The sequence below is a fragment of the Pseudomonas sp. FBCC-B1565 genome (genome assembly GCF_059133265.1).
In genome coordinates this window covers 2,000,135-2,057,805 of sequence record NZ_CP101438.1, presented here as the reverse complement: position 1 = coordinate 2,057,805, position 57,671 = coordinate 2,000,135, and the positions used below count along the sequence as shown (strand labels likewise).

The following is a 57,671-nucleotide window of genomic DNA, read 5'->3' as shown; positions in this document are numbered from 1 at the left end:
TAGCCTCGCGCACCACCGTTCGGCTCACGCCGTGTTCGCGCACGATGGTGGATTCCGAGGGCAGTTTTTCACCGGGTTTGAGTTGGCCGAGCAGGATGCGCTGGGTCAACGCGTCGACCACGCCTTGGGCCAGGTTGGTGGAGCGTCTGCGGACAGAGCTTCCATTATCGATGGGCATATTACGTGTCCACAGGGTTGAGCAGCGGCAAGCTTAACATTCCCACCTGCCCGTCGCGTCTTCAGGATGTTTGATGTCAAAAAAACAATCCACTTGTATGACAACACACTAAAAACGCATTTTAAAAATCAAAAAACCCCAATACTGTTGCGAAAAAAATAAATCAACTTGTATGATGTCTATCAACAAGACACACACACCCGCATAAAAACAATCAGGGGGAGTTTTGAATGGTGACCACTTCAAGCCACGCATCTGCCACACCCGAAAATGATCCAGTCCTCACGCGCGCCGTGAGCAAAGTGAAGGGCCATGTGCTCCCACTGTTCGTGATCATGTTCATCCTCAACTACATCGACCGGGTCAATATCGGCTTTGTGCGCACGCACATGGAACACGACCTGGGCATCGGCGCTGCGGCCTATGGTTTCGGCGCCGGGCTGTTCTTCATCGGCTACGCCCTCTTCGAAGTGCCCTCCAATATGCTGCTGCAAAAGGTTGGCGCACGTATCTGGCTGACCCGCATCATGTTCACCTGGGGCATCGTCGCCACGCTGATGGCGTTCATCCAGAACGAAACCCACTTCTACATCCTGCGCTTCCTGCTGGGTGTGGCTGAAGCCGGCTTTTTCCCGGGGGTGATCTATTACTTCACGCGCTGGTTGCCCGGTGTGGAGCGTGGTAAAGCCATTGCGATTTTCCTCAGTGGCTCGGCGGTCGCGTCGCTGATTTCCGGTCCGCTTTCCGGCGCGCTGTTGCAGATCGAAGGGTTTGGCTTGCATGGCTGGCAATGGATGTTTGCCATTGAAGGCCTGGCCTCGGTGGCGCTGGGGTTCTTTGTGTGGTTCTGGTTGGACTCCAAACCCCACGACGCCCAATGGATGACCCGCGAGGAACAGGACGCACTGGTCAATGCCATCGACCAGGAACAACGCGACCGCGAAGCCCTCACCAGCGTCAAGCCGACCCTCGGCAAGCTGCTCAAGGACCGCCAGATCCTGCTGTTCTGCGCGTTGTATTTCTGCATCCAGCTGACGATCTACGCCGCTACCTTCTGGCTGCCGAGCATCATCAAGAAGATGGGCGATTTGAGTGATGTGCAGGTCGGCTTCTTCAACTCGATCCCGTGGCTGATCTCGATCATCGCCATGTACGCCTTCGCCTCGCTCTCGGGCAAATTCAAGTTCCAGCAGGCCTGGGTCGCGGCAGCGCTGTTGATTGCAGCGGCGGGGATGTTCATGTCGACCACCGGCGGGCCGATCTTCGCGTTTGTGGCGATCTGTTTTGCGGCCATCGGCTTCAAGTCGGCGTCGTCACTGTTCTGGCCGATCCCCCAGGGCTACCTGGATGTGCGCATCGCCGCTGCGGTGATCGCGCTGATCAACTCCATCGGCAACCTGGGCGGCTTTGTGGCGCCGACCACCTTCGGTTTCCTGGAGCAGACCACCGGTTCGATCCAGGGCGGCCTCTATGGCCTGGCCGGCACCTCGGTGCTCGCCGCGATCCTGGTGTTCTTTGCCAAGACGTCCCCCTCTGCCGCATTGAAGCCAGCGAGCAGCGTGCCCACCGCCGCTCTCGGCAAACCACTTTGAGCCCAGTCAGGAACCTGCCATGAATACTCCCGTCGTTACGCACTTCCAGGTCATCCCCGTCGCCGGCCACGACAGCATGTTGCTCAACCTCAGCGGCGCCCATGGGCCGTACTTCACGCGCAATATCGTGATCCTCAAGGACAGCTCGGGCAACACCGGCGTCGGCGAAGTGCCCGGCGGCGAGCGCATCCGCGAAACCCTGGAGGACGCCCGCAGCCTGGTGATCGGCCAGCCTATCGGTCAGTACCAGCGCATCCTCAACCAGATGCGCAGCGCCTTTGCTTCACGCGACGCTGCCGGCCGCGGCCTGCAGACCTTTGACCTGCGCATTACTATCCATGCCGTCACCGCCATGGAAGCAGCACTGCTCGATTTGCTGGGCCAGTTTCTCGAAGTGCCGGTGGCGGCCTTGCTCGGTGAAGGACAGCAGCGCGATGCGGTGAAAATGCTCGGCTACCTGTTCTATGTCGGCGACCGCAGCGCAACCACCCTCGCCTACCGCAACGAAGCCGACAGCGACGATGACTGGTTCCGCCTGCGCCATGAAACAGCCCTGACCAGCGACGCCGTGGTGCGCCTAGCCGAAGCCGCCCAGGCCAAATACGGTTTCAACGACTTCAAGCTCAAGGGCGGCGTATTGAGCGGCGATGCCGAAATCGAAGCCGTCACCGCCCTGGCCGAACGCTTCCCGGACGCACGCATCACCCTCGACCCGAACGGCGCCTGGTCACTGCAAGAGGCTATCCGCCTGTGCCGCGACCAGCACCACGTACTCGCCTATGCCGAAGACCCCTGCGGTGCCGAAAACGGTTACTCGGGCCGCGAAGTCATGGCCGAATTCCGCCGGGCCACGGGACTGAAAACCGCCACCAACATGATCGCCACCGACTGGCGCGAAATGGGCCACGCGATCCAGTTGCAGTCGGTGGACATTCCCCTCGCCGACCCGCACTTCTGGACGATGCAGGGCTCGGTGCGCGTCGCACAGATGTGCCATGAATGGGGCCTCACCTGGGGCTCGCACTCCAACAACCACTTCGATATTTCCCTGGCGATGTTCACCCAGGTCGCCGCCGCAGCGCCGGGCGATATTACCGCCATCGACACCCACTGGATCTGGCAGGACGGCCAGCGCCTGACCAAAGCGCCACTGAAAATCGAAGGTGGTTACGTGAAGGTCCCAAGCAAACCAGGCCTGGGTGTGGAGATCGACATGGACGCGGTGGCCCAGGCCCACGAAGTCTACAAAGGCATGGGCCTCGGCGCGCGGGATGACAGCGTGGCCATGCAATTCTTGATTCCGGGGTGGCGCTTCAACAACAAACAGCCGTGCCTGGTGCGATAAACGCCCACCCACTGTAGAAGCGAGCTTGCTCGCGAAGATCGCCAACGAAAAACGCGCCCCCCCTGGGTAAACGCGCTGCCTAGGTTTTCTTCGCGAGCAAGCTCGCTCCTGCAATTGGCTGCACCGTCAGCTCGACGCCCAAGGCCAGCATCAGCTTCTGGATCGTTTCATAGCGGGTCTTCGAGCCGCCTTTCAACGTTTTATACAGGCTCTCCCGGTTCACCCCAGCGGCCTCGGCCACCTTGTTCACACCTTGGGCCTTGGCAATCTCGGCAAGCGCCTTCATGAGCACCTGCAGGTCTTGAGCCTTCATGCTCTGCGCCAGATACGCACTGATGGTTTCCGGGCTGTCGAGAAAGCGCGAAGCCTCATAGACGCTGGTTCCGGACGTATCCAGATCGAGGATCGGCATGTCCTCGGGTTTGAATTTCGATTCGCTCATTTCATTTACCTCTCAGGGCATCGAGAATCTCTTTTGCCCGCTTGATGCCTCTTTTCTGGTCAGTCTTATCACTGCCCCACAGCATCACGTAAGCGGTGATCCCCGTACGCACGAAATACATCCTGTAACCAGGCCCGACGAACACACGCATTTCACTCATGCCGTCGCCTACCGATTCACAATCCCCAAAATTGTTTTCCTCCGCTCGGTCCAAGCGGGTCAGCACCGCCGTTTTCCCCCAGATATCCCGCATACCGTCGAGCCATGTATCAAACTCCGGCGTCCTGCCGATTAAATTAGTCACAGTATCACTTGTAGCCTACAGGCTACCCCTTGTCGATGCCAATGGATTTTTGTTTCCGGTGAGCGCCGGAACAAAAAACCCTAGTTCAGCACCCGCACAAACATCGGATGGATACTATGAGTGCTTGTTTCCCCAGTGTTTAAAGCACCCGATCAAACAACGGCGCCACGTCATACCGCTGCTTCAACATCTGTGCATCCACCAAAAAGTCCGCCGTGGCCTGGGCCTCGCTGATAATCGTCGGCGAGATCGGCAGTACCTTGATCGCATCGCGCTTGAACCACACCTTGGCAATCTCCGGTGCCGACTGGTTGGCCTTGGACCAGGCTTCGGCGTATTCATCGACGTGGGTGTTGCTCCAGACTCGGGCGCGAGTCAGGCGGGCAATGAAGTCTTTGATGATCGCGCTTTTCTGCGCCAGGGCCGGCTCGTACGCCACGATGTAGGTCGGCGCACTCATCAGGTCCTTGGCGTTGCGGATCAGGGTGCTGCCTTCTTTTTCCTGCAGTGACACGTAGGGTTCCCAGGTGCCGAAGGCGTCGATGTCGCCCTGGGTCAGCGCCAGGCTGGCCTCGGCCGGCAGCAGGTATTTGAAGTTGACGCTGCTGCGCGGCACACCCGCTTCATCCAGCGCCTTGTACGCCAGTTGCTGGCTCCATGAGCCGTTCCAGATGGCAACGGTCTTGCCTTTGAGGTCGGCCACCGAGTGAATGCCCTTGCGCGCCACAATACCCACGCCGTCGAGGCTGGTCTGGGTGCTGGCGACGACTTTCACCGGTGCGCCGTTGGCGGCCAGGCTGATCACCGGGGTGTCGCCGACGATGCCCACATCCAGCGCGCCGGTGGCCACGGCCGAGGCCACCGGGGAGCCGGTGTTGAAGCGCTTGAAGTCGATTTTGTAAGGCAAGTCCTTCAGCTCGCCCGACAGCTCCAGCACGATGCGATTGGAGAAGAACTGGTCACCCACGACGAGAGTCAACGGCTCAGCGGCGCTGGCCGACGGACCATAGAGCGCAAGAGAGGCCACGCCCAGCAAGGACAGCAGTGTTCGACGGTTGATCATGAAAAATCCCACAGGGTTAGAGGGTTGGTTTAACCATCTGTGGGCATGCAGTCTGGTCGCTTGAGGTAGAAGCTAACGCAATAAAAGCGCGGGGTTTAATACTGTTGGGCACTATCGATAGAACCGTCCCACAGGTCGCTAGTTGCTTTTCGTATTAAAACCTTCGCCGCCCCTGGGTTAGGGTGACGTCACCAGACCACTGGACCCCAGCACCTGAACTACTTTCAGCAAGGTCCATTGCATGTCGATTCCCGCTTTGAATATCTGGGGCGCTCCGCCCACTGCCCGCTACGAACAATTGGCCGCGCCGTTTCGCCCACTGTTTGCGCAGATTCTCGCGCAGGCCGCCGAGGCGGATCAGACACGCGCCAGCCTCGCCACGGTGATCCAGCAACTGAATGCCCTGGGTTTGCCACGCTGGCGCCTGCCGGCCAGTTATGGCGGCCAGGATGCGAGCCTGGTCGAGCTGCTCACGCTGCTCACTGAACTGTCCGCCGCCGACTCCAACATCACCCAGGCCCTGCGCGGCCACTTTGGTTTTTGCGAAGACGTACTCAGCGCCAAGGACCTCGACTGGCGCGCCAAGTGGCTGGACCGCCTCGGCCAAGGCGCCCTGCTCTCCCCCGGCAGCACCGAAGTCGGCAACGGAGCCCGTGGCGACTTCGACACCCGCCTGCACCGCGATGCCGCCGGCGCATTGCGCATCAGCGGCAAGAAGTTCTACACCACCGGCGCGCTCTACAGCGACCTGATCAATACCATTGCAACCGGTGAAAACGGCACCGTGTATACGGTTGTCGTCGACCTGAAAGCCCCAGGGGTAAAGATCGTCGACGACTGGAACGGCTTCGGCCAACGCCTCACCGCCAGCGGCACGTGCATTTTCGACAACGCACCGGTGGTGGACGACGACGCGCGCCCCACCCAACAGCGCTTTGGTCACGGGCAGTCGTTCTTCCAGCTCTACCACCTCAGCACCCTCGCCGGTATCGCCCGACGCGCCGCCCTCAGTGGTGCCGAAGAACTCAGCCAGCGCGCCCGCACCTTCACCACCGGCAATGCCGACACGGCGAGCCAGGACGTGCAGCTGCTACAGGTGATTGGTGAAGTCGCGAGCCAGGCCTACGCCGCGCAAGCCATCGCCCAGCAAGCGGCCCGGCGCCTGGAGTACACCGCGCAGTATGTGATTGCCCACGACCAGCCACTGCATGACGATGACCCGCAGGTTGCATTGGCCGAGCTGGAAGTGTGCCTGGCGGTGAACCCGGTGGTGGATGCGACGCTGGCCGCGACCACGGCCTTGTTCGATGCCCTGGGCGCCAGCGCCACTGCCAGCAGCAAGGCGCTGGACCGGCTGTGGCGCAATGCGCGCACCCTGGCGAACCACAACCCGCGTGTGTACAAGTCGCGGATTGTGGGCAATTACCTGGTGAATGGAATCCTGCCGCCCGCGCAGTGGCGGGTGGGTGTGGCAAAGCACTGACAGTTCGAGGGCACAACAAAGATCAAATGTGGGAGGGGGCTTGCCCCCGATTGCGGACATCCAGTCACTGCATTGTTAGTTGACCCACCGCCATCGGGGGCAAGCCCCCTCCCACAGGTAACCTACACGCTCACAAACTTCAGCACCCGCGCCAACATCCGGTCACAGGCCTGCAACTGCTCCAGGCTGATGAACTCATCCGGCTTATGCCCCTGCGCCATACTCCCCGGCCCGCAAACCACCGTGGGAATACCGGCCTGGTCGAACAACCCGCCTTCGGTACCAAAGGCCACCGTGCCAAAATCCGGCGAGCCACAGAACTGCGCCACCCACTCTGCGGCCTGGCTTTCTGGCGACGTGGCCAGCCCCGGATAACTGGACAACTCGCTGAGGCTGATCGCCGATTGCGCACTCACTGCCCGCATCGCCGGCAACAAGGATTGTTCAGCGTAGTCGCGCAGTTGCTGCACCACCTGCCAGGGATCCTGGGCCGGCAGCGAGCGCACTTCAAAGTCGAAACTGCACTCCTGCGGCACGATATTCAGTGCTTTGCCGCCGCTGATCAAACCGGTCTGCACCGTAGAAAACGCCGGGTCGAAACGCGCATCCAGATGCTCTGGCGCCTTGAGCGTTTCGCCGAGCCGCACCAGCTCGCTGACCAGCCGCGCCGCGTATTCAATCGCGTTCACGCCCGCCGGCGCGTACGCCGAATGGCACGCCGCGCCATGCACCTGGCAGCGCATCGCCAGCTTGCCTTTATGGCCCAGCACCGGTTTGAGTTCGGTGGGTTCGCCAATCACACACAGCAGCGGCTTGACCGGCTGCCCGTGGAACCGCTCGATCAGCGAGCGCACGCCCAGGCAGCCGACTTCCTCATCGTAGGACAGCGCGATATGCACCGGCATGCGCAACGGCGCCTGCACCAACGCCGGCACGCATGCCAGCACACAAGCGATGTAGCCCTTCATGTCCGCCGTGCCACGCCCGTACAACTTGCCGTCCTGTTCCGTCAGCTCGAACGGCGCCACGCTCCACCGCTGCCCGTCCACCGGCACCACATCGGTATGCCCGGACAGCACGATGCCGGGCACCTGCGCCGGGCCGATGGTCGCAAGCAAATTGGCCTTGCTCTTGTGTGGGTTGTAAACCAGTTCACAGGCCACGCCGTGGTCTTGCAGGTAAGTGCGCACGAAGTCGATCAAGGCCAGGTTGGATTCGCGGCTGGTGGTGTCGAAACGTACCAGTTGCGCCAGCAGGTCGCGGCTGTTCATCGGTCATCTCCCGGCACCGCATAACCCGGTGCGATCTGCGGGTTGAGGGCGCGGTCGATGTAATCCTGCAATTGCCCGCGATAGGCTTGCCAGAGTTGGTCGAGGGCGCTTATCGGGCCCGTATCGGCCCAATCCACGCGCAGATTGACCACCGGCCACAGCAGGTCATCGACGATCACCAGCGCCGCCGAATGCACCGGCCCGGCTTCGCCACCGCCCGCCACACCGGCGTGCATCGCGGCCAGCAGCCGGTCGGCCAGGTGCCCCGGGGCCGCTTCGAACGCCGCCACCATGGCCTCGATCACCTCAGCGTTGGCCAACATGTTGCCTGCCGCCACGCAGCCCTCACCGCTCACTGCGTGGTGAATGCCCAGGGTCTGCGCACCGCTGAAATGCGCGGTGCGGCCCAGGTGATCAATCACGCTGACCTGGCGATACTCGCTGTGATCCTGACCGGCCAACATCGCCAGCGCTTCACTCGGCGCCAGGCCCTGCTCCAGTAAATCCAGCACCTGTGGCCCCAGGCTCGGCAAGGTGATGTTCTGCGACGCCACCGCGCCCACACCGGGGCGCAGCCAGGGGCAACGCGCACCCACGGCAATGCTCGATGAGCTGATCGCAATGCCCAACTGGCCCGTCTCGGCGCAGCGGGCGACAACGGAAAACGTCATGGGGTGTCCTCAGTCGAGCACGGAAGGGTCCGCGGCGATCATCAACTGCTTCATTTCTTCGAAATGCTGGCGCGAAAAGTCGGCGATGCCTTCCCAGCCGCGCGCGGTTTTTTCCGCCACGTCATCGGACAACACTCGCAACGGCTGCCCGGTGGACCAGGCCGTGACGAGGATCTGGCAGGAACGTTCCAGGGTCCAGATATCGTCGAAGGCTTCACCGATGGAGCCAGCCGTGACCATCACACCGTGGTTGCCCATCAACAAGCGCGTCTTGCCGTCGAGCAGCCCGGCCAGGCGCGCGCCTTCGGCCTCGGTGTCGGCCATGCCGCCGTACAGCTCGTCCACGGCAACGCGGTTGAAGTAGCGCGCAGTGTTCTGGTCGATCGGCGGGATGTGCGGCCTGGCCAGGCACGCCACCGCCGTGGTGTACACCGGGTGCAGGTGCAGCACCGCACGGGTCTGCGGCAGCAGCCGGTGGATCTGCCCGTGGATCGACCACGCCGTGGCATCCACGTTGGGATGATCGGCACAGGCGGTGTCGTCTGCGTTCAGCAGCAGCAGATCGCTCGCGCGGATACGTGAAAAGTGCTTCCACTTCGGGTTGAGCAAAAACTGTTTGCCATCGGCCGAGACGGCGGCGCTGAAGTGGTTGGCCACCGCCTCATGCATGCCCAGGTGGGCGATGATGCGAAAGGTCGCCGCCAGGTCGATGCGCGTCTGTTCTTCGTGGGATAACGCCATGGATCGGACTCCGCAGGGCGCGGCCGCAGGCGAATGCGGCACGCGCGTGTAGGTTTACTTCGGCATCAATGCGGCAATGTCGGCATCGGTCGGCGCCTGGAAGTTGTACTTCTTGAGCAGGGCGGCGTACTCCGGCGTGGCGCGGTATTTGTCCAGGCCGTCGAGCAGGGCTTTTTTCACCGTGTCATTGCCTTTCTTCACACCGAAGCCGTTGAGCACCGGGTAGATCAAGGTGTCGGACGAGATCACCACGCGGCTGCCGAGCTTGTCGATCACGCCCCGGGCCACGGCGGCGTCGGTGATCTGTGCTTCAACCGCGTGGGCCAGCAGCGCCTGGGTGGTTTGCGGGTCGGTGCTGTATTCGCTGATCTGGATCGGCTTCAGGCCCTTGGCCACGCAGTATTCGGTGGACAGCTTGTTCATCTGCGCCAGCCACGAGGTGGCGCCCATGGAGCCGATCTTGTGGCCGCAGAACTCCTCCGGGGTCTTGGGCTGGAAGCTGCTGTCCTTGAGGGTCAGGATCGACTCGCCGCTCTTGAGGTAAGGGATCATGTCGATGACTTTGACCCGCTCGGCGGTGATGTACATCGACGAATTGGTCACGTCGAAACGCCCGGCTTGCAGGCCGGTGATCAGGTTGGGAAAGCGCGTATCGAGGGTCTCGACCTTGCGGCCCATGACCTTGCCCAGGCCGTCCATGAATTCGATATCAAAGCCTGCCGGCTTGTTGTTATCCATGTACTCATACGGGAAGAACGTCACATCGGAACCGGCGATGATCTTGCCGTCCTGCTGGAACGCCGAAGCGGCCAGCGAGGTCAGTGCAACCGCTGCGCCCAGCAGGCACACGGCAAGGGGACGAACACTTTTACGAAACGCTGTCATGGTGATTACCTGCAAGGGTTTGGGGGGTTAGGCAGTGGCTGAATCTTGTCCCGCCTGTTGAAAGAAGAACGACGCGCCACGGGGTTTCTGCGGCAAGCGCATGTGGTTGTCGGTGGAACGCACCAGGCCACTTTCTTCACCGGCCACCAGCAGGCCGGCATGTGCGCTGGGCAACGGGTTTTCGCCGAAGGGCAGCGCGTCTTCAGCGGCATAGACACTGATGAACAGCGTGCGCGGCAGTTCGGTCTCGTTAGGGCTGGAAGCATGCAGCAGCCGGGTGTGCATGAAGCACACCGAGCCGGCCGGGCCGTAACAGGCCACCGGTTGCTGGCAGTGTTGCGCGACCACGCTGTCGTCCACCGAGCCGGTGAAACGCTGGTTCTGCCAGTGCGACCACAGCGGGCCTTTGTGGCTGCCGGGGATCACGTTCAGCGGGCCGTTCTGCGGCGTCACTTCGCTGACCATCAGCAAGGCGGTGACGATGTCGTCGTTGCTGTGGGGCGTAAACAGGAAGTCCTGGTGCCACTTCACCTGGGTCGCGGTGTGGGGCAGTTTGGAGTTGATCTTGCTGTGGTGAAAACGCGTGCCCTGGGCGCCGATCAGTTGCGCGGAAATCGCCGCCATGCGCGAGTGCAACGCCACGCGCTCATACGCCGGCGAAATCTCCGTGGGCGAGCTGACCCGGCGCAGCGACGGGTGGTCGGCGCGGTGGTCACCCTCCAGGTCAAAGCGCTCACGGCCATCGACGGTGGCGCCCCAGCCCCGGTCATGACTGCGGCTTTCTTCCACCCATTGGTCGAAGTCATGCTGCAGCGCGGCCACTTCATCCAGTGACAGCACGCCTTCTACCACCAGGAAGCCGTCGCGCTGGAATTGTTCGACTTGCGATTGCTCGATCATTTTAGTGTTTCCTGAACGTTAAACAGATCACGCCAGCGAGACGTCCTTGAGGAACGCCTCCACGCGTGGGTTGTGGCCGCTGCGCAGGGCGCCCGGCGTGTCGTCGCAGACCACGCGGCCCTTCTCCATGAACACGATGCGGTCGGAGACCTTGAAGGCGAAGTTCATCTCGTGGGTGACGATGACCATGGTGATGCCCTCCTCGGCCAGGGCTTCGATCACCTGCAGCACCTCGTTGACCTTCTCCGGGTCCAGCGCCGAGGTGGGCTCGTCGAACAGCATGATCTGCGGGCGCATCATCAGCGCGCGGGCGATGGCCACGCGTTGCTGTTGGCCGCCGGAAAGCTGGTGCGGGTACTTCCAGGCGTGGTCGAGCATGCCGACCTTGTGCAGCAGCGCGTAGGCCTGTTGCTTGAGCTCGGCGGTCGCGCCCAGGCGGTGGTATTTGGGCGCCATCAGCAAGTTGTCGAGCACGCTCAAGTGCGGGAACAGGTTGAAGCTCTGGAACACCATGCCGATGTGCAGGCGATGTTCGGCGTGTTCGACGTACTGGGGTTTCTGCGCGCCGACTTTGTTCAAGTGAATGAAGGGCTGGCCGTTGATCCTGATCTCGCCGTTATCCAGTTGCTCCAGGCCGTTGAGCAGGCGAATCAGTGTGGTCTTGCCGGAGCCCGACGGGCCGATCACCGACACCACTTCACCGGGCTGGATCTGCAGATTCACCGAGCCCAACACCTCGATATCGTTGTAGGCCTTGTGCAAGCGCGTGGCCTGCAACGCCGACTCGCCATTATTGGCCGGGCGCGCCAAGGCGGTGCGCTGTTGGGTCGCCAGGGCCAACACCGCCGCATCGGGCATGCGGGACACGTTGCGCTGGTTGACGTCGAGAAAGCGCTCCAGGCGTTTGAGCAGGAAGTCGAACACCGTGACGATAAACACGTAGAAGAACGCCACCGCCGCCATGGTTTCGATCACCAGGAAGTTCTGCGAATACAGGCGCTGGCCGACCATCAGGATCTCGGTCAGGGAGATCACCGACACCAACGAGGTGAGCTTGACGATAGAGATGTACTCGTTGGCCAGCGACGGCAAGGCCACCCGCAGCGCCTGGGGAATTACCACGCGCCACTGGGTGCCGAAGAACTTCAGGCCCAGCGCCCGCGCCGCCTCGCCCTGGCCCTTGGGAATCGACAGCAGGCCACCGCGATGGATCTCGGCCACATAGGCGGTTTCGCAGATCACCAGCGCCAACAGGCCGGACCAGAACGGGTCGGCCAGCACCGCCGAGGTGCCCGGCAGCGCTTGCGGCAGGTTGTAGATAAAGATCAGCAGCACCAGCAACGGCAGGCTGCGGAACAGCCAGATATAGCCGCGAGCCGGCACGCTGAGCAGACCATGTCGGGATTGCTTGGCCAGCGCCAGCAGAAAGCCCAGGCCAATGCTCAACACCCAGGTCAGGGTACTGAGTTTGATGACCGTCCACGTCGCGCGCCAGAACTCGGCATCGCCCAGCAAACCAAACATGTAATTCCAGTCGAATGTCATCGTCGCTGTGCCCTGAGAAGTTGATCTACATCGATGGGTTCAGAGTCGTGGCGGGAGGCGGTTGGGGTCAATTCGTAAAAGCCGGGGCACTGGGTAGGCAGAACCTATGCAGATCCAATGTGGGAGGGGGCTCGCCCCCGATGGCGATGGATCAGCCCACTGATGGGTAGCTGACACACCGCTATCGGGGGCAAGCCCCCTCCCACCATTGGTGCAGGCTTGAATCGGCCGTATTGCGCACGCCACTTATTGGTGCAACCTCAGCTCACACCGCTCAACACCCGCACGGCATGCGGATCAAAAAAGCTTGGCGGCGCCATGCCGGGGATGTACTGGTCGGACACAAACATGCGGCACCGCTCGGCAAACGCCGACACCACCCGCGACAACTGGGTGTTGCTGGCCGTGGCGTAGCCCAGGCGCATCGGCCGGTGCGCACCCGCCAGGCGCAGGCGGATGACGCGCTTGCCGTCCTGGGACATATTCGATTTGGGCCGCGCATTCGCGAAGGAATAGCCGATGCCATTGCCCACCATGGCGCGCACCGTTTCAAGGTTGGTGGAGCGCATGATGATGTTCGGCGTGGTGCCGGCCTGGATGAACAGGCTGAGGAAATAGTCACGACTCCACGGCGTGTCGAGCAGCACCACCGGGTAGGCCTCCAGGTCCTGCATGCTCACGGCCGGCGAGTTCGCCAGCGGGTGGTACTCGCCCACCATCACGTAGGGCGGCAGTTGCGCCAGGGGTTGGAAGTCGATGTCCGGGCTGGTCACCAGGTCGTAGGTCAGGGCGATATCCAGCTCGCCGCTGCGCAGTTTTTCCAGCAGCTCTTCATGGTTGCCCTCGGCTTGCGTCAGCCGTACGCCGGGAAAGGCCCGGCCGAAACCGAACACCAGCTCTGGCGTGATCATCGGCGCCAGCGACTCCAGGCAGCCCACGCGCAACGGCCCGCGCACCGTGTTCAAGGACTCCGAGGCGATGGTGTAGAGGTTGGTCATCTGCTCCAGGATCAGCTTGGCTTCCTGCATCACCAGGCGCCCCACCGCCGTGAGGGAAATGCCCTGGGCGTGATGGCGGATAAACAGCTGGATGCCCAGCTCCGCCTCCATATGGGTGATCGCCGCCGAGATCGACGGTGACGACACATGGATGCGCTCGGCGGCCGCACTGATGCTGCCCGCCTCTCCCGACGCGACGAAATACTCCAGTTGACGCTGAGTAATACGACTGAGCATGACGCCTGCCCCTCAACAATGACTGTGCAGGTGGTGTTGCAGGGTTCGTGCCGGGTCAGGCGCAAACCGATGACCTGCATGGGCTTCGGTTTTTCCTAAGCACTACCCCGCGCAAATGCTGGTTTCGCCGCAACCGGGGCGGTGTGAAGCTGGATCTATCCCGCTTCCCACGAGCTGCCGTTATGCCGACCCACACCCGTATTCGCATGTTCAATACCCGACAGACCTACCCCAACCAGGCGCTGGACAACGACCTGTGCCAGGCCGTGCGCGCCGGCAACACCATTTACGTGCGCGGCCAGATCGGCACCGATTTCGACGGCAACCTGGTCGGCCTCGGCGACCCGCGCGCCCAGGCCGAGCAGGCGATGAAGAACGTCAAGCAACTGCTGGAAGAAGCAGGTTCGGATTTGTCGCATATCGTGAAGACCACCACCTATCTGATCGACCCGCGCTACCGCGAGCCGGTGTACCAGGAGGTGGGCAAGTGGCTCAAAGGTGTGTTCCCGATTTCCACCGGCTTGGTCATCTCCGGGCTGGGCCAGCCGGAGTGGTTGATGGAGATCGATGTGATCGCCGTGGTGCCGGACGATTGGGCCGTATGAACACGCTGATTGCCTGGAGTGCCCCATGACCCATCGTGTGTTTTTCCTCAACGGGCCCAACGCCAACCTGTATGGGCTGGATAAAAACGGCACCTATGGCAGCGAAAGCTTCGCCAGCATCGACGCCCGCTGCCAACGCCACGCCGCCGCGCTGGGCCTGAGGCTGGACTTTCGCCAGAGCAACCATGAAGGCGTGCTGGTGGACTGGATTCAGGAAGCACGCCTGCAGGCCGACGCCATCGTGATCAATGCCGCCGGGCTCAGCTACAGCTCGGTGCCGATCCTCGATGCGCTGCTGGCGTTCGACGGCCCGATCATCGAAGCGCACATGAGCAATATCTGGCAGCGTGAAAGCTTCCGGCACCACTCCTACGTGTCCAGGGCCGCCACCGGTGTGATCGCCGGGTTGGGGGCGCTGGGTTACCAACTGGCAATCACGGCTGTGGCCGAATTGCTAGGCCAAACCGCCTAATGACTGTTCAGGAACCGCCTATGTCCGTCGAAAAAATCAACACCCTGGTCGTCGGCGCAGGCCAGGCCGGCGTCGCCATGAGCGAGCACCTGTCCCTGATGGGCGTGCCCCACCTTGTGCTGGAACGCCACCGCATCGCCGAACGCTGGCGCTCGGAACGCTGGGACTCACTGGTCGCCAACGGTCCGGCCTGGCATGACCGCTTTCCCGGTCTCACCTTCGAAGGCATTTCGCCGGAAGCCTTCCCGCCGAAAGAGCGCATGGCCGACTACTTCGAGGCCTACGCAGATAAGTTGCAGGCCCCTGTCCGCACGGGCGTGGAAGTCCAGTCGGTGGAACGCCATGCAGGGCGCCCCGGCTTCAAGGTCACCACCTCCGCGGGTGTGATCGAAGCCGTCAACGTGGTGGCCGCCACCGGCCCGTTCCAGCGCCCCTCAATCCCGAACATCGTCCCCGCCAGCGCAGCGCTGCACCAACTGCATTCCTCTGCCTACAAGAACCCCGGCCAACTGCCCGAAGGCGCCGTGCTGGTAGTCGGCGCCGGTGCCTCCGGCTCGCAGATCGCCGAAGAACTGCAAAAGGCCGGCAAGACCGTGTACCTCTCGGTGGGCGAACACTACCGCCCGCCCCGCGCCTATCGTGGCCGTGACTATTGCTGGTGGCTGGGAGCACTGGGCTTGTGGGATGAAGTCAAAATCCAGCCGAAGAAAAAACACGTGGCGTTTGCGGTGAGTGGCTATGAAGGCGGCAAGACGGTGGACTTTCGCCGACTGGCCCACCAGGGGATTCAGTTGGTGGGTGTCACCCAGGACTGGGTGGAGGGCGTCATGACGTTTCAACCGGGGTTGGCCGAGAACGTGGCTGAAGGTGACCGCGCTTACTTCGATGTGCTGCGCGATGCGGATGCGTATATCGAGGCCAATGGCTTGCCGTTTCCGCCGGAGCCACAGGCCTGGGAATTGTTGCCTGATCCAGAGTGTTTGGTGAATCCGATGTTGAACCTGGACCTGGCTGAAGCGGGCGTGACCACGATCCTTTGGGCCACTGGCTTCACTTTCGATTTCAGCTGGTTGAAGGTGGACGCGTTCGACGAAAAAGGCGAACCGTTCCACAAGCGCGGGATCTCGGCGCAAAGCGGGATTTACTTCCTGGGTTTGCCGAACCTGGTCAACCGCGCATCGTCGTTTATCTATGGGGTTTGGCACGATGCGAAGTACGTGGCGGACCATATCGTGTTGCAGAACGCGTACATGGCGTACGACAAGTCCTAAGACGCTCAGGGCAGGTCGACCGCACCTTGCCCCGTTGCCTACAGTTGCGTCAGAATCCGCCGGCTTGTGCGCTTGGGTGGGTGTCTCTAACGTGGCTCGGTCGCTGAACACTCAGTGATCGGGTTTAGTAGCCCGAGTGACAACATAAAGTGCATGAGCCTCATCGATCAGATGTTCTTGTCTGTGCTTGATGGTGGCTGTGCGCAGGGCGCCCTCGGGCGCGCCGGCTTTGTGTGTTTCCCCGGTCTACTAACCTGCGTACAGCTGCCACCCTCTCGTTTAGTAGCGAAAAGGTGGTGGCCCTAAAACAGGTACAACACACATGTTCAAAGTCACACCCAACCCTCCAAACAGTCTGGACCTGAAACTGAATCAGGCGGCGCACCGTGCAATTGATCACTACCTCAACACCGGCGCCGAACCGCCAGAGCCACCTCCACCGCCATCGACAACGCTGTTCAGCATCGCCAACGACGCCAGCAACGAGACCTTGATCGTCAACAGCTACGAAACCTTTTCCTCGGTGAGCGCCTTGCTGCTCGACCTGTCGGAGGCGTTGACGGGGAAACAGCGGGATGTGGCGCTGGCCATTCACCAGTTGAGTGAGTTGGGGGTTTTGTTGGTGGATAAGCTGATGGAGCGCGAAGCTGATCAAGGTCTTTGAGAAACCGGCCATCTCCGGCTGATACCGCCCCATAAGGGCGAACACTGCAACTGTGGCGAGCGGGCTTGCCCCGCGTTGGGTTGCGCAGCAGCCCCAATAAGAGCACTGCAGTGTGCCAGACAGCTCCGGGGCTATGTTTTGGGGCTGCTTCGCAGCCCAACGCGGGGCAAGCCCGCTCGCCACAGGGTACTTATCGCCAGTTTTACCTAAAGGCCTTGCGTGCTTTCAGCCACGCTTGGGTAGCTTCCAATTCGGCCGAATAAAGTGGCAGGTATAGCCATTGGGAATCCGCTCCAGATAATCCTGATGCTCCGGCTCCGCCTCCCAAAACGGCCCCGCCGGCTCAATCTCGGTCACAACACGGCCTGGCCACAATTTCGATGCATCCACGTCCGCCGCCGTGTCCTCGGCCACAGCGCGCTGCTGCTCGTTCAGGTAATAAATCGCCGAGCGATAACTCGGCCCCAGGTCATTGCCCTGCCGGTTAGGCGTGCTCGGGTCATGGATCTGGAAAAAGAACTCCAGAATCTGCCGGTAGCTGATCACCGCCGGGTCGAACACGATTTCAATCGCTTCGGCATGGTTGCCATGGTTGCGGTAGGTGGCATTCGGCACGTCGCCGCCGGTGTAGCCGACGCGGGTGTGCAGCACGCCGGGGTAGCGGCGCAACAGGTCCTGCATGCCCCAGAAGCAACCGCCGGCGAGGATGGCGGTTTCGGTTGGTTTGGTCATGGTCTGCCCTTGCGTTCAGTGGATACCCGCCTAGTTATGGGGCCGTGTTGGCCAATAGCAAGATTCACGGTTTGTTACGCAGTGCGCCAGCACCTCAGGGTTTGAAGTTTTTCATCAGTTTGAACAGGTGGCCGGGCCAGATCCAGCGTGACTGGGGCGGGTCGCGAGTCTCATCGAGAGCGTCCAGAAAGGTTTTGTTGGGCACATCACCGTCAGGTCCATTCACGTTTGGACGCGGGAGAGTTGGATCGTTTGGCGGGTCCTCCGGCTTATAGACCCGATGGGTGGCTGCATCCAGCACGTAACCGGCGGCCTTGCCGTACTCAGTGAGGCTCCAGACACCGTCGATGACTTGGGAGACTGCCTTTGAGGGTGGAAGCTTGATGTCCTTGTGCGTGGTGGTGACGATATGGTCTGCAGTTTTGGCGTGTTTGAAGGTGGCGTACTCGCTGCCGAGTGGAGGTTGATCCGCGCCCTCGTCGGAGAATTTTTTCACCATACGTTCCAGGAACGGTATACCGCCGATGTGGGTGAACGCGCCCATGCCCGGGTTCAGGATGTGTTTCACAAAGCCAGGGTCAACACGGGTGCTGCTGAGCGCTGAACTGGTGAGTATGCGTGAGGCGATGGCCTCGTCCTCTGGCTTGTAATTGAACGTCGTCCAATACCCGTCTACGTAAAAGCCATTGGTGGCTATGTATTGGCGACCGTCGCTGGAGCGTCGATACTCGCCGAGTGCCCAAACCAAAAGATCAACGTGGCCTAAATCCGCACCTTCTGACTGTAGATATGCATACATATCCGCGACCAAGGCACGATCATCGAGGTTGAGGAAGTCGCTTGCTCTTTGAAGGGCATTCACTGAAGTGGCCGGTGGAAGGGCGACGGGGGGTTCTCTACCGCCAAACACGCGCGAAATCATGATCTCACGGCCGACACTGGCAGCCTGCCCCGAACTAGAACCGCCTGAAGGCTCCATCGACTTGGCCGTTTGCCACGCCACCCTTCGCTCATTGACCGTGAAGGCGCCGCCGTTGTCGCGGGCGATCAGGTTGAGTTGATCTCGCCCGAGTCCCTTGAAGGGGTTGCTGTCATGACCGTTGAGGAAACCAGTCGCTTGTCGCGCACGGGCCAGGAGTTCCGGGTTATTGGCCGTTGGAAGCTCTGCGTCGTGTTGTGCCTTGTTGGCGAAATACTGTTCGTCGGTGATGGGTTCGAGGGGGTTGGCGTTCTTTTGGCCCGTGGGCGCCTCCGCACGCTGTGCCGCATCACTCAATTGACGCGCCAGGATTGAGACGGTCGTGGTGCCGTTATTACTTGAAGCAATGGGCGCATCACGTTCACCGCCATCAAGCGAGATAGCGGACGGAGTAGCACCGCTGACGGAATCGCTTGTCACGCGACTGTTGGACGATGGCGTATAAGGACTGATAGTGACCATTTGTCTTCACCTAGCCTCTATTAATCCGCCTGACTCACGGACATGGAATGCAGTGCGCCGGCACCTCAGGGTTTGAAGTTTTTCATCAGTTTGAACAGGTGGCCGGGCCAGACCCAGCGCGACTGGGGCGGGTTGCGGGTGTCGGCGAGGGCATCCAGAAAGGTGTTGTTGGAAGCATCACCGTCAGGCCCGTTCACGTTTGAAACCGGGTGAGTTGAAACGCTGCGTGGTTCCTCTGGCTTATAGACACGCCGGTTAGCCGCATCCAGTACATAGCCGGTGGCCTTGCCGTATTCGGTGAGGTTCCATACCCCGTTGACGACTTCGAAGAGGGCCTCGGAGGGGGGAAGTTTTATGTCCTTGTGCGTGGTGGTGACGATATGGTCCGCCGCCTTGGCGTAGTTGAAGGTGGCGTACTCACTGCCGAGGGGGGGTTGATCCGCACCTTCACTGGAGAATTTTTTCACCATACGCTCCAGGAACGGTATGCCGCCAAAGTGGGAGTACACCCCGATGCCCGGATCCAGGATGTGCTTCACAAAACCCTGGTCAACACGGCTGTTGCCGAGCGCTGAACTGGACAGTATCCGTGAAGCGATGGCGGCGTCCTCCGGCTTGAAATCGAACGTCGTCCAATACTCATCGACGTAATAGCCATTATTGCTAATGAGTTGGCGACCGTCGCTGAAATAACGATAGTCAGCGAGTGCATAAACCAATCGGTCGACGTGACGTAGATCCGCACCTTCTGAATGTGCATAAGCGTACATATCCGAGATCAAGGCACGGTCATCGAGGGTGAGAAAGTCGTTGCGATTTTGAGTGCCGTTTTCAAAGGTCGCGGGTGGAAGGGCAACGGGTGGTTCGTCATTGTGAAACATGCGCGAAATGAAGATCTCACGACCGTTAATGGGGACCAGCGTGGGATTAGAAGCGCCTGAAGGCGCCATCGACTGGACAGTTTCCCACGCCACCCTTCGCTCGTTAACCGTGAAGGCGCCGCCGTTGTCGCGGGCGATCAGGTTGAGTTGATCTCGCCCTAGTCCCTTGAAGGGGTTGCTGTCATGACCGCTGAGGAAACCGGTCGCTTGTCGCGCACGGGCCAGGAGTTCTGGGTCATTGGCCGTTGGAGTCTCTGCGTCGTGTTGTGCCTTGTTGGCGAAATACTGTTCGTCGGTGATGGGTTCTAGGGAGTCGGCGTTCTTTTGGCCAACGGGTGTCTCCGCCCGCTGTGCCGCATCACTCAGTTGACGCGCCAGGATTGAGACGGTGGTGGTGCCGGCATTACGTGTAGAGAGGGGGGCATCAGCCTGGGCGTTGTCAGGCGAGACTGTTGACGGAATAACAATGCCGCCGGATTCATTCGTCACGCGACTGTTAGACGAGGAGGTATTAGGGCTGATAGTGATCATTAGTATTCACCTTGCGTAGGGCATGTGAATGGTCATGTAAAAGTTTCTTGCCTATCCAAATACCCGCAGCCAAATTCGCTGCGGGCATCACACCACACACTAATAGCTATATTTAATTGTCACAGCATCAACGCCGGCAGGACGAGCGTAAGGTGGAGCGCCACCCAATACCGTATGAAAAATCGTAACTTTTGAACCATGACCGAAGGGCTGGCTATTAAAATCCATCAGCACACCCGAAGAACTCGGAAAGATATCACGACAATCTTTTTCGGCACTGAAGGAGCGAAAGTAACACAGCTCAACCTTCTCACTGAGTGTCCCAGGATAGTATGTTGTACTCCACCGAACTTCTGATATCTGCTTGGGATACTGGAGTGTTCCTGATGGAATATCCGCAGCCAGCACACTAAAGTTTGCGAATTCACGACTTGGCACAGTATTAGAATTAGACAAAACCAATACGGGAGTTGGCGCCACCGTTTTAGTAAAAACGCCCTCCGCCGCCAACACCACATCCTTTGTAAAAACCGCCAACACAACACACACAACAAGCCAAACTTTACTAATGCTTTTCGAGCTCTTCATAATCTTCACCCTAGTTCATAAGTGAGCACCTGAGGTTCCAATCATTCCAGCAGTAGGAATCACACCACTACCCTTGCACGATTTTTCAATTCAAGTAAGGCACTCACTTCCTAAAATCATGCAGTCCCGCTCCGTCATACTTGGAAGTAGGACTTTGTCAGTAACTTCCTAGTCCCGTCTCCCCTCTATTAAAACCCCCTGTTCCAAGGCATGATGCCGCCCTCACATCAAGGACGATAAAACCGTGAAAACCACCCTCACCGCGCTGCTGTTGATTGGCTTGGCGATGCCTGCATTCGCCGATACCAAGCCCATCGGCTTCAAGAACATCAACGTCCCTGATGCACAACGCCCGCTGCAAATGGTCGTCTGGTACCCCGCCGCCACCGCAGCTACGCCTGAGTTGATCCGCGATGACGCCGTGTTTTTCGGTGCCTTGGCAGTGCCCGATGCGCCGGCAGCGAGCGGCGAACATCCGTTGGTGGTGCTTTCCCACGGCTACGGCGGCAACTGGGGCAACCAGGTGTGGCTGGCCAGCGCCCTGGCCCATCAGGGGTATATCGTGGCGGCGGTCAACCATCCCGGCACCACCAGCAAGGATCGCAGCCCCCAGGCCGCTGCGCAGTTGTGGCAACGGCCCAAAGACCTGAGCCGGGCCATCGATGCGGTGATCGCCCAGCCGACGCAGTTCGGCACCGTGGCAAACAACCGGATCGCCGTGGTCGGCCACTCCATCGGTGGCTGGACCGCCATGGAAATCGCCGGCGCGCGTTTCGACCCGGACCTCTTCGCCCGCGATTGCAATACTCATCCCAAATTGGGCGGCTGCATCGGCTACCAGCAGATCAAGCCCGCCGCGACCCCGGCGGCGAAGGCCCAACTGGCCGCTGACCTGCGCGACCCACGCGTCGGCGCCGTGGTGACCCTGGACCTGGGCCTGTCGCGCGGCTTCACCGACGCCAGCCTGGCCGCACTGCCGGTGCCGGCGCTGGTGATTGCGGGGGGCGTGCCAACGGAAGATATGGACCCCAACCTGGAGTCCGCCGACATGGTCAGGCGTATGCCAAAGGCCTCGACCGAGTATGTGGAGATCAGCGACGCTACGCACTTCAGCTTCATGTCGATCTGCAAGCCGGGCGGCATGGCGTTGATCGAAGAAGACTCGCCGGGCGATGGCATGATTTGCCGCGATGGCGAGGGGGCTCGGCCAAGGGCGGTGATTCAGCAACAGGTGCTGGATCTGATCACCGGTTTTTTGGGGCGGACAGCGGCACGGCGCACGGCGGCCGATTTTTAGCTGGTATCATCCCGGGCCTGTACAACCCGGGTAGAACCACATGAACCGCCAGAAAAAACTCCAGCAGCTCTTCAAGGAAAAAGCCAGGAAGGCCAACGCCAAGTTGGCGCCGAAGAAGAAGGACAAGTACATCAGCAAGGCAGACCGGGAAAAGCTCGCGGCCGAAGCCGCTCTGGACCCAAGCCTTTCCCCGGAAAGCTGACTCAGCAACCGCTCAACGCGACCTGCCGCCGCTCGCCCGCAAAGAAAAATGGCCGCAGCCGCACGCCCACGCTGTTGCCGATAAACGCCGCCACCAGCCACACCCAGCCATGCAGGCTGCCCGAGGCGATGCCACTGAAGTACGCGCCGATGTTGCAGCCGTACGCCAGGCGCGAGCCGTAGCCGAGCAGCAGGCCACCGATCACCGCCGCCACCAGCGAGCGCGCCGGAATCTTCAGGCTGGGGGCGAAACGCCCGGCCAGGCCGGCGGCCAGCAGCGCACCGAGGACGATGCCGATGTCCATCACGCTGGTGATGTCTTCCCACACCGGCGCGGCCAGGGCTTTGGCGTTGCCCGGCATCTGCCAGAACGCCCAACTGGCCACGTCCACCCCCAGGCCGCTGGCGACTTTAGCGCCCCACAGCGCGAATGCAGAGGTGATGCCCCAGGGCCGTCCCGCCAACGCCAGGGTGGCGTAGTTGAGCAGGGCCAGGCCGATGGCGCCCCACACCAATGGCCATGGCCCACGCAGGAAACGGCGCACGCCTTGATGCTCACTTTTCACGCCCTCTTCCAGCTGACCATGACGGCCCTTCTCCAGGCGTATGGTCACCAGCGCGATGATCGCGAACGCCACCAGGCTCAAGCCCAATGCCGGCACCACGCCAAAGCTCTTGACGATGGACACCGCCGGGAACGCCGGCAGCGCAAACCACCAGTCAACATGGTGCGTGGCGATCAACGAACCACAGATAAAGAACAGCAAGGTGACCAGCATGCGCGCATTACCGCCGCCCACGGTGAACAGCGTGCCCGATGCACAACCGCCGCCCAGCTGCATGCCGATACCGAAGATAAACGCCCCGAACACCACCGACACTCCGGCCGGCGCCACCAGCCCGGTCACCGGCTGCCCGAACAGCGTGCCCGCCCCCAACGCCGGGAAGAACAGCAGCACCGCCAGCGCCAGCATCACCATCTGCGCGCGCAAGCCGGCGCCACGCCGATCATTGATGAACACGCGCCAGGCCGAGGTGAAGCCGAAGGCGGCGTGGTAGAGGGTCAAGCCCAGTGCGGCGCCGACCACCAGCAACAGCACCTGGCGCGAGCCAACGCTGTTTTGCAGGAACAGGGCGCCCAGCACCAGGATGATAAAGGCCACCAGCGGCGCGACGGGCTTGCGCGCGGGGGTGTGAGGCAGAGAGGTACTCATGGGAAGTCTCGGTCTGTTTGAATGGAGTAGGCTGCGAGGGTGGCGAGTATAACCTTGTGTGTAGATAATCCTGGGAGGCGTGTGGCCTGACGGCGCCCCTTTCCTCCATCAGCCGGTGACCCCGTGGCCAAAGATATCGAGAACCCTTGCGTTTCCCTCTGCCAGCTCAGCGGCGACCTCTGCGTCAGTTGCGGACGCACCAAGGATGACATCCGCAAATGGAAACGCATGAAACGCCCGGAGAAGATGGCCGCCGTACAGCGTGCGACACAGCGCCTCAAGGCGTTGAAGAAAGCCAGGTGAGGCCGTTCATGCATCTGTGGTGAGAGCGCGTCTGTGGTGAGCGGGCTTGCCCCGCGTTGGAGTGCGCAGCGCTCCTTTTTTTTTGGGGCCGCTACGCAGCCCAACGCGGGGCAAGCCCGCTCGCCACAAAATAAGCCCGCTCACCACAGAGGCCCGCTCACCACAATTGGCCCGCAAGATCGCGGATCAACCCCGCCCCACCGACCCCGACACCGGAAGATCCCCCAGCAACTTGAGCCCGGTGCTCTTCACAAACGTCGCGTAGTCCATCGGTTTCTGGATACGCGTCTCGGCATTGGGTAGCACATAGGCCCAGGCACGTTTGCTGGAGGCGTCGTACACCAGCTTGAACAACCGCGTCGGCACCCAGACCTTGTTATCGCCGATGGTGCCGTAGCCCGGGTCGAACAGCGGGCCTGTGAACACATACACATCGCCGCCGGCGCGCACGGCAAACTTGCGTACGTCGGCCTCGACCTTGCTCCAGATCTTGCGGTTGTTGGTGGGTTCCTGGGGCACCATGTTCGACAGCGCGAACGACTGCGCCATGGCATTGGCATTCGGTGCATCGGCGGCCGGGGATTGATGCCCACGGTCCACCGCCGGGTGCTGGGCGCGGTAGTCGCTCAACTCGGCGCGACCGGCTTTGGGGATACGCGGGTCGGCATAGAACTGGTTGGTGCGTTCCTCGCCCTTGGCGTCTTTCAACAAGGCGGCATTCAGGCGTTCGACCACCACCAGCGGCGTCTTGCTGGTTTGCGAGTAGAGCACCGCAAAATGGTCGGAACACAGTGCCAGGGGTTTCATCGCGGCCGGCACCGTGGCGGGGTTGATCGGTGCGGCGGGGAACAGGTCGGCACAGCTGTCGAAGGACAGTTGTTTTTCCTGTTTGGAGTAGAGGTCCGGCAGGCTGCGGGCGTTGGCCCCACAAGACAGCAAAACAAAGGCGGTCAGCCCAACGGCAATTTTGCGTAGGTACATGCATTAAATCTTCGAAAAGGAGTGAAGCGGCTGGCTCCGGCGTGCGGAGCCAAGTGGATGATATTGCGAGGATTATTGACTAGCAGATGTGAGATTAGTGCCCGACCGCTGTAGGTTTTCCCGCAGCCCGCGCGCCTGGTTTGAAACCATGGGCATGGGCGCCCCAGGCAATCGCCAGCGACACGCCGATCAACAGCAGCATCGCCCACGGAAACGAGGCCACGCCCCAGGTCTCCAGCAGCACCCCGCCGACCACGCCGCTGCCGGCAATCGCGCTGTTCCAGGCCACCACATTCAGTGACAGCGCCACGTCGGCGCCATCGCCCGCCGCATCGGCCAGGGCGGTTTGCAGCAGGGTCGCGGCACCGCCGAAACTCAGGCCCCACACCGCTACACCGATATAGACCACTTCCGGCCGGTTGCCGAAAAGGCCCAGCCCCAGCGCGACGATCGCGAACACCGCCAGGCTGACGAGTACGGTCTTGCGCAATAACGGCTCAACGAGCCTGGCCGTGAGCCAGATCCCCGCCAACGCGGCCACCCCGAACACCAACAACACCAGGTCAACCCGCTCTGCCAACCCCGCAGGCGCCACGAACGGTGCGATGTAGGTGTACAGAATGTTGTGCGCCAGCATCCAACTGATCACCACCGCCAGCACCGGCCGTACGCCCGGCGTGGTCAGCACCTGGCCCAGTGACACACGTTGATGGGCGGGCTGGGGCGCATAGTCCGGGACTTTCACCAGCACCCACGCAATCAACACCAGACTCACTGCCGACATCAGGCCAAACGTGGTGCGCCATCCCACCAACCCACCCAGCCAGGTGCCGAGCGGTACACCCAATGACAGCGCAATCGGCGTACCCACCATCGCCAACGCCAACGCCCTGCCCTGCTGGTGCGGCGCGACCATGCGCCGGGCGTAACCAGCCAGCAGGCTCCAGGCCAGACCGGCCGCTACGCCGGCGAAGAAACGCGCTACCAGGGTCACGCCATAGTGGGACGACAGCGCGGTGATGGAGTTGAACAGCAGAAAGCCGACGATGGTCAGCAACAACACATTGCGCCGGCGCCAGCCACGGGTCGCGATGGTCATGGGGATCACTGCCAGCACCGAGCCCAAGGCATACGCGGTGACCATCTGCCCGGCCATCGACGGGGATATCGCCAGGCCGTCGCTGATCAGCGGCAACAGGCCGGCGGGCAGGGTTTCGGTAACGATGCAGATGAAGCCGGTCATGGCCAGGGCGAGCAAGGCGCCGATGGGCAGGCGGTCGGATGACGCCGATAAAGTGAGTGAGGGTGTCACGGAGAACTCCTTGAGCGAGACTTAAATACTGATCGATACAAATGTTGCGGCCGAGCACAGCGCGTTGTCAACGACTTATGTATCAACTAGTATTTATCTCGCTTCCCCACCGGAGATCCGCCATGGCACAGATGGGCCGCCCCCGCACTTTCGACCGCGACCACGCCGTAGACCAGGCCCTGCACCTGTTCTGGCAGCATGGCTATGACGCCACGTCCCTGGCCCATCTCAAGGCTGGCCTGGGCGGCGGTATCTCCGCGCCGAGTTTTTATGCCGCGTTCGGTTCCAAAGAAGCCTTGTTCGACGAATGCGTGCAGCGTTACCTGGCGACCTACGCCCAGGTCACCGAATGCCTGTGGGATGAAAGCCTGTCACCGCGTCAGGCGGTTGAAACGGCGCTGCGCCGATCGGCACGCATGCAGTGTGAAGACGGGCACCCCAAGGGCTGCATGGTGGCACTGGGTGTGATGAGTGCACCGAGCCCGGAGAATGCGCGGGTGGCGAATGGGTTGACGCAATCACGGCTGCGCACCCGGGCGGGAATTGTGGCCTGTGTGCAGCGCGCGATACGTGCAGGGCAATTGCCGAGCACGATTGACCCGGCGGTGATGGCGACGGTCTTTGACAGTTTCCTGCAGGGCGTTTCGATCCTTGCGCGCGACAACGTGCCCCACGCCAGCATAGACGCGGCGATCAGCCAACTGCTGCTGACCTGGGACATTGCCGCGTCTACGACACCGCCCATTCGTCCCGACACTGCATCAGGAAATCCACAAACGCCCGCACCCGATGCGGCATATAGCGCCCATGGGGATACAGCAGGGTAAACGGCCGTGAACGCCCGCCAAACGGCTGCAGGACTTCCACCAGGCTGCCGTCAGCCAACTCCTGCTCGACGATAAACTTGTAGGTCTGGAACAACCCCGCCCCATGCCTGGTCAGGGTCACCCCACCCAGCACATCGTCGGAGCAGCTGTACCCCGCCTCCCCCGCATACTCCTGCGCCTTGCCGTCCACCTGGAACAGCCAGGCGATGCGCCGGCCATTGCTGGGCAGTTCGTACTGGATGCATTCATGGGTGGGCAGGTCTTCCAGCGTCTGTGGGATGCCGGCACGTTTCAGATAGGACGGTGCCGCGACCACCACCAATTCGGCGTCTTCCAGCAGGCGCGCAATCAGCGATGAGTCTGGCTGGGCGCGCACACGGACCGCCAGGTCGTAGCCTTCGGCGACGAAGTCGATGTTGCGATTGCTGATGTGGATATCCACCGTCACCTGCGGGTACAACGCACGAAACCTGGGCAGCAGCGGCAGCAGACGATGATGGGCGTAGGTGGTGGGAATGCTGATGCGCAACAGGCCCGATGGCACGGCTTGCGCGCCCATCACTTCCTGCTGGGCTTCCACCAGCTGGGTCAGGGCCTGGCGGCATTGCTCGAAGAAAGTCCGGCCGCTGTCGGTGAGGCGGATGCTGCGCGTGGTGCGCACAAACAGCCGCGCGCCCAAGCGCTCTTCCAGGCGGGAAATGCTGCGGCTCACGGCCGCCGGCGTGACACCGGCAACCTGCGCGGCGGCGGTGAAGCTGTTGGCCTCGGCGGCGAGGCAGAATAGTTCGATACTGCCCAGCTGCACATCTTCGAAATGGCGCTTCATGGTCGCTCCCTAAAACAACAGCCGCGAGAAATTGCAGCACGCCTGTGCCAGTTGCGCCACCTCTTGATTCAGCCCGTATTGGCGGTCCACCCGGTGCAACGCCACATACTGGATATCCGGCAGCGCCGGCTGGGTCACCAGCGCACGCAGGGTACCTTGCTCGATCAGGTGGGACAGGCAGGCCACGGGCAGGTAGCTCACGCCGATCCCCGACAACGCCAACCCGGCCTGCACCAACAGGTTGTGGCTGGTGAGGGTGCGCGGCATCTGCACATGGTTGGCCGCCAGCCAGCGCTCGTAGATCATCCCGGTCCCCGACTGTGAACCTTGGGTGAGCACGGTGTAGCTGGCCAGAGTCTCCAGGCTGATGGGGTCGACATCCGGGATCAGGTCAGGGGCGCACATCCAGGCGTTTTCCACGCATTGCAGCGGCGTACTGTGAAAACGCGGGTCGCTGTAGACGTCAGGCACGATGACCAAATCCAACTGGTCGCTTTCCAGTTTGCGGAACAGCTCGCTGCTGAGCTCCACCGACGGTTCGATCTGCACCTTGGGGTACATCTGACGCAGCTCTTCGACCAACGCCGGCAGCCAAGTGAGTGCGGTGAGTTCGGTGACGCCCAGGCGAAACCGGCGCACCAGCACCTCACGGGCACTGACCCGTTCCAGCAATTGGTCGCGGCTGTTGAGCAGGTCACGCGCGTAGTCCAGCAGCTCGCCCCCCTTCTCCGTCAGCCGGGCGTTACGTTTGCTGCGGTCGAAAATCTCCACGCCGAAGGTGTCTTCCAACTCCTGGATACGCTTGGAGATGGCCGACTGCGACATGTTCAACTTGTTGGCCGCTGCTTCGAAGCTGCCCAGTTCGGCGATCCAGTACAGCGCATCGATTTGCTTGAACGTGATCATGGCAGGCTAATCATGAGAAAAAGCGATGCTAACACATCATAAAATATCGCTAAAACTCTCCGATCATCGCTCATAAGATCTGGCCATAGCCCGTCGCTATCCAACGATTCTGGAGATTTGCCATGTCCTTGCCCGGTTCACGCATCCTTCCCAACGCCCCCATGGCCTCGGCCGAACTGGTCAAGGCGTTCGCCCAAGTGGTCACCCCGCACATCAGCGACAACCTGGGCCGGCACATCGGCGCACGCGGCCTGACGCGCTACAACCGCAGCGGCAAACTGGTGGGCACGGCGATCACGGTGAAGACCCGTCCCGGCGACAACCTGCTGATCTACAAGGCCCTGAGCCTGCTGCAACCCGGCCATGTGTTGGTGGTGGACGGCCAGGGCGATACCAACAATGCGGTGATCGGCGAGTTGGTCAAGCTCTACGCCCAGCAACGCGGCTGCGTGGGGTTTGTGATCGACGGCGCGATCCGTGATGTCGCCAGCTTCGACGACACGCCTTGCTACGCCCGCGCTGTGGTGCACACCGGGCCCTACAAGACCGGCCCCGGTGAAGTGAACGTGCCCGTGTCCATCGGCGGTATGCTGGTCAACCCCGGTGACCTAGTGGTGGGTGATGAAGACGGCCTGGTCGCGTTCTCCCAGGCCGACGCCGCCGAAGTGCTGCGCCGCGCCGCGCAACATGCCGACCATGAAGAGGCCGTCAAAGCAGAGATCGCCAGCGGTGCCGTGCGCCAGAGCTGGATCGACAAGGTACTGGACAACGCAGGGCTGGCGTCATGAGGCACTGGTTGTCTGATCGCGTCCTGGGCATCGCGCCCTCCCCCAGCATCGCCGCCAACGCACTGGTCACCGAGTTGCGCGCCCAGGGCCGCGATATCGTCAACTTCACCGTCGGCGAGCCGGACTTCGACACCCCGGCGCATATCCTTGCAGCGGCCAGCCAGGCGATGCACAGCGGCGACACCCACTACACGCCCACCACCGGCACCCTCGCCCTGCGCCAGGCCATCTGCCTCAAGCTGCAACGGGACAACGACCTGGCCTACGGCCTGGATGAAGTGGTGGCCGGTTGCGGCGGCAAGCACATCATCTATCACGCACTGGCCGCCACGCTGAACCGGGGTGATGAAGTCATCGTGCACACACCCTATTGGGTGTCGTACCCGGACATCGCACGGCTCAACGATGCAACACCGGTGATCATCCCCGGTGATGAAAGCCTGGGTTTCAAGCTGTCGCCCGACGCCTTGGACCAGGCGATTACCCCGCAGACCAAATGGGTGATCCTCAACAGCCCGAACAACCCCAGCGGCGCGGTCTACAGTGAGGCCGAGCTGCTGGCGCTGGCCCACGTGCTGCGGCGTCATCCACACGTGCTGGTCATGGCCGACGAAATCTATGAGCACTTCGTCTACGGTGAAGCCCGGCACGTGCCGCTGACGCGCCTGGCGCCCGACCTCAAGTCGCGCACGCTGATCGTCAACGGGGCCTCAAAAGGCTACGCCATGACCGGCTGGCGCCTGGGGTTTGGCGCAGGTCCCGCCTGGCTGATTGCAGCGATCGCCAAGCTGCTGTCGCAAACCACCACCTGCCCCAGCTCGTTGAGCCAGGCGGCTGCTGTCGCCGCGTTTGCCGGAGACCAGGCACCCATCGCCGCCATGCGCGAGGAATACCAGCAACGCCGCACACGCATGTTGGCTTTGCTCGCGGACATCCCCGGTTTGAGCTGTACCCCACCAGACGGCGCGTTCTACGTGTTCGCCAATGTGAGCGGGCTGATGGGCAAAGTCACACCGCAAGGCGGTCGCCTCGACAGCGACAGCCAACTGGTGGACTACCTGCTGCGTGACTACAGCCTGGCCACAGTAAGCGGCGCAGCGTACGGCATGTCGCCCTATGTGCGCCTGTCCTTCGCAAGCTCGCTAGAAGTGATCGAAGAAGGTTGCCGACGTCTCAAGGACGCGTGCCACGACCTGCGCTGACCCGCCCTGCTGCACCCGGCGGCCAACGGACGGCCGCTGTTTTGACTGCCTAGAACAACAACTTAAAAATCATTGATCGCAAATGAGGCATTCCCATGCACACGCCCCGTATCGCGCTGGTCTGGCAAATCATGATCGGCTTGCTGGCCGGCATCGCCATTGGTGCCCTGTTGCACCGCTTTCCCGAATCCCGGCCGTGGCTGGTGGACAATCTCCTGCAACCGGCGGGCGATATTTTTATCAAGCTGATGAAAATGATCGTGGTGCCCATCGTGTTTGCCTGCATGGTGGTGGGCATTGCCGGGCACGGCGACGGTAAATCCCTGGGCCGTATCGGGGTACGTTCCCTGGGCTATTTCTTTTGCATCACTACCCTGGCAATCATCGTCGGGCTGGTGCTGGGCAATCTGCTCAAGCCGGGCGCCGGTACGGAGTTGTCGAGCCTGCACGCGGCAAACATCACCCTGCCCACCAGCAACGGCGGTGGGCATAGCCTGGGGCAGATCGTCGTCGGCATCATCCCGGATAATGTGATCAGCGCCATGGCCCAGGGCAGCTTGTTGTCGGTGCTGTTTTTCGCGGTGATGTTCGGCCTGGGCGTCGCGCGCTTGCCCGCCGAGCGCAAGGACCCGGTGGTCGCACTGCTGCGCGGCGTGTCTGACGCGATGTTCAAGGTCACGTCGATGATCATGGCCTACTCGCCCATCGGCGTGTTCGGCATGATCGCCGTGACCGTGGCCAACTTCGGTTTTGGTTCGCTGTTGCCGTTGGCGAAGCTGATCATGGTCAGTTACGTGTCCATCGCGTTCTTTGTACTGGTGGTGCTCAACCTGGTGGCGCGGCTGTGCGGGATCAATCTGTTTGCCTTGATGCGGCATATCAAGGATGAGCTGATATTGGCGTTCTCCACCGCGAGTTCGGCGTCGGTCATGCCGCAATTGATGAAGAAGCTGGAGACCTACGGGGTGCCGCCGTCGCTGGTGAGCTTTGTGGTGCCGGTGGGCTACTCGTTCAACCTCGACGGCGCCTCGCTGTTCCTTGGCATCGGCACGCTCTTCGTGGCGCAGTTGTATGGCATCGATTTGAACCTGGGGGATCAGGCGCTGCTGGTGGTGACCATGGTGCTCACGTCCAAAGGCGCCGCAGGCGTGCCGGGGTTCATGTTCGTGATTCTCTCGGCAACGCTCGCCAGTGCCGGGTTGCCATTGGAGGGGATTGCGTTTATTGCCGGGGTGTATCGCTTGATGGAAATGCCGACCACCGCACTGAACGTGCTGGGCAACGCGCTGGCGCCGTTGGTGATTGCGAAGTGGGAGGGCCGGGAGGTGCCAGGGGCTCACCAAAGAGCACCTACGCGGTAAGTTTCCTGATGATGTGTAGGACTTGCCTGATTCCGCCGGCTCGGCTGGAACCTGCCGCTTTTTTTCGCTAGATTCCTCCCCAACGCATATGGGCAACCATGTGCCCACCTTCCGAGGCCCGTTGCGAGAAATCGCACGGGCTTTCGTGTTTCTCATGGATGGGGAAATCGAATTTGGTGCAGTACATTGCTTATCTGGATGAGTTTGGGCACGTGGGCCAATATGTCTCGCGAAAACACCCGATGTACAAGACCAGCCCTGTATTCGGGTTAGGCGGCATGCTGATTCCCGCCGAAGAGGTGCGCGAGTTCGCAATCTATTTCTACAAGCTCAAATGCCAGTTACTCGCCTGGGACCTGAAACACAAAAACCCTCATCACTTGCCTGCCTATCAATGGGAAAAGAAAGGCTCTGCACTTTTTACTGTGGGTAATGTGCGCAAATATCCGGAGCTGCGAAGATCCTCATGTCGTTTGCTGAGTCATATCCAGAAAATTGGCGGACACGTTTTCTACACGGGTGAGCACAAATCTATCGAGCCCAGGGAACACGACTCGACCGAGACCTTCAAGCGGACGCTGTTACAGTCAATCCGCAAGATTGATCGCTTCTGTACGTTGAACAATGCCTCGTTCATCGTTCTGCTGGATGAGCAGAAAGCAGGCAATGAATGGCGCGAACGAAACGTAGAAGCCTGTACCCTGGCGATGTTTGAAGATCCAGCAGAAAAATGCCGCACACTGATAGAGCCTCCGCTTCAAGGTGAGAGCTATCTGTTTCAAACGTTGCAATGTGCTGACTGGCTGTGCGGATTGATTGGTCGGCTGACGACGTTTGCTGTCGCTCCTGAGGAGTTCGAAGACTGGCAACTTTTCGATATGTATTTTGCGGCACGCATGGCTGACGTGACCCTGCCGAGCAGTGGTCTGGACGGTAAAAAAACGGCCAAAGCCAAAGAGCAATTCGCTCAATTAACAGCAAATGGCTGTTAATCATTGGGCCAAATAAAGGCGCTCCTGAGAGCGCCTTTATTCAGTTCAACTCACTGCTCGCCGATGGATTTCACATCCGCCTTGGCAGCGCCACCAATCGCAATGCGTTTTGGCTTGGCTTCCTCCGGTACCACCCTGAGCAGGTCGATGCTCAGCAGGCCATTGGCAAGCTGCGCGCCCTGCACTTCGATGTGGTCGACCAGGCGGAACGACAAGCGGAACGCGCGCTGGGCGATGCCCTGGTGCAGGTAGGTGATGCCCTCATCGTGTTCGCGCTTGCCGCCGGCGACGGTCAACACGCCTTTTTCCACCTGGATTTCCAGGTCATCCTCCACCAGGCCTGCGGCCGCAATCACGATCCGATAATGATCGTCACCGTGCTTTTCGACGTTGTGCGGTGGGTAGGTGGTGCCGGCCTCGCTGCGAAGCGCCGATTCGAAAAGGTCGTTGAAACGGTCAAAGCCGACGGAGTGACGGAACAGTGGGGCCAACGAAAGAGTAGTAGCCATTGCAAAATCTCCTGAGGTTTCTCCAAGTGATTTGATACGCGACCCGCATTCGGCATCGCGTAAAACCTAAGTAGGTTCGGGCTGAAAATTTTCAAGCGGCCCCACAAAATTTTTTTATCCGATGTGACGAGCTCCGGACGAAAGGCTGACACACCGGCGCGCCAGGACCGTCGTGGGGTCAACCAGGGCGACCCGGTGGGCACCGATCTCGAACACCTCACAATGCGCCAGCACCAACGGTAACTCGGTACACCCGAGAATCAACACCTTCGCCCCCTGCTCACACAAATGCTCCGCCGCCAGCAGCAACTGCTCGCGGCACACGCCCTCGGTAAACCCCGCCTTGATCCCCCGTTCGCCGTAGATCGCCTCCATCACCAGCGCCTGGTAATCAAAGCCCGGCGTGATGAGTTGCAAGCCGCAGCGCCGCGCGGCCTGGTGGTAGACCTGGCTTTGCAGGGTGCCGGACGTCGCCAGCAAGCCCACGGCCTGGCCGCTGCCGTGGGTGTGCACGATCCACTCCACCGTCTCGCTGAGCATGTTGACGATGGGCACGCGCAGGTGCGCCTGGATGCGTTCGACAAACGCATGGGCGGTGTTGCACGGAATCGCGATGGCCTGGGCGCCGGCGCTTTCCAGGCGTTTGCAGGTGGCGTACAGGGCCAGGGTCGGGTCGGTTTCATCACGCAGCAGGTTGGCGGTGCGGTCGGGAATCTGCGGGTTTTGCTCCACCACCATCTTGATATGGTCCTGGTCCTTGTCGGCCGGGGTATGGGCGACCACCTTGCCCATGAAATCCACGGTGGCCGCCGGGCCGACGCCGCCGACGATGCCCAGTTTGAACGGCGGCTGACGCGCCGGGCCATCGGCCTGGGTGGCGAACTCGGCGTAGATCTGGTTGATGTCGAGGGCGCTGATGCCGCGCCGTTGCAGGTCGCCGCAGACCAGCGACAACTCGGTCATGCCCGGCACAATCACCGTGGCGCCCTGCCCTTGCAGCGACAGGCACGCCTGGTACACCGACTCCAGCGGCACGCCATCGAGGTGGCCATCCTTGATGCCGTTGACGCCGTACATCGCCTCCATCAAGGCGGCCTGGGCGTGGTTCTCCGGGTAGACCAGGATGAAGTGCTGGCCGAGGTGCCGTTCAAACAAGCCGCCGTGGCGCACGAAGTCCGATGCGATCACGCCCAGGATGGTGCCGGGCGCGACGTGGCGGGTGATGTGCCGGACCAGCGCCTGCATCATGTCCAGCACCGGAATGCCCAGTTCCTGCTGGATTTCAGCGCGAAAGGTCTGGCTGGCGAAACACGGTAGCAGCACCGCATCCACCCCGGTGTTTTCAAAGGTCTTGCACACCTGGAACACATAGAACTTGCGCGCGGTCATGCTCGCGTTACGGTCCAGGGGCAGCAACACATCCTTGAACGGATGCTGCTCAAACAGGAAGTGATAGCGGCCCTGGTCCTCCAGCACGGCACGGGACTTGACCAGCTTGTAGAACAGATCGCCGCCCGCCAGCGAACCGAGCCCGCCGACGATGCCCAGCCGGGAGGTGGGGTTCATGCGTGCGCACCCTGCGGCAGTTCAGCGGGGTCTTCCGCGCTTTCGGATTTGGCTACCACCGCCGTGGCGATGCTGTTGCCCACCACGTTGGTGGCGGTGCGCGCCATGTCGAGGAACTGGTCGATACCGATGATTAGCAACAGACCCGCCTCGGGCAGATTGAACATCGGCAAGGTCGCCGCCACCACCACGACCGACGCCCGTGCCACCCCTGCCATGCCCTTGCTGGTGATCATCAGCGTCAGCAAAATCAGCAGTTGCTGGGTGAAACTGAGGTCGATGTTGTAGGCCTGGGCGATGAACATGATGGCGAACGCCTGGTACATCATCGAGCCGTCGAGGTTGAAGGAATAGCCCAGCGGCAGCACAAAACTGGAGACCCGCTTGGGCGCGCCGAACTTCTCCAGCGCCTCCATGGTTTTGGGGTAGGCCGACTCGCTGCTGGCCGTGGAAAACGCCAGCAGGATCGGCTCGCGGATCAGCTTGCCGAGGGTGAACACCGAGCGGCCGAGAAACAGATAGCCGGCGGCGAACAACAACACCCAGAGCAAGGCGATCCCCAGGTAGAACTCGGCAATCAGCTTGGCATAATCGGCCAGCAGGCCCAGGCCATTGGTGGTGATCGCCGAAGCAATCGCGGCGAATACTCCGAGCGGCGCGAAGGCCATCACGTAGTCGGTGATCTTGAACATCACCTTGGCCAACTCGTCCACGGTGTCGGTGATGCGCGTGTAACCGGCACGCCTGACCCCGGCGAGGGCGAAGCCGAAGAACAGCGAAAACACCACGATCTGCAGGATCTCGTTGTTGGCCATTGCCTCGGCAATGCTGCGCGGGAATACATGGCTGATGAAGGTCTTGAGGCTGAAGTCGCCGGTGTTGACCGGCACCGCTGCCGTCGCATGTTGCACCACCTGCATGTTCAGCCCGGCGCCCGGTTGGAACAGGTTGACCAAGGCCATGCCAAGCATCAGCGAGACCAGCGACGCCGTGACGAACCACAGCATCGCACGCAAGCCGATGCGCCCTACCGAGCGCGAACTGCCCATGCTCGCGATGCCGCCCACCAGGGTGGCGAACACCAGCGGCGCAATGATCATCTTGATCATGCGCAGGAAAATATCGGTGACCAGCGAAAAGTATCCGGCCAGCTCCTTGGCGGCCTGCTCGCTCCCTGCATAGTGGTGACACGCCCAACCCACCAGCACGCCCAAGGCGATGCCGACTGCAATTCGACGGGGGAGTTTGTTCTTCTTCACAGGTGCGGCCCTCAGATGGCTTTTGTTGTATGGAGCGGATTCTAGGGACGCACCCCGGCGGCCATGATGAGTAATCCGGCTAACCCCATGCGCTTTTGGAATAGTTTGCAAAAAGCCCAGCCCCGGCTACGCGCGGCGACATACACTCAGGGCTCATCGCCTGGAGAACCGGCATGCAGATCAAATGGTTGGACGACCTCTTGGCCATCGCCGAGTGGAAGAACTTCTCCCGCGCCGCCGAAGTGCGTTGCGTGACGCAATCGGCGTTGTCGCGGCGTATTCGCTCACTGGAGGAATGGGTGGGCGTCGAACTGGTCGACCGTGGCACCTACCCGGTGCAACTGACCGCCGCAGGCGCCGCCTTCTGCAGCGAAAGCCGCGACGCCCTCGCCGGCCTGATGCGCCTGCGCGCCAGCCTGCGCGAAGTGGAACGCATGCCGGGGCGCTCGATCCAGGTGACCGCCGCGCACAGCCTGTCGATGACCTTCCTGCCCAAGTGGCTGACGCAGTTCCAGCGCCAGACCGAGCAGTTCAATGCACGGGTGGTGGCGGCGAATATTCATGACGCGGTGATTGCGCTGGAAGAAGGCAGTTGCGACCTGATGATCGTCTACCACCATCCCCTGGCGCCGATCCTGCTGGACGCGCAACGCTTCGGCAGCCTGGCCTTGGGGCATGATGCGTTTATCCCGTTGTGCGCACCAGACAAACGCGGCCGACCGCTGTATCGCCTGCCGGGGAGCACGGGGAAGCCTGTGCCGCATCTGGCTTACACCGCCACCACGTTCCTGGGCCGCGTCGCAGAAATCGTGATCAAGAACGGCCCTGCGCCCGCCGTGCTGGAGCGCTGCTACGAAGCCGACATGGCCATGCTTTTGATGCGCATGGCCATTGAAGGGTATGGGGTGGCGTGGTTGCCGCAGAGCGCGGTGGTGGATGAGTTGGAGCGTGGGCTGCTGGTGCGTGCGGGTGGCGAGGAATGGAGTACGCGGTTGGAGATTCGCTCGTACTGCGCGATTGAAAACCAGAACCCGACGATGAGGAAGTTGTGGCGCACGCTCGAAGGGTTGCGCTGACGTTAATGCACCTGCGGCATCGCCATTCGCAAACGCTGGGCCAGTAAATCGGAGAACGCTTGCGCCAGGGCCGTACGGGGGACATCACTGCGAAAAACCAGGCCGAATGAGTACGGCAAAACCGGTAGAAAAGGCCGCGTCACGATCGGCAAGTCCAAGAAATCATTGGCCAGCAATTCATTGATGATCGACACGCCGATGCCCTCGGCGACGAACGCGCAGGCGGCACCTGCCGAATGCACTTCCATACGCACGTTGGGAAGAATGGACGCCTGCCGAAACACCTGGTCAAGCTCCGTGCGCAGGTTGCGCTGGCGGCCCAGCAGCACCAACGGCACACCGCGCAAATCACTCACCTGGATAACGCGCCTTGCGCACAGCGCGTGCGCTTGGGGAAGCACGCACACGCCTTGCACCTGCAACACCGGCACCACGTCGAAGCCCGGCAATTCGGTGGGCAGACGCACAAAGGCAAAATCGACGCTGCGGTCCAGCACCGCACGCTCAAGCGCATCGTAGGAGCCAGTGACCAGTTCGATCACAAGGTCATCGCGGCCCTGCATGAATTCGGCCACCACACGGGGCAACCATTGGTGGGTCATGCTGGTGGGCACCGCCACGCGCAGCAGCGCCCGGCCTGCGTGACCCAGGCGCAGATCGTCGGCCATGCGCTGGACGCGTTGCATGTTGTCGACCAGCCCCGACACCTCCGGCAAAAACGCCTCGGCCTCGGAGGTCGGCGTCAGCCTGCCCTTCCTGCGCAGGAACAAGGCAAAGCCCAGTGACTCCTCGAGCTGGCTGAGCAAACGGCTGATGGCCGACTGGGACAAGCCCATGCGCGTGGCGGCATCGATGGTCGAACCGGTCGACATGATGGCCTGGAAAGCTTGCAGTTGTTTGAGATTCACGCTCGGGCTCCAAGCAGACACGACTGGGCGCAGTTTCCGCTGGCGACACCTGCGGCGTCCAGCCTTACAGCCCTACCAGAGCTTGATGTCGTAGGTCAGGTACAGGCGGTTGTAGTCCCAACTGGTGAGCACATTGGAGCGGTACGCCGTGTTGCGAAATTCTGCCCCCAAGCCTTTGAACGTGCCGTCCTGGATCACGTACTTGAGGCTGGTATCCAGCTCGTGCTCATCGGCCGGTTTGCCGGAATACTTGGCGTCGAAACCTTTGTAGTAGCGGACCATGAAACTCAAGCCCGGGATCGCCAGGGCGGAAAAGTCATAGTCGTAGCGCAGCATCCAGGTTTTCTCATCCTCCAGGATGAATTTGCTCACCCCCGGACTGGTAAAGGACGTGGTGGCCGCACCATTCAAATACGGCAATGCGGCGTCACCGGACAACTGCTGATAGCCACCGCCGAACGTGTGCCCGCCGAGTCGATAACTCAAGGAGCCGCTGAACATGTCGGCGTCCGCAGCACCGTTATAGGCCGCCCCCGTTTCAAGACTGTTGTAATAACGTACGTCCGTCGTCAAGTGACCCGGCCCGACAGCTACTTTATGCACAACCCCGAAAAAGTGCTGGCGATAGAAGTTTTCAAGTTCACCGTAGTAATAAGACAGACTGATGGTTTTATTCAGTGCATACGTACCACCCGCAAAATAAAAATCACCGTGCTTCGGGCCTTTGTAACCGCTCGGTATCAGATCGACGTTATCGCTGGAGTTACGCAACTTTGATTGATCCAGTCGCCCACCTTGCACAAATAGATGTTCGATACCGGTGTATTCAAACTGCGTGCCTTGGAACGTCTGTGGCAGCAAACGCCCATCGTTGTAACTGACCACCGGGTTCTTGGGCAACAACGTGCCCGTCTTCACCACGACATCGGCGAAACGCAGCTTGCCGGTCACGCCGAGGCTGGAAAAATCACGCGCGGCGCGGCCATCATCCTGCACTGGCAACAGGCCTGTACCGGCGTGTGCAGGGCTGGAGTCAAGCCTCAGCCCCAGCAGGCCCAGGGTGTCGAGGCCAAACCCGACGGTCCCGGGGGTGAATCCGGAACGCATCGTCAGCAACAACCCCTGTGCCCATTCGACACGGTCGTTGCCGCCGCTGCGGTTGTCATGATTGAAAGCGTAATTACGCAACGCAAGGTGGCCGGTGGAATCCTCGAGGAAACCTTCGGCGCGCACGCTTGATATACCAGGCACCATTAAGCTGGCGCACAAAAGCCCGCCGGTCGTTATAAACGCACGCATATTAAAGCCCTCAGCTGTGTTTTATTTTTTGTGGCAGAGAGTAAGAAAAGTTGCTTGACCAAGTATTTCCTGGCCGATGCTCCTGAGTGTTAATGACCGAAACGAGTAAACAACGCTATCGAATTAAAACAGGGGCGACAAGCTTATGACAAACGCGCATCAGGCTATGACAAATAACCCGACGACACCTGGAAACGCATAGCCCAATACGCGTCCGTCATAACATTGTGAGGTATTTATGATTGCCCTACTGTGCCGTTGTAGCCGTTGGCTATCCCCATAAAAAAAAGATGAGAGCACCGCTATGTCATCCACTGCGCCAACAGTCACCGACACCGCGCCACCCAAAAACACCCGCCAACTCAACCCGGCAATCATCTTGCTGAGCATTGTGTTCCTGGCCATGGTGCTGACTTATGTGGTGCGCTCCGGCCAGTTTGAACGCCAAGACGTCCGTGTGATTCCCGGGACCTATCAGGTACTGGAAAAAGACACCTCGCTCAGCCAACTCTTCGCCCTGCCGCCGCGCTCGGCGAATAAAACCGTGGCACAACCGGTATCGCTGGCCGAGACCTTTCTGGCCATTCCCCTGGCCATCGAGAAACGCGCCGGGCTGATTTTCATGGTGCTGTTCATCGGTGGCATGTTTGCCGTGCTGAACAAGACCGGCACCATCGATGCCGGCCTGGACCGGCTGCTCGGCGCCACCAAAGGCAATGTCTACATCCTGGTGCCAACCCTGATGCTCGCATTGTCGGCAGGCAGCACCTTCATGGGGCTGGCGAAGGAATACATCATGTTCGTGCCGGTGATGGTGGCCATGGCAAACCGTCTGGGCCTGCCCAACATCGTTGGCTTGGCGATCGTCGCGCTGGCGGTCAAGACGGGGTACATGGGCTCGATTTCCAACCCCATCGCGCTGTCTGTCGCACAACCCCTGGTCGGGCTGCCGGTGTTCAGCGGGCTGAGCATGCGCATCGTCGCGTACTTCATTTTTGTCACGCTGGCCGTCGGCTACATCCTGTTCTACATCCGCCGGAGCGGCTTCGATACCTCGGCCACGTTTTCCCATTCGGGCAAAAAACTCTCCGCGCGGCATACCCTGAGCCTGATCACACTGGGGGTGGGCGTCGGCTTCCTGGTGTACGCCTCCAACACCTGGCACTGGAAGTACCCCGAGCTGTCCTCGTATTACCTGGCGCTGACCATCGTCTTCGCCGCCATCGCAGGCATGAGCCCGAGCACCACGGCAAGCACCTTTGTCGAAGGCATGAACAAGATGCTCATGGCCGGCGTGCTGATTGCACTGGCCACGGCCGTGGAGTCGATCCTCGCCAGCGGCCAGGTGCTGGACACCATCGTGCACGGGCTGTCGCAGATCATCGGCCAGCACGGCCAACTGCCTGCGGCGTTCGGCATGTTCTTCGCGCAGATGAGCCTGGATGTGGTGATTCCGTCCACCAGCGGGCAGGCTGCGGTGACGATGCCGATCTTCGGTCCACTGGGCCAACTGGCCGGCGTGAGCCCGCAGACCACGGTGTATGCCTTCTTGCTGGGCAACGGCTTGACCAACATGATCACGCCCACTTCCAGCGGCCTGCTGGTACTGCTTGCTGCTGCCAATGTGGGCTGGGTGCAGTGGGCGCGGTTTGTGCTGCCGCTGTTCCTGATCTGCACGGCGGTGGCGTTGCTCCTGCTCGCCTGCGCCGCCCTCACCGGCTATTGAATTCGACTGACCAAGGCTTTGTCATGACCCTCCCTGCATTCGAAAACATGCACATCGTACGCAACCAGATGATCACCCTGCGCGATGGCGTGCGCCTGGCCACTGACATTTATCTACCGCTGGGCACCGGCCCCTGGCCGGTTGTCATCGAGCGCACGCCCTACGACAAATCCGGCCCCTCGCGCTCGGAAAAACGCCTGGACGGGCTGCACCTTACCCGCGAGCAGATGGCCGCAGCCTTTACCGAGCAGGGCTTTGTGGCGATCTTCCAGGATTGTCGCGGGCGTTACCGTTCTGAAGGTGTGTTCACCAAATACATCAATGAAGGCGAAGACGGCTACGACACCTTGCGCTGGATCGTCGAACAGCCCTGGTGCAACGGCCATATCGGCAGCATGGGCTTGTCCTATGCAGCGCACACGCAGATGGCGATGGCCTGCTGCAATGCGCCGGGTCTCAAGACCATGGTGCTGGACTCGGGGGGGTTCGCCAACGCCTACCAGTGCGGCATTCGCCAGGGCGGCGCCTTCGAACTCAAGCAAGCGACCTGGGCCTACAAGCAAGCCCAACAAAGCGCCGCCGTGCAGGCCGACCCGCAGTTGCGAGAGGCGTTGGCCCAGGAAGACATTCTCGATTGGTTTGCACGCATGCCGTGGCGCCCAGGGCATTCGCCATTGCGCCATGTACCGGAGTATGAAAACTACCTGTTCGAGCAGTGGTCCCACGGGGACTTCGATCAGTACTGGAAGCAACTGGGTATCTACGCCGAAGGTTTCTACGAGCAGATCCCGGACATCCCGGTGTTGTTCATGTCCAGTTGGTACGACGCCTATGTCAGTTGCACGCTGGACAACTTCACGGCGCTCACCGCACGCAAGCAGTCACCTCAACGCCTGATCATGGGCCCGTGGCTGCACGGTGACCGCAACATCAGCTACAGCGGCAACGCCGAATTTGGCAACGCCGCGCCTTTCGACGGCAACCTGGGCGAAGACTGGTTGAGTTGCCGAGTGGAATGGATGCAACGCTGGCTCAAACCAACCGAAGCCGAACGGCGCGCCACTCATCAGGTCGATGTGTTCCTGATGGGCGGCGGCAGCGGCCGAAAAAATGCGCAGGGTCGGCTGGAGCATGGCGGGCGCTGGCTCAAGTCGCCGTGTTGGCCACTCGCGGGCAGCCAACAGCTGAACCTTTACCTGACAGCACAAAGAGCCCTTTCGCCGCTTGCTCCTGTGGGGGCGCCCAGTTCATTGAGTTACTTCAGCGATCCCGCCCACCCGGTACCGACCATTGGCGGCTCGTTGACATCGGGCGCTCCGGTGTTTGTGGGCGGCGCTTTCAACCAGGTCGAAAGCCCGGACTTTTTCGGCACTCGGGGTGACCACTCGGCACTGTGCGACCGAGATGACGTAGTGAGCTTCGAAACCCAACCGCTTGAGCACGACTGGGTGGTCGCCGGCCCGGTGAAAGTCGAACTGTGGGTGCACAGCAGCGCGCTGGATACCGATTTCACCGCCAAGTTGGTGGACGTCTATCCGCCGAGCGACGATTACCCACAGGGGTACGCCATGAACATCACCGACGGGATTTTCCGGTGTCGCTACCGGGACTCGTGGGAACACCCGGCTCCGCTCACGCCGGGAGAGCCGTTCAAGGTGGTGATCGAACCCTTCGCCACCTGCAACCTGTTCAAGCGTGGCCACCGCCTGCGCCTGGATATCGCCAGCAGCAACTTTCCGCGCTTCGATGTAAACCCCAACAGTGGCGAGGCCGAAGGCATGGGCGAGCATCCGCAGGTGGCGCGCAATACCGTGCATATCGGCGCCGGGCATCCGAGCCGTTTGATACTCACGGTCGTGGACAACGCGCTCTCGGAGGCGGACCAACACTGATGCGCTAGCCGATTTCCTGCCGAAACCGCATTGACATATCGGTAAATCTCGATATCCTCGCGCCATGGACCTACTCGACATATTCAAAGCCCTCTCGAACCGTACTCGACTCGACATCCTGAAAGGTTTGAAGGACCCCGAAAAGAACTTCCCCCCGCAGGATGAAGGGGACGTTCATACCGTGGGCGTCTGCGTGAGCAGTATCCAGGAAGGCGTCGGGCTGTCGCAGTCGACCGTGTCGGACTACCTGGCAACGCTGCATCGAGCGGGGTTGATCGAAACCCGCCGCATCGGGCAGTGGACCTATTACAAGCGAAACGAAGCAACCATCAGCGCCCTTGCCGAGATCATCGGCAAGGAGCTGTAATTTTTTGCCCCAGGATATCGAGAATTCCCGATATCCCTTTTTACCGAAACCTACGGCTATTGAAACCTACCGCTATTGAAACCCACGACTACTGAAACGAGGTAATGCAATGAAAGCGATGATGCTTAAATCATTTGGCGGCCCGGATTCGTTCGAACGCTGCGAGGTGCCCAAGCCGGTACCGCACACGGGACAGGTGCTGGTGCGGGTTCACGCAACCTCCATCAACCCGCTGGATTACCAGGTGCGACGTGGTGACTATGCCGAGCTGGTGCCCCTCCCCGCCATCACCGGTCATGACGTGTCCGGCGTCGTCGAGGCCGTAGGCCCGGGCGTGACGAACTTCGCGCCAGGCGACGAAGTCTGGTACACCCCGCAGATATTCGACGGCCCCGGTAGTTATGCCGAATACCACGTGGCGGCCGAAAGCATCATCGGTAAGAAACCACCTACGCTCAGTCACCTCGAGGCGGCAAGCCTGAGCCTGGTGGGCGGTACCGCATGGGAAGCGCTGACCGTGCGTGCAGCACTTCGGGTGGGGGAAAGCATCCTGATACATGGCGGCGCGGGCGGCGTCGGGCATGTGGCAATCCAACTGGCCAAAGCCATCGGCGCCAAGGTGTTCACCACCGTGCGTGAAGCCAATATCGAGTTCGCACAGCGCATGGGCGCCGATGTGATCATCGACTACGAAAAGGAAGATTACGTTGACGCGATCCTACGGGAAACGGGCGGGCGCGGCGTCGATGTGGTGTTCGATACCATCGGCGGCAACACGCTTTCACGCAGCCCCGACGCACTCGCGCAACTGGGCCGCGTGGTCTCGATCGTGGACATAGCGCAACCGCAGAACCTGGTACAGGCCTGGGGCAAGAACGCGAGCTATCACTTTGTGTTCACGCGGCAGAATCGCGGCAAGCTGGATGAGTTGAGTACGTTGGTTGCGCAGGGCCAATTGCGGCCGCATGTAGGGGCTGTCTATGCGCTGGCCGATGTTGGACTTGCCCATGCTCGGTTGGAGGGTGCTAACAACGGTATCCAAGGAAAAATCGCGATTGCCGTCGTGCCCGCTCAGGAAACAACACCATGATTTACGAGATCGCCGTGCTGCCGGTTCACAAGGAACACATCGACGCGTTCAGGCGGACCTTTGCCGAGGTGGCGCCGTTGCTGAGTCGTGCCAAAGGCTACCTGGGCCACATGCTCGCACAAGGGATCGAGACGCCTGAGCGATTCAACCTGATTGTGCGCTGGGCGTCGCTGGAGGATCACACGCCGGGGTTTGAAGCGAGTGAGGATCATCGGGTGTTTATGTTGGGACTGGAAACATACTTTTCGGAGGAACCGCAGGTCTATCACATTGAGGGGGCGGCTTTTAGCGCCTAGAGAAATCCAAGGCAAAAAAAAGCCTGCATCGCTGCAGGCTTCTCTTTATGTCGCTATCTGGCTCCACGACCTGGACTCGAACCAGGGACCCAATGATTAACAGTCACTTGCTAGCTGTTAGGCGCACTGGGGCCACGACGAAATGTGGCGCAGAAAATAGGTTAGCTGCATAGCGTGGGTCGCATTAATGCGTCACGCCAGGAAAGTTAGTCGTGTTGGGTGGGCTTGTCAAAGCAGGACGTTTCAATGACCTGTAGGAAAAGGGGTCGCGCGCTGTCAGCTACTGAGTAACCTTTATGCATCACTTAATTTTCTGACTAACGTAGCCGCCATTAGCTTCAACGTTCTGCTCTCTACCTCAAACCCCTCATCTAGAGCACGTATGACCTGCGCCCTGTCAAGGATATGGTCAGCCAAAAAAACTGATTCAATTGACTCGATTGCATGAATGACAACCGACTCATCTTCAGTTTTTAGAAGCGACAGCAAAACGCGCAACGCCTGCTCATCATCCGAGTCTCCGAGAGACTCCGCACACCGACCTCGCCAGACTTCAGACTTTGCCAGAAGAGTAGATTCAAGTTCGTTCCAGCTTGAATTATCAAACTGAGAGACCTTGGAGGTCGCGATATCCATTCCTACATCCGACCAATAATCTTCTGACCCTATTGAATCCAATAACAACTCATAGTCTTTAAACACATTTCGCCTATCAGAATTTGACTCCTCAGGGTCAGACCCCATTTACAGCTTCATTTACTGCTCTCAACCCACCCGAAGCCCCCCATCAAGAGAGGGACTTTCCCAAAGCCAGCACCGGCGGAAAGTATCGTATCCGCCCCTCGGTAACCCAATGGGCCATCGCCTCCTGCCAACCCTGCCGGGATCCCTCAGGGTCTGACCCCGTTTACACTCTCAGCGCCATAACTATACAAACCTTTCTTAGCCATCTAAATAAACGACTGCAGAAAGCACTCACGCGTTGCTGGACAATCAAAAAAACTTCAAATTACTCCACTTCAATATCGCAATCATAAGCCTCTGTTAACGAATAAAAAATCATACAACAATTCATAATTTGAAATCGAAACGCGGAGCACGTCGGGGACAACACCATGCCCCCGCAAGCACCCAGTCCTGGTTCGTAGCAAACCAAACCAGATCATTTACCTCTAGAAGCTCGTCATCCGCCTGCGTTATTCCAGATAATAGAACAGGTAAATCGGCATCAGACGTCAAACTTGGTTTTAACCTCTCCTCCACGCGCATAAGTCATCACAAACGAATTCCAATTTTCACCACGCTTGGTGGCGCACTCTCTCAACTCTTTCACCAAACGATAGATAATTGCTCCATTGTAATCCGTTTCTGCATCCGTCACACGAACCCCTTCTTTCTCGACAGTAAGAACCGTCTCCATATACCCCACACTCACTCTTACCTCATAACAAAAAGAGTCATAGCCATCCACGATACCAGCATCTAGCAACTCAAAAATCTGCTTCACCAACTGTAGGTCTTGAGTAACCACTATATAATCTCCTGAATCTTATGGGCTGCATTTTCAAACATAACTTTTTCGGACTTTCCATTTATCGTATAGGTCACTTCCATGCTGTCAGGGCGTGGCAACCGCGGATCCTCACGATAAAACTTTATCGTCGTCGGCCCTACCTTTTTACTAAATAGGGGTCAGACCCTGAGAGATCCAACTCGCATTCACACACCATCACGAATTTCATAGGCAACCCATTTAGCAGCATCTCCTTCAGCTGTATAAGCCCCACCGATTCCAGTTTGCGCATACTACTTAGTGTTCGGAGATGTCGTGATATCACCGACCGCGTCAACAATCTTCTCTCCTGACCAATCTTTAGGAAAAACGGTGTTCCCTTCCTGGTCTGGCCACATATATCCACCACTGCCTTGATTATCTCCGCACAAAATATCTTGCTTTGCTTCAGGAGAAACAATGTCAACATAGTCCTTTCCAAGTCCTTTTGGACCTACTCAGGAATAATTTTCAACTCACTCCATAGTGGTTTCAGCCCTAAACTTTCCATATATGTCCCATAGTCGAAAAAGGCCCTAACCCCAATGTCTTCGTATAAAAACCATGACGCCTCGCACTCTTGGCATACGAACAAGCAAGTGTCGTTAGCTATGATTTTAGCCTTTACAATATCTCCCTGCTCACACCTTGGACACAACATATAAAACCTCTCTATTTAACAGGATAGGCCGTAATGACCTGATTGGTCCCAGGCCGAACAATAATTTTAATACTCGTTTCTCCCGAAGTACCAATCGCTCGGCCCATCGGGACAACATATGCACCCGGATCATCTACTACAGGACTACCTTTCTTGAGCCATGCTTCATCGACAGCGCCTAAAATCTCTTTTCTGTCCATACTAAAGACGCTATGTGTTGTCTTGGCCGGATTCGGCTCCGCATGCTCTAAAACATGCAAAACTCTGTTTCCTTGAACCGATCCTTGTCCATAGTCTAGACCGGCTGGAGTTGTCCAGGTCCGGGTAGATTTGTCAAACGTTAGCTCTACTGCACCACCTGTTACTTTTGGACCTCCGATAGGCGCTTTCGACGTTGTCATGCCGGAGAGACCGCCGTCAATAGCAAGTCCTATACCAACACCAGCTGCCGTGCTGGCTGCTGCGTTGCCTTGAATTACAGCAGCGCCGCCGCCCTGCATGATATGAAGGTTGTCCAAGTAACCTTTAAGACGAAGTTCCTCTGGAATTTTCAGAACCGAATTCCAGGCTGCCTCAATATCGGTAGCTGCGCAGCTCGGGCAATTCGCCGCCCCCATTGCCCAAAGTGCTGTCTTGGACGCGCCACTAGCCATGCCTTCTAATGCAAAGGCAAAACCTTCCTGGCTGCCGCGACCCTTTGCATCCAAAACTTCACGCATGTAGCGAATGTCAGTGCGATAGGCTAGTGGGTCGACCAACGCGACATTCTTGAGCATCTTATCAAGAGCGGTCCTGTCCTTGAACAACTCCACTAAGCCCACACGCTCATCGTTGTAATCTGCCAGCGAAACCTTGAATAGGCCATCGTTCTTGAACTGCCTCAATTCCGCACGTAGGTAGTTTGCAGCTTTTTCCGTCTTACCCTCGGTCAATATGCTGTCCCAGCCACGATCCACCATGGCAGCTGCGGTACGCAGCAACTCTTTCTGGGCCTGATCTTCGGTCAATCCATTCTGCGCGGCGAACCGTTTTACTCGCTCCTTATCACTGGCAAACTCTATCTCGTCCGGATGCAATTGACGATTATATTGAGTGCTATTTTGGGCGACCCATGAACCCGTTTGCAGGTCCTTCGCATCTCCGCCTCCCGCCGCCGCCGCAATGACACCTATCAATTGCGAATTCATGACTAACAACTTTTCTTTCTGATCGGGCTTCATGTCCTTATATTGCTTGGCCAAAACATCAATCAGGGCCTCGTTCAGTCCCGCCGACAGCGCCCCTGACTTAAAGTCACCGCCCGCGGCCTCCGCTGCCAAACCACCCATGACCGCATGCAAACCGATTTTAGATAGACCGCCCTCGGTCAAATCGAACTTTTTGCCAATATCTCCAACCAAATTGAATCCTGCGGCGGCAAATGTGTTTGCCAAGCTAGTCCGCAATGCGTTGTCAAACTGACTATTCCCCCCAAGTGCCCGGTCCAGCAATGTTGATGTTCCGTTCTGTAGCAACTGGTTAGCCCCGAATCGACCAATCCCCTCCAGGCTCGACAACCCACCTTCGGCCAACACCTTTCCAGCGTTCGGCAACGCGCCTTCTACCGCGGTAGTTGTTCCCGTCATTTTGCCGAACAAGCCTGCAGTCAGTCCTGCAGTGACTCCCGAAACGACATAGTCACGCAGCGCTCCCTTCGCGGTCACATCCTTGAGCACAGCTCCAAGGTTGCCGCCGTTATTAATAAAGCTGATCGTTGCATTACTTGCTGCTCCAGTAGCAATCGCAGTGAGCGCTACGTTAGCCCAACCAGCCGCTACCGTTGATCCCACTGCTGCCCCACCGGCCACTGCTGAAGCAGACGCCGTACCCGCGGCGGCCATCGCGGTACCTGAACCTGCTGTCGCTCCTGCGCCAATCAAACCACTTGCAAGACCTGCAGTGAAGTAAACCACAAGGATCGCGATAACTATCTGCGCACCAGCCCCTAATCCGGAGTGGCTGTATTTGTATGAATCATGCACCTCCTTGACTTGCCGCCAGTCCACATCCCCACGCTTTTCAACCTCCTTCAACCAGGCGAGTTGTGGGTCGGCTTGAACCATTGCATCTATTGACTGGCTGACGGTTTGCTGGTTGACCTGCTTAACATCAATGTGCAATCCATCGACGGCTTTGATAACGATTTCGCCTTGGGCGGTCATCTGGGTCTGCTTGAACGTCTCATCGGTGTTGCCTTTACCGCTCATGCTGTTCCAGGAAAGACTTGATTTACTCTTGGAGTGACTCTCCTGATGCAGGTCTTTCACCCCTTCAAACTCAATCCCACCACCGCTTTGCACAGTCAGGTCCTGATCGCTTTCCAGTTTTGCCGCCTGGTATTTTTGATCACCGCCGCTGATAAGGGCGATGTCGCCACCGGCTTTGACTTCGCTCCCGATATTCACGACTTTTGTCACTTCATCGTGCTGCGTCTGCTTTTTGCTTTTGCTCTTCTTCTTCATGTCATAGAGCGAATAGTCACTATCCTGCGCAGAAAGCAGACTCAGTTTCTCGCCAGCCACCAGATAAGCTTCGTCGCCAGCGGTTATACGGCTGGAGATCAAAGCCATATCATGGCCAGCGGTGAGGCGTACATCCGCGCCTGCGCTAACCAACGATCCAACTTGGCTGACATGGTCTTCTTGGATGGTCCTCTTCTTGCTCTTGCCGAAAGCGTGTTCCTCATTCGCGGCAGAGGCGACAGTCATGTTCTCTTTGGCATTCATGAAGATATCGCGCTTGGCGTTGATTGAGCTGGCGATCGCGTTCAGATCACGCCCCCCGTTCATCACCACGTCTCGCCCTGCACTGACAGAAGAAGTACTTTGAGTCACTGCGCTGGTACGCATACCCATGCCGCTGAAACCGGAATCAAGCGCTTTCGTTGCGACGATGTTGATATCGCGACCGGCGTCAATCAGAGTATCCCCACCACTTTTCAGGGAACTACCACTATTGGTGAAGTCACGTGAAGCTTTGATGGTCAGGTCGTTTGCCGCCTCAATACGCGCAGAATCACCGTAGTAACTGCGATTCCCCTCCCCCATGCCATACCCTGTCAGGCTGCGCTCATTTACCACATCCCCCGTCAACGCCGTCAGCGTTACATCGCGTCCAGCAATCACACCGCCAGACTGGTTAACGATGTTATTTCCCGCCAATAGATCCAGTCGGTTTCCTGCCTCAATCCGACCACTGTTGACAAGGTCATCACCTGCGGCCGCTGAAAGATTGTTACTGGCACGCAAGGTGCCTGCGTTGATGAGGTCCTTACCGGCAATCAAGCTGACGTCCTGGCCAGCAATCAATGCCCCGTTCGACGTCAGGCGCTGGTCGGCATTGGCTAAATAAAGCACCGGTACCAGGACTTTCTCGCCAGCCACCTCATGCTCTTCCAGCCAAACGATGTCATGCGTCAGTGCTGCAACCTGCGCGTCTGTCAACGACACACCCACTGATAGATCCAGGCTTTGCTTGCTGCGGATGGCGTTATCCATCAGGTAGCGGAACAGTGCATCGTCCGAGGTCTGGCCGTCGAGGAAGCGTTGACCGGTCCGAGCGACCACAGCTTGCTGGATCAGCCGCTGTTCATAGAGGCCGTCTCCGAGGCGCTTGGCGCTCTCGTCAGGGTTGTAGCCAAGGCCAGCGAGCAGGTAGTCCGAACTCATGAATTGCTTCAGGTCGGTCAGTGCGGGGTTGGTTTCGATCAGGTATTTATGTGGTTGGGAGGCGACGCTGCTGTTGGGCAAACCTTGGACGCGATGAATGGGTTTCGCTGCGCCAGGTTGAGTGCTGCCTGGTGCCAGCGGGGTCAGTACTGGAATGTTGATAGTGGCGCCGGCATTGGACGCGATGGAGTTATCACGCGCTCCGTTCGTATCACGTGCTGCCGGTGTCAATACAGGCAATTCGAGGTCCGGACGCGAAACCTGCGTGTGTGTCGCATCACCGTGGCTGATTTCAATACCAGTGGTACGGCCGGGCGGCAATGCACCGCTATCGGTATTGCCGGCGACGCTAATCGTACTGGCACTGCCACTGACGGCCCCGGCGTCACGAGCGGTCAGCGCGACTTGATGGACACCTGCTGCTTGCGCGGCATTATTTACCTGGAGGGTACGGCCGGAGACGCCGGGCGTTGATTGCTGGCGCTGCACCAAGCCTACGTTGGCATTGCCCAGCGTCCAGCTCTGCGAGCCAGTGTCGCCACTGCTCACCTGCCCAGTGTTCGCAGCTTGCCCGTTCAAGCGAAACAAGCCGTTTTTGCCGGTGGGCAAGGTGAAGCCTGGCAGGGCCACCGGGTTGACTTGCTGCAGGGCGAGGCCAGGTGGCAGTTCGCGGTTGATCGTAACCATCACCGCCGTGTTGCCGGTGACCTGGGTAGCGCCCACACGGGATGCATTACCGGTGACCGCTACGTTTTGACGTACCACGCTGTTGGTCAGGTTTTGTGTTGCGTTGATACTGACGGTACCGCCGGCTTGAACCACCGCACCCGCCGCAGTTGTGGAACCGATGGTGGTGCTATTGAACGGGCGAGCACTCAGCATTTCCCAGGGCCCGTCCGCAGCACCAATATTTGGATCGACGCTCTCACCCTTTGTTTGGATTCGTAATGTTCCATAAGTCGTGTAAAAACGAACAGCGTCTCGCCCCCCCTCAAAGCCAATACGTTTATAGGACTCAACGCCACTGCTGTTAAAGGTATGAACGGCAGGACTTCTGGAGTTATAGAGCGGGTCGTGAGTCCGGTTGTAGTTCATGACCGTGAGCATGAACTTCGCAATATTGGATGGGTTTAGTGAACCAAAGTCATAAGAGCGCCGAAGGCTGTAGTCACCTACCGATGCTCCTTCGTTGGTGAAATTTTTCAAGGTAAACGAGATGTTATTACCTGCAGTCAACGTCGAGGCTTTATTGATCAGATCCCCTCCGGAAACCAGGAAGTTTCGTCCGGCGGTCATGCTGGAAGCCGCCGAGTCTTCAACAACCTGTGACTTAAAGTTCTCAGCCCACACAAGAAAGCTTGGGCCCGATCCAGCAGTGGAAGTACAGCTGCTGCATTGCACACCGATGTAACTGGAAACGAGGCCGCCAGTAGTCTTGAATACGTCCTTGCGGTTTTCGATGTAGCCAGCGGCCAAGCTCAAATCTCCACCACTCTCTACCGTGGCCGAAATATTGTTGATCGACGTGCTCTGCCCGTTGTTGTCATCCTTGGCAATGCTCACATTCCCCAGGCCGTAAACATCGGCAAACCGGTTGGTGAACGTATCGGTGCGCAGCGCCATGTCGCCGCCGCTGAAAATCAGGCCGTTCTGGTTCAACAGGTTTGGCGTGGTCAGGCGAAGGTTGCCGGTGCTGCCCAGCGTGCCGCTGTTATTGATCGCGCCTGCGGAAATATTCAGGTCCGTAGCCGAGGTGATCCGCCCTTCATTCGCCAGCGTCCCGCCCACAGCGATGCGGCTATTGCCGCCACCGGCGATGCTCGCGAGTTGCCCCACGGTCAATTGTGCGGCCGTGAGGTCTAGCGCCCCTACACTGCTGACTCGACCGCTGCCCTCATAACCACCCGTCAATTGCAGCGCCAGGCTGCCATCACTGGCGATCAGGCCATTGTTGATCCACTGACCGCCCTTGCCTTCCAGGCGTGAAGACGCCAGCAACTGCCCGGTTTCAGTCTGAGTGAAAGTGCCGACATTCACATTGAGGCGTCCTGCCTGGATGACGCTGCTGTTGGTCCAGGTGTCGGCATTCAGGGTCAGGCCGCCACGGGTAACGATGCTGCCACCGGCCCCCGTAACATTGGGCAGGGAGATATCAAAATCGCCCTCGCCGGTGTGCAGGAGTTGGCCGCCGGTGTTCTGGAAGGTCGTGGCTGCCAGGCCCAGGTTGGTGTTGGCGGTTTCGACCACGCCGTTGCGGTTGTCGAACAGGTTGCCGATCTGGAACTGAGTCTTGCCCGAGCGCGCCAAGGCACGTAGCTTGCCGCTCTGATTGACCAGGTCATTAGCCTGTAAAGTCAGTGTCTCCTCGCTTTCGATAATCCCCGAGTGGTTGCTCAATTGCCCACTAACGCCGAGGTCAATGCGCTTGGCGGAGATTTGCCCGAAGCTGTTATCCAACGAGATGCCGCGGGTTTGCAACGCGCCCTTGGCATACACCCCGCCATAGGCGTTAAGCAATTGATTGGCAGTGATAACGGCATCGCCGTCCTGGGCGGCGATGCGACCTTGCTGGTTATCGACGGTAAGCGCTGTCAGGTTCACGCGCTGGCCTTGTACTACCCCGCCTTTGCTTTGCCTAGCGCCATTGAGCAGACTGTCGCTCAATGTGGCATCCACTCCCCCCGCCACGCTGGCCACACTACCGCCCTGGTTGTTAAGGGTGTTGGCCTTGATCACGGTGTCGCCAGTTTGAGCCAGGAGCTTGCCGCCCTGGTTATCGATATCGCCGCTGACGTCGAGGCTCAAACCGCTCTGGCCCTGCACGACGCCGGTAACGTTTGAGAGCCCTGCGGACTTGATTTGCAGGTCGGCTTCCTGACTGTAGATCAGGCCCTTGGCGTCATTTTGCAGGATGCCGGTGGTGGTGATCGCCACACGACCTTTACCGGCGACAGTGCCGAGCTTGCTGTTGTCCAGGCCGCCAGCCAGTAAGGTCAGCAACCCTTGGCTGGCGATCTGGCCGCCCTGGTTGTTGATCTGTATCGCGCGCTGTAGCAACAGCGGACCTGCGCTGGCCAGTTTGCCGTTGGTGTTGGTCAGGGAACCGAGCAGGTTGAGGGTCAAGCGGTCGTTGCCGGCGACGGTGCCGCCGGTGTTGTTGAGGTCTGTGGCGGTGATGGCCAGGGCCTTTTGCGCGCTGACTGTACCGCCCTGGTTGTCCAGCGTGACCGCCTGCAGCTCGAGTTCGGCGCCGCTGTCGATCAGGCCAGCGTTGCCGTTGCTCAACTGGCCGGTGACGGTCAGGCTTTGCCCCGCGCCACTTGAGAGGATACCGCCGCTGTTGTCGAGACTGGCGGCAGTGAGGTCCAGCCGTCCCTGACTGGCCACCGCACCGGCAGCGGTATTGAGCAGAGCGCCGGTAAGACGCACGTCCACCGCGCCGTTGCGACTGGAAAGCGTGCCGTTGTTGCGGTTGTCGAGACTGTCGCCACTAACACTCAATCCCTGCCAGCCGGACAACAATCCATTCTGGTTGAGCAGTGTGCCTGCGTTGACAGAGAGCAATTGGCTGCTGATCAACTTACCGCCGCTGTTATCCAGGCTATTGAGGTTAAGCGTCAGGTTTTGCTGGGTGGAGAGTTCGCCATTCTGGTTATTGATGGCGTGCACACGGTTCAGCGCCAGTGAGCCCTTGGCGGAAATCAGCCCGTTACGGTTATCCAGTTCAGCGCCGTTCAAATCGAGGGTCAAGCCCTGCGCGCCGACGATTTGACCGCCGCCCAGCGTCAAGCCGCTGAGCTTCAAGTCCATCGAGCCCTTGGCGGACACCTCACCGCCGCTGCCAGTGCTGAGGTTGCCTGTCGCAATATCGAGGGAGCCTTGGCTGTTGACCAACCCCATGGCGGTGTTATCCAGCGCCATCGCGTTGAGGATTACGCGGCTACTGCCCAACAGATTGCCGCCTTGGTTATTCAGCAGGCCGTCGCTGGTCAGTTGCAGCTCGCCTCGGCCGGTCAATGTGCCGCCTTGGTTACCAATGGAACCTGCGTGCACATTGAGATTGGTGGCGCCGACCAGGCCCTTGATGTTGGCCATGGCCTGGTTGATTCGCAGTGTCAGGTCCTGGTTGCTCAGCAGCTTGCCGTTGCTGTTATCCAGGCTTTGTGCAGCCAGGGTAAAGGCTTGGTCGCTGGAGATTTCACCGCCCTGGTTATCGACGGTGGTGAGGTTTTTCAGCAGTAGCGGACCACTGGTGTTTATCAACCCGCCACGGTTGTTCAGTTGACCGTTGCCCAGGTCCAGGCTCAACCCGGCCTGGCTGAAGAGCTTGCCGGCCTGCTGATCGAGGCCAGTCACCGTAGCGTTCAGTGCCTTGGCACTACCAATGCTGCCACCGTTGTTTACCTGGCCAGCGACCAGGGTCAAAGTATCGCCGCTGTTAAGGCGACCGGTCTGGTTGTTCAGGGTGCCGGTGGTAACCGAGACCGGACCTTTGCCACTGAGAGTGCCCTGTTGGTTGCCCAGGTTGGCGCTGCGCAACACCAAGCTGGCGTCAGTGACCAGTTCGCCACCCTGGTTGTTCAGGTTATCGCTGACAACCACCTTCAGGCCTTGCGCGCTAGAGAGACTGCCCTTGGTGTTATCGAGGCTGCGTGCCTTGACGTCCAGCGTGCCTTCACTGCTCAGCAGGCCCTGGTTGTTGGTGAGGTCACCTGTCAGGTCCACCACCAAAGGTTGCTGGCTGAGCAACTTGCCACCGCTGTTGTCCAGCGCTGTACCCGTCAGTGTCAGGCGCTGGCCATTCAATTGACCGCGCGCACGGTTGAGTACGTTATCCACCGCCACGCTCAAGCCTGCGGCTGCGAACACCTGTCCGCCGTCGCTGTTGTCCAGACGTTGGCCAGTGATGCTCAGGTCGGCGTTGCTGGTCAGCTCACCGGTACGGTTATCGACGTCGCCCACGTCCAGCTTCAGCGCTTTTGTCGCGCCTACCAGGCCATTGCGATTGTCGAGATTGGCACCCGTAATCGTCAGGGTGTCAGTGCTGATCAACTGACCTTTATGGTTGTCGATGCGATTGGCGTTGACAGTGACCTTGGCCTTACCCGCCATTTCGCCCGCGCGGTTGTCTAGTTTTGCGGCGGTCAGCAGAACAGCACCGTCGCCAATCAGGCTGCCGCGCTGGTTGTCGATCAGGCCGTCAGCGCTGATCTCCAGGCCACCACGGCTGCTGATCAAACCGTCGGTGTTATCCACGCTAGCGCTATGCACATCGAGGCCGACCGCACTGATGCTGCCTTTGGCGTTGGCCAAGGCTTGTTCGATGCGCAGGTTCAGGGCCTGGTTGCTGATCAACTTGCCGTCGCTGTTATCCACGCTGCGTGCCGCGAGGGTGAAGGCGCTCTGACTGGAGATTTCGCCATTGCGGTTGTTCACGTTGCCGAGGTTTTTCAACACCAGCAGCGGTGCGTTGATCACCCCGGCGTTGGCCAGCTCTCCGTGATTCATGTCCAGGTTCATCTGGCTGCTGCTGAACAGTTCGCCGCCGCTTGCCTGGGTCAGGCTTGCAAGGTTTGCATTCAGCACGCCAGTACTGGCGATGCGGCCGCCGTTGTTGAGGTCAGTAGCTTGAATATCGAGGCTGTTGGCACTGATCACACGACCGCCAAGGCTGTTGTTGAATTGCCCGGTAGTCAGGGTGGCAGCGCCCTGGCTTTTCAGCAGGCCTTGCGTGCTGTTATTCAGGCCGGTGCTGGTGAGACTGAGCACCTGCGCAGACTCCACCACACCGCCCACGTTGAGCAGCTCACCGTCACTGGTAAGGGTCAGGTCACCGGCACTGGACAGGCTGCCGCCGCTGTTATCCACCCGCTGTGCGTGCAGTTGCAGGCCGCCTTCGCTGCTGATCTTGCCGCGCATGTTGTCCAGCCCGGCCGACAGTCGCACCGCCAGCGAGCGTTGACCGGCCAGCGTGCCTTCGGTGTTGTCCAGGCTCGCAGCATTGAGGTGTACATCCTGGGCGAACACCAGGCCCTTGGCCCGGTTGATCACCTCAACCATTGCCAGTTCCAGCGCGGTGCCGGCCAATACCTTGCCGTCGCTGTTGTCCAGGCGCTGGCCGCTGATCTCGGTCTTGAGCTGGCCGGAGATTTCCCCTACGCGGTTATCCACGCGGTCGACATTGAGTTTCAGCGCTTTTGTCGCGCCTACCAGCCCGCCGTTGCGGTTATCCAAGTCATTGCCGCTGAGGCTCAGGTTGCCCTGGGCGACGAGTTCGCCACCCTGCTGGTTCAGCACGCCGACCGTAGCGTCGAGATCAGCCTGGCTGGCGATACGGCCCTTGGTGTTGTCCGCGACGTCCAGTGTCAGACGTAACGGCCCAACGGCATTGACCAGACCGCCGTTGTTATTCAGGGATTGCCCGGTAAGGGTTTGTGCCTGCCTGCTGCTCAGCACACCACCGCGGTTGTCGAAGCTGCCCGCCTGAAGGGTCATATCGCCCTTGGACAACATGCGGCCCTTGGCCTGATTGTCCACAAGCCCCTCCACCTGCACCGTGACGCTGCCATCGCTGACCAGGCTGCCGGACTGACTGTTGTCAAGACTGGACGCAGTCACCAGCAGACGCTGACCGGCGCCGAGCGTACCGCCTTGGTTAACCAACGCGGCTCGGGTCGTCAGGGAAAGACTGACGTCACTCAAGACCTGCCCAC

General features: G+C 59.9%; 49 protein-coding genes and 1 tRNA gene (2 of these 50 running past the window's edge). 21 read left to right on the top strand and 29 right to left on the bottom strand.

Annotated elements, in window-relative coordinates:
* Positions 1 to 178, bottom strand: partial view of a FadR/GntR family transcriptional regulator gene (locus tag NL123_RS09705; RefSeq protein WP_248483181.1) — the 5' portion only. It extends 542 nt beyond the left edge of the window; only the first 178 of its 720 coding nucleotides appear in the window; its start codon is at positions 176 to 178; its stop codon lies off the left edge, out of view.
* Positions 179 to 411: 233 nt separating this feature from the next.
* On the opposite strand from NL123_RS09705, the gene NL123_RS09700 reads away from it, so the two are divergent.
* Entirely contained in the window at positions 412 to 1,770 is a 1,359-nt protein-coding gene (locus NL123_RS09700; RefSeq protein WP_494358290.1) for an MFS transporter, read from the top strand.
* A gap of 19 nt (positions 1,771 to 1,789) precedes the next feature.
* The gene (gudD, locus tag NL123_RS09695) at positions 1,790 to 3,115 is read left to right on the top strand and encodes a glucarate dehydratase (protein ID WP_248483185.1); all 1,326 of its coding nucleotides are present in this window, start codon (positions 1,790 to 1,792) and stop codon (positions 3,113 to 3,115) included.
* A 79-nt stretch (positions 3,116 to 3,194) separates the two neighbouring features.
* Here gudD and NL123_RS09690 read toward each other — a convergent pair whose 3' ends face one another.
* The 3 genes from NL123_RS09690 to NL123_RS09680 all read right to left on the bottom strand — a co-directional run bounded on the left by NL123_RS09690 (position 3,195) and on the right by NL123_RS09680 (position 4,924).
* Entirely contained in the window at positions 3,195 to 3,557 is a 363-nt protein-coding gene (locus NL123_RS09690; protein WP_058425648.1) for an addiction module antidote protein, read from the bottom strand.
* Between the two features lies 1 nt (position 3,558).
* On the bottom strand, positions 3,559 to 3,861 hold the full coding sequence (locus tag NL123_RS09685; RefSeq protein ID WP_494357650.1) for a type II toxin-antitoxin system RelE/ParE family toxin: 303 nt from the start codon (positions 3,859 to 3,861) through the stop codon (positions 3,559 to 3,561).
* Positions 3,862 to 4,000: 139 nt separating this feature from the next.
* Positions 4,001 to 4,924, bottom strand: coding sequence for an ABC transporter substrate-binding protein (locus NL123_RS09680; protein ID WP_494357649.1), 924 nt, complete (start codon positions 4,922 to 4,924; stop codon positions 4,001 to 4,003).
* Positions 4,925 to 5,165: 241 nt separating this feature from the next.
* Between NL123_RS09680 and NL123_RS09675 the strand changes: the two genes are divergently transcribed.
* Positions 5,166 to 6,407, top strand: coding sequence for an acyl-CoA dehydrogenase family protein (locus NL123_RS09675; protein ID WP_494357648.1), 1,242 nt, complete (start codon positions 5,166 to 5,168; stop codon positions 6,405 to 6,407).
* 122 nt (positions 6,408 to 6,529) lie between these two features.
* Here NL123_RS09675 and argE read toward each other — a convergent pair whose 3' ends face one another.
* The 7 genes from argE to NL123_RS09640 all read right to left on the bottom strand — a co-directional run bounded on the left by argE (position 6,530) and on the right by NL123_RS09640 (position 13,655).
* Positions 6,530 to 7,678: an acetylornithine deacetylase gene (argE, locus tag NL123_RS09670; protein ID WP_248483194.1), complete on the bottom strand. Its 1,149-nt coding sequence runs from the start codon at positions 7,676 to 7,678 to the stop codon at positions 6,530 to 6,532.
* Positions 7,675 to 8,349, bottom strand: a complete 675-nt coding sequence (locus NL123_RS09665; RefSeq protein ID WP_071492834.1) for a DUF1028 domain-containing protein — start codon at positions 8,347 to 8,349, stop codon at positions 7,675 to 7,677. The genes argE and NL123_RS09665 overlap by 4 nt, the downstream gene beginning before the upstream one ends.
* 9 nt (positions 8,350 to 8,358) lie before the next feature.
* A complete protein-coding gene (locus tag NL123_RS09660) occupies positions 8,359 to 9,090 on the bottom strand; it encodes a class II aldolase and adducin N-terminal domain-containing protein (RefSeq protein WP_248483198.1) in 732 nt (243 codons plus the stop codon).
* A gap of 54 nt (positions 9,091 to 9,144) precedes the next feature.
* A complete protein-coding gene (locus tag NL123_RS09655; RefSeq protein WP_248483200.1) occupies positions 9,145 to 9,975 on the bottom strand; it encodes an ABC transporter substrate-binding protein in 831 nt (276 codons plus the stop codon).
* Positions 9,976 to 10,002: 27 nt separating this feature from the next.
* Entirely contained in the window at positions 10,003 to 10,875 is an 873-nt protein-coding gene (locus NL123_RS09650; RefSeq protein WP_494357647.1) for a phytanoyl-CoA dioxygenase family protein, read from the bottom strand.
* A 27-nt stretch (positions 10,876 to 10,902) separates the two neighbouring features.
* Entirely contained in the window at positions 10,903 to 12,420 is a 1,518-nt protein-coding gene (locus tag NL123_RS09645) for an amino acid ABC transporter permease/ATP-binding protein (protein WP_248483204.1), read from the bottom strand.
* A gap of 260 nt (positions 12,421 to 12,680) precedes the next feature.
* Complete coding sequence (locus NL123_RS09640; protein ID WP_092250662.1) at positions 12,681 to 13,655, bottom strand: LysR family transcriptional regulator; 975 nt, start codon at positions 13,653 to 13,655, stop codon at positions 12,681 to 12,683.
* Between the two features lie 182 nt (positions 13,656 to 13,837).
* Between NL123_RS09640 and NL123_RS09635 the strand changes: the two genes are divergently transcribed.
* The 4 genes from NL123_RS09635 to NL123_RS09620 all read left to right on the top strand — a co-directional run bounded on the left by NL123_RS09635 (position 13,838) and on the right by NL123_RS09620 (position 16,667).
* The gene (locus tag NL123_RS09635; RefSeq protein WP_248483206.1) at positions 13,838 to 14,260 is read left to right on the top strand and encodes a RidA family protein; all 423 of its coding nucleotides are present in this window, start codon (positions 13,838 to 13,840) and stop codon (positions 14,258 to 14,260) included.
* Between the two features lie 25 nt (positions 14,261 to 14,285).
* Positions 14,286 to 14,732 (top strand): type II 3-dehydroquinate dehydratase, encoded by a 447-nt coding sequence (locus NL123_RS09630; RefSeq protein ID WP_248483208.1) that lies wholly within the window; start codon positions 14,286 to 14,288, stop codon positions 14,730 to 14,732.
* Positions 14,733 to 14,752: 20 nt separating this feature from the next.
* Entirely contained in the window at positions 14,753 to 16,003 is a 1,251-nt protein-coding gene (locus NL123_RS09625; protein WP_494357646.1) for a flavin-containing monooxygenase, read from the top strand.
* 322 nt (positions 16,004 to 16,325) lie between these two features.
* Positions 16,326 to 16,667 carry a DUF6124 family protein gene (locus NL123_RS09620; protein ID WP_248483212.1) on the top strand — a complete coding sequence of 114 codons (342 nt, stop codon included), beginning with the start codon at positions 16,326 to 16,328 and terminating at the stop codon, positions 16,665 to 16,667.
* 225 nt (positions 16,668 to 16,892) lie between these two features.
* Here NL123_RS09620 and msrA read toward each other — a convergent pair whose 3' ends face one another.
* From msrA to NL123_RS09600, 4 genes are all read right to left on the bottom strand, one after another.
* A complete protein-coding gene (msrA, locus tag NL123_RS09615; protein WP_248483214.1) occupies positions 16,893 to 17,399 on the bottom strand; it encodes a peptide-methionine (S)-S-oxide reductase MsrA in 507 nt (168 codons plus the stop codon).
* 94 nt (positions 17,400 to 17,493) lie between these two features.
* The gene (locus NL123_RS09610) at positions 17,494 to 18,840 is read right to left on the bottom strand and encodes a hypothetical protein (protein ID WP_248483216.1); all 1,347 of its coding nucleotides are present in this window, start codon (positions 18,838 to 18,840) and stop codon (positions 17,494 to 17,496) included.
* A gap of 65 nt (positions 18,841 to 18,905) precedes the next feature.
* The gene (locus NL123_RS09605; protein WP_248483218.1) at positions 18,906 to 20,252 is read right to left on the bottom strand and encodes a hypothetical protein; all 1,347 of its coding nucleotides are present in this window, start codon (positions 20,250 to 20,252) and stop codon (positions 18,906 to 18,908) included.
* Between the two features lie 99 nt (positions 20,253 to 20,351).
* Positions 20,352 to 20,840: a hypothetical protein gene (locus NL123_RS09600; RefSeq protein ID WP_248483220.1), complete on the bottom strand. Its 489-nt coding sequence runs from the start codon at positions 20,838 to 20,840 to the stop codon at positions 20,352 to 20,354.
* A gap of 244 nt (positions 20,841 to 21,084) precedes the next feature.
* Between NL123_RS09600 and NL123_RS09595 the strand changes: the two genes are divergently transcribed.
* Both NL123_RS09595 and NL123_RS09590 read left to right on the top strand, forming a co-directional pair.
* The gene (locus tag NL123_RS09595; protein WP_494357645.1) at positions 21,085 to 22,137 is read left to right on the top strand and encodes an alpha/beta hydrolase family protein; all 1,053 of its coding nucleotides are present in this window, start codon (positions 21,085 to 21,087) and stop codon (positions 22,135 to 22,137) included.
* Positions 22,138 to 22,177: 40 nt separating this feature from the next.
* Positions 22,178 to 22,339 (top strand): DUF2986 domain-containing protein, encoded by a 162-nt coding sequence (locus tag NL123_RS09590; RefSeq protein ID WP_248483225.1) that lies wholly within the window; start codon positions 22,178 to 22,180, stop codon positions 22,337 to 22,339.
* Position 22,340: 1 nt separating this feature from the next.
* Here the strand turns inward: NL123_RS09590 and NL123_RS09585 are convergent, their stop codons facing one another.
* Positions 22,341 to 23,552, bottom strand: coding sequence for a YeeE/YedE family protein (locus NL123_RS09585; protein ID WP_494357644.1), 1,212 nt, complete (start codon positions 23,550 to 23,552; stop codon positions 22,341 to 22,343).
* Between the two features lie 123 nt (positions 23,553 to 23,675).
* Here NL123_RS09585 and NL123_RS09580 point away from each other — a divergent pair, with 123 nt between their 5' ends.
* The gene (locus tag NL123_RS09580; protein ID WP_058425670.1) at positions 23,676 to 23,855 is read left to right on the top strand and encodes a DUF1289 domain-containing protein; all 180 of its coding nucleotides are present in this window, start codon (positions 23,676 to 23,678) and stop codon (positions 23,853 to 23,855) included.
* A 186-nt stretch (positions 23,856 to 24,041) separates the two neighbouring features.
* Here the strand turns inward: NL123_RS09580 and NL123_RS09575 are convergent, their stop codons facing one another.
* Together NL123_RS09575 and NL123_RS09570 are read right to left on the bottom strand one after the other, a co-directional pair.
* Positions 24,042 to 24,836 carry a DNA/RNA non-specific endonuclease gene (locus NL123_RS09575; protein ID WP_494357643.1) on the bottom strand — a complete coding sequence of 265 codons (795 nt, stop codon included), beginning with the start codon at positions 24,834 to 24,836 and terminating at the stop codon, positions 24,042 to 24,044.
* A gap of 94 nt (positions 24,837 to 24,930) precedes the next feature.
* The gene (locus tag NL123_RS09570) at positions 24,931 to 26,148 is read right to left on the bottom strand and encodes an MFS transporter (protein ID WP_494357642.1); all 1,218 of its coding nucleotides are present in this window, start codon (positions 26,146 to 26,148) and stop codon (positions 24,931 to 24,933) included.
* Between the two features lie 122 nt (positions 26,149 to 26,270).
* Here NL123_RS09570 and NL123_RS09565 point away from each other — a divergent pair, with 122 nt between their 5' ends.
* Positions 26,271 to 26,975 carry a TetR/AcrR family transcriptional regulator gene (locus tag NL123_RS09565; protein ID WP_494357641.1) on the top strand — a complete coding sequence of 235 codons (705 nt, stop codon included), beginning with the start codon at positions 26,271 to 26,273 and terminating at the stop codon, positions 26,973 to 26,975.
* Here the strand turns inward: NL123_RS09565 and NL123_RS09560 are convergent.
* Both NL123_RS09560 and NL123_RS09555 read right to left on the bottom strand, forming a co-directional pair.
* Entirely contained in the window at positions 26,878 to 27,801 is a 924-nt protein-coding gene (locus NL123_RS09560; RefSeq protein ID WP_494357640.1) for a LysR family transcriptional regulator, read from the bottom strand. The genes NL123_RS09565 and NL123_RS09560 overlap by 98 nt on opposite strands.
* 9 nt (positions 27,802 to 27,810) lie before the next feature.
* The gene (locus NL123_RS09555) at positions 27,811 to 28,707 is read right to left on the bottom strand and encodes a LysR family transcriptional regulator (RefSeq protein ID WP_494357639.1); all 897 of its coding nucleotides are present in this window, start codon (positions 28,705 to 28,707) and stop codon (positions 27,811 to 27,813) included.
* 122 nt (positions 28,708 to 28,829) lie between these two features.
* Here NL123_RS09555 and NL123_RS09550 point away from each other — a divergent pair, with 122 nt between their 5' ends.
* The 4 genes from NL123_RS09550 (at position 28,830) to NL123_RS09535 (ending at position 33,050) form a co-directional block, all read left to right on the top strand.
* Positions 28,830 to 29,495, top strand: a complete 666-nt coding sequence (locus NL123_RS09550) for an RraA family protein (RefSeq protein ID WP_494357638.1) — start codon at positions 28,830 to 28,832, stop codon at positions 29,493 to 29,495.
* Entirely contained in the window at positions 29,492 to 30,697 is a 1,206-nt protein-coding gene (locus tag NL123_RS09545; RefSeq protein WP_494357637.1) for a pyridoxal phosphate-dependent aminotransferase, read from the top strand. Before NL123_RS09550 ends, NL123_RS09545 begins: the two co-directional genes overlap by 4 nt.
* 95 nt (positions 30,698 to 30,792) lie before the next feature.
* Positions 30,793 to 32,058 (top strand): cation:dicarboxylate symporter family transporter, encoded by a 1,266-nt coding sequence (locus tag NL123_RS09540; RefSeq protein ID WP_248483239.1) that lies wholly within the window; start codon positions 30,793 to 30,795, stop codon positions 32,056 to 32,058.
* Positions 32,059 to 32,300: 242 nt separating this feature from the next.
* On the top strand, positions 32,301 to 33,050 hold the full coding sequence (locus NL123_RS09535; RefSeq protein WP_494357636.1) for a DUF3800 domain-containing protein: 750 nt from the start codon (positions 32,301 to 32,303) through the stop codon (positions 33,048 to 33,050).
* 50 nt (positions 33,051 to 33,100) lie between these two features.
* On the opposite strand, the gene NL123_RS09530 is transcribed toward NL123_RS09535, so the two are convergent.
* The 3 genes from NL123_RS09530 to NL123_RS09520 form a co-directional block, all read right to left on the bottom strand.
* Positions 33,101 to 33,559 (bottom strand): Hsp20 family protein, encoded by a 459-nt coding sequence (locus NL123_RS09530; RefSeq protein WP_248483243.1) that lies wholly within the window; start codon positions 33,557 to 33,559, stop codon positions 33,101 to 33,103.
* 114 nt (positions 33,560 to 33,673) lie between these two features.
* Positions 33,674 to 35,125, bottom strand: a complete 1,452-nt coding sequence (gene cuyB / locus NL123_RS09525; RefSeq protein ID WP_494357635.1) for a cysteate racemase — start codon at positions 35,123 to 35,125, stop codon at positions 33,674 to 33,676.
* Positions 35,122 to 36,384 (bottom strand): dicarboxylate/amino acid:cation symporter, encoded by a 1,263-nt coding sequence (locus tag NL123_RS09520; protein ID WP_494357634.1) that lies wholly within the window; start codon positions 36,382 to 36,384, stop codon positions 35,122 to 35,124. The genes cuyB and NL123_RS09520 overlap by 4 nt, the downstream gene beginning before the upstream one ends.
* A 173-nt stretch (positions 36,385 to 36,557) precedes the next feature.
* Between NL123_RS09520 and NL123_RS09515 the strand changes: the two genes are divergently transcribed.
* Positions 36,558 to 37,460: a LysR substrate-binding domain-containing protein gene (locus NL123_RS09515; protein ID WP_179028352.1), complete on the top strand. Its 903-nt coding sequence runs from the start codon at positions 36,558 to 36,560 to the stop codon at positions 37,458 to 37,460.
* Between the two features lie 2 nt (positions 37,461 to 37,462).
* Here NL123_RS09515 and NL123_RS09510 read toward each other — a convergent pair whose 3' ends face one another.
* Positions 37,463 to 38,368 carry a LysR family transcriptional regulator gene (locus NL123_RS09510; RefSeq protein WP_248483249.1) on the bottom strand — a complete coding sequence of 302 codons (906 nt, stop codon included), beginning with the start codon at positions 38,366 to 38,368 and terminating at the stop codon, positions 37,463 to 37,465.
* A gap of 72 nt (positions 38,369 to 38,440) precedes the next feature.
* The gene (locus NL123_RS09505) at positions 38,441 to 39,667 is read right to left on the bottom strand and encodes an OprD family outer membrane porin (RefSeq protein WP_494357633.1); all 1,227 of its coding nucleotides are present in this window, start codon (positions 39,665 to 39,667) and stop codon (positions 38,441 to 38,443) included.
* 304 nt (positions 39,668 to 39,971) lie between these two features.
* On the opposite strand from NL123_RS09505, the gene NL123_RS09500 reads away from it, so the two are divergent.
* From NL123_RS09500 to NL123_RS09480, 5 genes are all read left to right on the top strand, one after another.
* Entirely contained in the window at positions 39,972 to 41,393 is a 1,422-nt protein-coding gene (locus NL123_RS09500; protein WP_248483252.1) for a YfcC family protein, read from the top strand.
* A gap of 47 nt (positions 41,394 to 41,440) precedes the next feature.
* Positions 41,441 to 43,285, top strand: a complete 1,845-nt coding sequence (locus NL123_RS09495) for a CocE/NonD family hydrolase (RefSeq protein WP_494358289.1) — start codon at positions 41,441 to 41,443, stop codon at positions 43,283 to 43,285.
* Between the two features lie 64 nt (positions 43,286 to 43,349).
* Positions 43,350 to 43,652, top strand: a complete 303-nt coding sequence (locus NL123_RS09490; RefSeq protein WP_071492803.1) for an ArsR/SmtB family transcription factor — start codon at positions 43,350 to 43,352, stop codon at positions 43,650 to 43,652.
* 109 nt (positions 43,653 to 43,761) lie between these two features.
* Complete coding sequence (locus NL123_RS09485; protein ID WP_494357632.1) at positions 43,762 to 44,742, top strand: zinc-dependent alcohol dehydrogenase family protein; 981 nt, start codon at positions 43,762 to 43,764, stop codon at positions 44,740 to 44,742.
* On the top strand, positions 44,739 to 45,038 hold the full coding sequence (locus NL123_RS09480; RefSeq protein ID WP_494357631.1) for an antibiotic biosynthesis monooxygenase family protein: 300 nt from the start codon (positions 44,739 to 44,741) through the stop codon (positions 45,036 to 45,038). Before NL123_RS09485 ends, NL123_RS09480 begins: the two co-directional genes overlap by 4 nt.
* A gap of 58 nt (positions 45,039 to 45,096) precedes the next feature.
* Here NL123_RS09480 and NL123_RS09475 read toward each other — a convergent pair.
* The 4 genes from NL123_RS09475 to NL123_RS09460 form a co-directional block, all read right to left on the bottom strand.
* Positions 45,097 to 45,169 (bottom strand) — tRNA-Asn (locus NL123_RS09475).
* A 163-nt stretch (positions 45,170 to 45,332) separates the two neighbouring features.
* Complete coding sequence (locus NL123_RS09470; protein WP_494357630.1) at positions 45,333 to 45,674, bottom strand: HEAT repeat domain-containing protein; 342 nt, start codon at positions 45,672 to 45,674, stop codon at positions 45,333 to 45,335.
* 592 nt (positions 45,675 to 46,266) lie between these two features.
* Complete coding sequence (locus NL123_RS09465) at positions 46,267 to 46,569, bottom strand: hypothetical protein (protein WP_231808523.1); 303 nt, start codon at positions 46,567 to 46,569, stop codon at positions 46,267 to 46,269.
* A gap of 693 nt (positions 46,570 to 47,262) precedes the next feature.
* Positions 47,263 to 57,671 carry the 3' portion of a two-partner secretion domain-containing protein gene (locus tag NL123_RS09460; protein ID WP_494357629.1) on the bottom strand. The gene runs 3,274 nt beyond the window's last position, so 10,409 of the gene's 13,683 nt are visible here — the last part of the coding sequence; the start codon falls outside the window, past its right edge; it ends in the stop codon at positions 47,263 to 47,265.

Coding starts and splice junctions, on each gene's coding strand:
- gudD (WP_248483185.1), top strand. CDS start 1,790: ATGAATACTCCCGTCGTTACGCACTTCCAGGTCATCCCCGTCGCCGGC.
- NL123_RS09690 (WP_058425648.1), bottom strand. CDS start 3,557: ATGAGCGAATCGAAATTCAAACCCGAGGACATGCCGATCCTCGATCTG.
- NL123_RS09680 (WP_494357649.1), bottom strand. CDS start 4,924: ATGATCAACCGTCGAACACTGCTGTCCTTGCTGGGCGTGGCCTCTCTT.
- NL123_RS09675 (WP_494357648.1), top strand. CDS start 5,166: ATGTCGATTCCCGCTTTGAATATCTGGGGCGCTCCGCCCACTGCCCGC.
- argE (WP_248483194.1), bottom strand. CDS start 7,678: ATGAACAGCCGCGACCTGCTGGCGCAACTGGTACGTTTCGACACCACC.
- NL123_RS09665 (WP_071492834.1), bottom strand. CDS start 8,349: ATGACGTTTTCCGTTGTCGCCCGCTGCGCCGAGACGGGCCAGTTGGGC.
- NL123_RS09660 (WP_248483198.1), bottom strand. CDS start 9,090: ATGGCGTTATCCCACGAAGAACAGACGCGCATCGACCTGGCGGCGACC.
- NL123_RS09655 (WP_248483200.1), bottom strand. CDS start 9,975: ATGACAGCGTTTCGTAAAAGTGTTCGTCCCCTTGCCGTGTGCCTGCTG.
- NL123_RS09650 (WP_494357647.1), bottom strand. CDS start 10,875: ATGATCGAGCAATCGCAAGTCGAACAATTCCAGCGCGACGGCTTCCTG.
- NL123_RS09645 (WP_248483204.1), bottom strand. CDS start 12,420: ATGACATTCGACTGGAATTACATGTTTGGTTTGCTGGGCGATGCCGAG.
- NL123_RS09640 (WP_092250662.1), bottom strand. CDS start 13,655: ATGCTCAGTCGTATTACTCAGCGTCAACTGGAGTATTTCGTCGCGTCG.
- NL123_RS09635 (WP_248483206.1), top strand. CDS start 13,838: ATGCCGACCCACACCCGTATTCGCATGTTCAATACCCGACAGACCTAC.
- NL123_RS09630 (WP_248483208.1), top strand. CDS start 14,286: ATGACCCATCGTGTGTTTTTCCTCAACGGGCCCAACGCCAACCTGTAT.
- NL123_RS09625 (WP_494357646.1), top strand. CDS start 14,753: ATGTCCGTCGAAAAAATCAACACCCTGGTCGTCGGCGCAGGCCAGGCC.
- NL123_RS09620 (WP_248483212.1), top strand. CDS start 16,326: ATGTTCAAAGTCACACCCAACCCTCCAAACAGTCTGGACCTGAAACTG.
- msrA (WP_248483214.1), bottom strand. CDS start 17,399: ATGACCAAACCAACCGAAACCGCCATCCTCGCCGGCGGTTGCTTCTGG.
- NL123_RS09610 (WP_248483216.1), bottom strand. CDS start 18,840: ATGGTCACTATCAGTCCTTATACGCCATCGTCCAACAGTCGCGTGACA.
- NL123_RS09605 (WP_248483218.1), bottom strand. CDS start 20,252: ATGATCACTATCAGCCCTAATACCTCCTCGTCTAACAGTCGCGTGACG.
- NL123_RS09600 (WP_248483220.1), bottom strand. CDS start 20,840: ATGAAGAGCTCGAAAAGCATTAGTAAAGTTTGGCTTGTTGTGTGTGTT.
- NL123_RS09590 (WP_248483225.1), top strand. CDS start 22,178: ATGAACCGCCAGAAAAAACTCCAGCAGCTCTTCAAGGAAAAAGCCAGG.
- NL123_RS09585 (WP_494357644.1), bottom strand. CDS start 23,552: ATGAGTACCTCTCTGCCTCACACCCCCGCGCGCAAGCCCGTCGCGCCG.
- NL123_RS09575 (WP_494357643.1), bottom strand. CDS start 24,836: ATGTACCTACGCAAAATTGCCGTTGGGCTGACCGCCTTTGTTTTGCTG.
- NL123_RS09565 (WP_494357641.1), top strand. CDS start 26,271: ATGGCACAGATGGGCCGCCCCCGCACTTTCGACCGCGACCACGCCGTA.
- NL123_RS09560 (WP_494357640.1), bottom strand. CDS start 27,801: ATGAAGCGCCATTTCGAAGATGTGCAGCTGGGCAGTATCGAACTATTC.
- NL123_RS09555 (WP_494357639.1), bottom strand. CDS start 28,707: ATGATCACGTTCAAGCAAATCGATGCGCTGTACTGGATCGCCGAACTG.
- NL123_RS09550 (WP_494357638.1), top strand. CDS start 28,830: ATGTCCTTGCCCGGTTCACGCATCCTTCCCAACGCCCCCATGGCCTCG.
- NL123_RS09545 (WP_494357637.1), top strand. CDS start 29,492: ATGAGGCACTGGTTGTCTGATCGCGTCCTGGGCATCGCGCCCTCCCCC.
- NL123_RS09540 (WP_248483239.1), top strand. CDS start 30,793: ATGCACACGCCCCGTATCGCGCTGGTCTGGCAAATCATGATCGGCTTG.
- NL123_RS09535 (WP_494357636.1), top strand. CDS start 32,301: ATGTACAAGACCAGCCCTGTATTCGGGTTAGGCGGCATGCTGATTCCC.
- NL123_RS09530 (WP_248483243.1), bottom strand. CDS start 33,559: ATGGCTACTACTCTTTCGTTGGCCCCACTGTTCCGTCACTCCGTCGGC.
- cuyB (WP_494357635.1), bottom strand. CDS start 35,125: ATGAACCCCACCTCCCGGCTGGGCATCGTCGGCGGGCTCGGTTCGCTG.
- NL123_RS09515 (WP_179028352.1), top strand. CDS start 36,558: ATGCAGATCAAATGGTTGGACGACCTCTTGGCCATCGCCGAGTGGAAG.
- NL123_RS09505 (WP_494357633.1), bottom strand. CDS start 39,667: ATGCGTGCGTTTATAACGACCGGCGGGCTTTTGTGCGCCAGCTTAATG.
- NL123_RS09500 (WP_248483252.1), top strand. CDS start 39,972: ATGTCATCCACTGCGCCAACAGTCACCGACACCGCGCCACCCAAAAAC.
- NL123_RS09495 (WP_494358289.1), top strand. CDS start 41,441: ATGCACATCGTACGCAACCAGATGATCACCCTGCGCGATGGCGTGCGC.
- NL123_RS09490 (WP_071492803.1), top strand. CDS start 43,350: ATGGACCTACTCGACATATTCAAAGCCCTCTCGAACCGTACTCGACTC.
- NL123_RS09485 (WP_494357632.1), top strand. CDS start 43,762: ATGAAAGCGATGATGCTTAAATCATTTGGCGGCCCGGATTCGTTCGAA.
- NL123_RS09480 (WP_494357631.1), top strand. CDS start 44,739: ATGATTTACGAGATCGCCGTGCTGCCGGTTCACAAGGAACACATCGAC.
- NL123_RS09470 (WP_494357630.1), bottom strand. CDS start 45,674: ATGGATATCGCGACCTCCAAGGTCTCTCAGTTTGATAATTCAAGCTGG.